Annotated in this window: 56 protein-coding genes and 1 pseudogene; 24 read left to right on the top strand and 33 right to left on the bottom strand. The window is 66.6% G+C overall.

Going from position 1 to position 53465, the window contains the following annotated elements:
- Positions 1 to 187: 187 nt before the first annotated feature.
- Positions 188 to 751: an SLC13 family permease gene (locus tag DFP89_RS16840; RefSeq protein WP_245948832.1), complete on the top strand. Its 564-nt coding sequence runs from the start codon at positions 188 to 190 to the stop codon at positions 749 to 751.
- Here the strand turns inward: DFP89_RS16840 and DFP89_RS16835 are convergent.
- Together DFP89_RS16835 and DFP89_RS16830 are read right to left on the bottom strand one after the other, a co-directional pair.
- Entirely contained in the window at positions 748 to 1707 is a 960-nt protein-coding gene (locus tag DFP89_RS16835; protein ID WP_147273340.1) for a LysR family transcriptional regulator, read from the bottom strand. The two genes, DFP89_RS16840 and DFP89_RS16835, sit on opposite strands and share 4 nt — an antisense overlap.
- Complete coding sequence (locus tag DFP89_RS16830) at positions 1704 to 1955, bottom strand: hypothetical protein (RefSeq protein WP_147273339.1); 252 nt, start codon at positions 1953 to 1955, stop codon at positions 1704 to 1706. Before DFP89_RS16830 ends, DFP89_RS16835 begins: the two co-directional genes overlap by 4 nt.
- 158 nt (positions 1956 to 2113) lie before the next feature.
- Here DFP89_RS16830 and DFP89_RS16825 point away from each other — a divergent pair, with 158 nt between their 5' ends.
- The 5 genes from DFP89_RS16825 to DFP89_RS16805 all read left to right on the top strand — a co-directional run bounded on the left by DFP89_RS16825 (position 2114) and on the right by DFP89_RS16805 (position 6112).
- The gene (locus tag DFP89_RS16825) at positions 2114 to 2596 is read left to right on the top strand and encodes a hypothetical protein (protein WP_114350550.1); all 483 of its coding nucleotides are present in this window, start codon (positions 2114 to 2116) and stop codon (positions 2594 to 2596) included.
- Between the two features lie 37 nt (positions 2597 to 2633).
- On the top strand, positions 2634 to 3383 hold the full coding sequence (locus DFP89_RS16820) for a YbaY family lipoprotein (RefSeq protein WP_114350549.1): 750 nt from the start codon (positions 2634 to 2636) through the stop codon (positions 3381 to 3383).
- 125 nt (positions 3384 to 3508) lie between these two features.
- Complete coding sequence (gene smpB, locus DFP89_RS16815) at positions 3509 to 3982, top strand: SsrA-binding protein SmpB (RefSeq protein ID WP_114350548.1); 474 nt, start codon at positions 3509 to 3511, stop codon at positions 3980 to 3982.
- A gap of 79 nt (positions 3983 to 4061) precedes the next feature.
- Positions 4062 to 4928, top strand: coding sequence for a 3-mercaptopyruvate sulfurtransferase (gene sseA / locus DFP89_RS16810; RefSeq protein ID WP_181870373.1), 867 nt, complete (start codon positions 4062 to 4064; stop codon positions 4926 to 4928).
- Positions 4928 to 6112: an amino acid aminotransferase gene (locus DFP89_RS16805; RefSeq protein WP_114350547.1), complete on the top strand. Its 1185-nt coding sequence runs from the start codon at positions 4928 to 4930 to the stop codon at positions 6110 to 6112. The genes sseA and DFP89_RS16805 overlap by 1 nt, the downstream gene beginning before the upstream one ends.
- Before the next feature lie 55 nt (positions 6113 to 6167).
- On the opposite strand, the gene DFP89_RS16800 is transcribed toward DFP89_RS16805, so the two are convergent.
- The 3 genes from DFP89_RS16800 to ubiA form a co-directional block, all read right to left on the bottom strand.
- Positions 6168 to 6500: a hypothetical protein gene (locus tag DFP89_RS16800; RefSeq protein ID WP_114350546.1), complete on the bottom strand. Its 333-nt coding sequence runs from the start codon at positions 6498 to 6500 to the stop codon at positions 6168 to 6170.
- 30 nt (positions 6501 to 6530) lie between these two features.
- A complete protein-coding gene (locus DFP89_RS16795) occupies positions 6531 to 8948 on the bottom strand; it encodes an OmpA family protein (RefSeq protein ID WP_245948830.1) in 2418 nt (805 codons plus the stop codon).
- Positions 8949 to 9010: 62 nt separating this feature from the next.
- Positions 9011 to 9967: a 4-hydroxybenzoate octaprenyltransferase gene (ubiA, locus tag DFP89_RS16790; protein WP_114350544.1), complete on the bottom strand. Its 957-nt coding sequence runs from the start codon at positions 9965 to 9967 to the stop codon at positions 9011 to 9013.
- 16 nt (positions 9968 to 9983) lie between these two features.
- Between ubiA and DFP89_RS16785 the strand changes: the two genes are divergently transcribed.
- Both DFP89_RS16785 and DFP89_RS16780 read left to right on the top strand, forming a co-directional pair.
- The gene (locus DFP89_RS16785) at positions 9984 to 10703 is read left to right on the top strand and encodes a 16S rRNA (uracil(1498)-N(3))-methyltransferase (protein WP_114350543.1); all 720 of its coding nucleotides are present in this window, start codon (positions 9984 to 9986) and stop codon (positions 10701 to 10703) included.
- 238 nt (positions 10704 to 10941) lie between these two features.
- On the top strand, positions 10942 to 11136 hold the full coding sequence (locus DFP89_RS16780) for a DUF1127 domain-containing protein (protein WP_114350542.1): 195 nt from the start codon (positions 10942 to 10944) through the stop codon (positions 11134 to 11136).
- Positions 11137 to 11331: 195 nt separating this feature from the next.
- Here the strand turns inward: DFP89_RS16780 and DFP89_RS16775 are convergent, their stop codons facing one another.
- Positions 11332 to 12192 carry a LysR family transcriptional regulator gene (locus DFP89_RS16775; RefSeq protein ID WP_425452674.1) on the bottom strand — a complete coding sequence of 287 codons (861 nt, stop codon included), beginning with the start codon at positions 12190 to 12192 and terminating at the stop codon, positions 11332 to 11334.
- Here DFP89_RS16775 and DFP89_RS16770 point away from each other — a divergent pair.
- Positions 12076 to 13293 (top strand): quinone oxidoreductase family protein, encoded by a 1218-nt coding sequence (locus DFP89_RS16770; protein ID WP_425452673.1) that lies wholly within the window; start codon positions 12076 to 12078, stop codon positions 13291 to 13293. The genes DFP89_RS16775 and DFP89_RS16770 overlap by 117 nt on opposite strands.
- A gap of 121 nt (positions 13294 to 13414) precedes the next feature.
- On the opposite strand, the gene DFP89_RS16765 is transcribed toward DFP89_RS16770, so the two are convergent.
- Together DFP89_RS16765 and msrA are read right to left on the bottom strand one after the other, a co-directional pair.
- Positions 13415 to 14284, bottom strand: a complete 870-nt coding sequence (locus DFP89_RS16765) for a 50S ribosomal protein L11 methyltransferase (RefSeq protein WP_114350539.1) — start codon at positions 14282 to 14284, stop codon at positions 13415 to 13417.
- Positions 14284 to 14868, bottom strand: a complete 585-nt coding sequence (gene msrA, locus DFP89_RS16760) for a peptide-methionine (S)-S-oxide reductase MsrA (RefSeq protein WP_114350538.1) — start codon at positions 14866 to 14868, stop codon at positions 14284 to 14286. The genes DFP89_RS16765 and msrA overlap by 1 nt, the downstream gene beginning before the upstream one ends.
- 109 nt (positions 14869 to 14977) lie before the next feature.
- Here msrA and DFP89_RS16755 point away from each other — a divergent pair, with 109 nt between their 5' ends.
- Both DFP89_RS16755 and DFP89_RS16750 read left to right on the top strand, forming a co-directional pair.
- Entirely contained in the window at positions 14978 to 15958 is a 981-nt protein-coding gene (locus DFP89_RS16755) for a P1 family peptidase (RefSeq protein ID WP_114350537.1), read from the top strand.
- 207 nt (positions 15959 to 16165) lie between these two features.
- Positions 16166 to 17638: an NAD-dependent succinate-semialdehyde dehydrogenase gene (locus tag DFP89_RS16750; RefSeq protein WP_114350536.1), complete on the top strand. Its 1473-nt coding sequence runs from the start codon at positions 16166 to 16168 to the stop codon at positions 17636 to 17638.
- Here the strand turns inward: DFP89_RS16750 and DFP89_RS16745 are convergent, their stop codons facing one another.
- Together DFP89_RS16745 and DFP89_RS16740 are read right to left on the bottom strand one after the other, a co-directional pair.
- Complete coding sequence (locus DFP89_RS16745; RefSeq protein ID WP_147273338.1) at positions 17639 to 18028, bottom strand: hypothetical protein; 390 nt, start codon at positions 18026 to 18028, stop codon at positions 17639 to 17641.
- On the bottom strand, positions 18003 to 18749 hold the full coding sequence (locus DFP89_RS16740; protein ID WP_114350534.1) for a DUF1013 domain-containing protein: 747 nt from the start codon (positions 18747 to 18749) through the stop codon (positions 18003 to 18005). The genes DFP89_RS16745 and DFP89_RS16740 overlap by 26 nt, the downstream gene beginning before the upstream one ends.
- Before the next feature lie 161 nt (positions 18750 to 18910).
- Here DFP89_RS16740 and DFP89_RS16735 point away from each other — a divergent pair, with 161 nt between their 5' ends.
- Positions 18911 to 19537 carry a ribonuclease T2 family protein gene (locus DFP89_RS16735; RefSeq protein WP_114350533.1) on the top strand — a complete coding sequence of 209 codons (627 nt, stop codon included), beginning with the start codon at positions 18911 to 18913 and terminating at the stop codon, positions 19535 to 19537.
- A 232-nt stretch (positions 19538 to 19769) separates the two neighbouring features.
- On the opposite strand, the gene DFP89_RS16730 is transcribed toward DFP89_RS16735, so the two are convergent.
- On the bottom strand, positions 19770 to 20747 hold the full coding sequence (locus DFP89_RS16730) for an NAD(P)H-quinone oxidoreductase (RefSeq protein ID WP_114350532.1): 978 nt from the start codon (positions 20745 to 20747) through the stop codon (positions 19770 to 19772).
- Between the two features lie 11 nt (positions 20748 to 20758).
- Complete coding sequence (locus tag DFP89_RS16725; RefSeq protein ID WP_114350531.1) at positions 20759 to 21445, bottom strand: COQ9 family protein; 687 nt, start codon at positions 21443 to 21445, stop codon at positions 20759 to 20761.
- Positions 21446 to 21563: 118 nt separating this feature from the next.
- Between DFP89_RS16725 and rpsU the strand changes: the two genes are divergently transcribed.
- From rpsU to DFP89_RS16710, 3 genes are all read left to right on the top strand, one after another.
- The gene (gene rpsU / locus DFP89_RS16720; protein ID WP_011748553.1) at positions 21564 to 21770 is read left to right on the top strand and encodes a 30S ribosomal protein S21; all 207 of its coding nucleotides are present in this window, start codon (positions 21564 to 21566) and stop codon (positions 21768 to 21770) included.
- Positions 21771 to 21903: 133 nt separating this feature from the next.
- Positions 21904 to 22197, top strand: coding sequence for a hypothetical protein (locus DFP89_RS16715; protein WP_147273337.1), 294 nt, complete (start codon positions 21904 to 21906; stop codon positions 22195 to 22197).
- Positions 22198 to 22250: 53 nt separating this feature from the next.
- Positions 22251 to 22694 carry a DUF411 domain-containing protein gene (locus DFP89_RS16710; protein WP_114350529.1) on the top strand — a complete coding sequence of 148 codons (444 nt, stop codon included), beginning with the start codon at positions 22251 to 22253 and terminating at the stop codon, positions 22692 to 22694.
- A gap of 9 nt (positions 22695 to 22703) precedes the next feature.
- Here the strand turns inward: DFP89_RS16710 and DFP89_RS16705 are convergent, their stop codons facing one another.
- Positions 22704 to 23162 (bottom strand): Lrp/AsnC family transcriptional regulator, encoded by a 459-nt coding sequence (locus tag DFP89_RS16705; RefSeq protein ID WP_181870375.1) that lies wholly within the window; start codon positions 23160 to 23162, stop codon positions 22704 to 22706.
- A gap of 138 nt (positions 23163 to 23300) precedes the next feature.
- Between DFP89_RS16705 and ald the strand changes: the two genes are divergently transcribed.
- A complete protein-coding gene (gene ald / locus DFP89_RS16700; RefSeq protein ID WP_114350527.1) occupies positions 23301 to 24416 on the top strand; it encodes an alanine dehydrogenase in 1116 nt (371 codons plus the stop codon).
- Positions 24417 to 24478: 62 nt separating this feature from the next.
- On the opposite strand, the gene mscL is transcribed toward ald, so the two are convergent.
- Positions 24479 to 24916, bottom strand: a complete 438-nt coding sequence (mscL, locus tag DFP89_RS16695; protein ID WP_114350526.1) for a large conductance mechanosensitive channel protein MscL — start codon at positions 24914 to 24916, stop codon at positions 24479 to 24481.
- 93 nt (positions 24917 to 25009) lie between these two features.
- On the opposite strand from mscL, the gene DFP89_RS16690 reads away from it, so the two are divergent.
- Positions 25010 to 25711: a glutathione S-transferase C-terminal domain-containing protein gene (locus tag DFP89_RS16690; protein ID WP_114350525.1), complete on the top strand. Its 702-nt coding sequence runs from the start codon at positions 25010 to 25012 to the stop codon at positions 25709 to 25711.
- 36 nt (positions 25712 to 25747) lie between these two features.
- Here DFP89_RS16690 and DFP89_RS16685 read toward each other — a convergent pair whose 3' ends face one another.
- The 4 genes from DFP89_RS16685 to pheT all read right to left on the bottom strand — a co-directional run bounded on the left by DFP89_RS16685 (position 25748) and on the right by pheT (position 30505).
- Complete coding sequence (locus tag DFP89_RS16685; protein ID WP_114350524.1) at positions 25748 to 26191, bottom strand: hypothetical protein; 444 nt, start codon at positions 26189 to 26191, stop codon at positions 25748 to 25750.
- Between the two features lie 2 nt (positions 26192 to 26193).
- Positions 26194 to 27291 carry an agmatine deiminase family protein gene (locus DFP89_RS16680; RefSeq protein ID WP_220269860.1) on the bottom strand — a complete coding sequence of 366 codons (1098 nt, stop codon included), beginning with the start codon at positions 27289 to 27291 and terminating at the stop codon, positions 26194 to 26196.
- Positions 27292 to 27387: 96 nt separating this feature from the next.
- On the bottom strand, positions 27388 to 28059 hold the full coding sequence (gene bluB / locus DFP89_RS16675) for a 5,6-dimethylbenzimidazole synthase (RefSeq protein ID WP_114350522.1): 672 nt from the start codon (positions 28057 to 28059) through the stop codon (positions 27388 to 27390).
- Between the two features lie 58 nt (positions 28060 to 28117).
- Positions 28118 to 30505: a phenylalanine--tRNA ligase subunit beta gene (gene pheT, locus DFP89_RS16670; protein WP_114350521.1), complete on the bottom strand. Its 2388-nt coding sequence runs from the start codon at positions 30503 to 30505 to the stop codon at positions 28118 to 28120.
- A 231-nt stretch (positions 30506 to 30736) separates the two neighbouring features.
- On the opposite strand from pheT, the gene DFP89_RS16665 reads away from it, so the two are divergent.
- Positions 30737 to 31048, top strand: coding sequence for a TM2 domain-containing protein (locus DFP89_RS16665; protein ID WP_114350520.1), 312 nt, complete (start codon positions 30737 to 30739; stop codon positions 31046 to 31048).
- A 155-nt stretch (positions 31049 to 31203) separates the two neighbouring features.
- A complete protein-coding gene (locus DFP89_RS20855) occupies positions 31204 to 32001 on the top strand; it encodes a transporter (RefSeq protein WP_114350519.1) in 798 nt (265 codons plus the stop codon).
- A 13-nt stretch (positions 32002 to 32014) separates the two neighbouring features.
- On the opposite strand, the gene DFP89_RS16655 is transcribed toward DFP89_RS20855, so the two are convergent.
- The gene (locus tag DFP89_RS16655; RefSeq protein WP_114350518.1) at positions 32015 to 32488 is read right to left on the bottom strand and encodes a low molecular weight protein-tyrosine-phosphatase; all 474 of its coding nucleotides are present in this window, start codon (positions 32486 to 32488) and stop codon (positions 32015 to 32017) included.
- A gap of 79 nt (positions 32489 to 32567) precedes the next feature.
- On the opposite strand from DFP89_RS16655, the gene DFP89_RS16650 reads away from it, so the two are divergent.
- Positions 32568 to 34229: a thiamine pyrophosphate-binding protein gene (locus tag DFP89_RS16650; protein WP_114350517.1), complete on the top strand. Its 1662-nt coding sequence runs from the start codon at positions 32568 to 32570 to the stop codon at positions 34227 to 34229.
- A 12-nt stretch (positions 34230 to 34241) separates the two neighbouring features.
- Here the strand turns inward: DFP89_RS16650 and DFP89_RS16645 are convergent, their stop codons facing one another.
- From DFP89_RS16645 to DFP89_RS16605, 8 genes are all read right to left on the bottom strand, one after another.
- On the bottom strand, positions 34242 to 35681 hold the full coding sequence (locus DFP89_RS16645) for an inorganic phosphate transporter (protein WP_114350516.1): 1440 nt from the start codon (positions 35679 to 35681) through the stop codon (positions 34242 to 34244).
- A gap of 7 nt (positions 35682 to 35688) precedes the next feature.
- A complete protein-coding gene (locus tag DFP89_RS16640; RefSeq protein WP_114350515.1) occupies positions 35689 to 36147 on the bottom strand; it encodes an NUDIX hydrolase in 459 nt (152 codons plus the stop codon).
- A complete protein-coding gene (gene arfB / locus DFP89_RS16635; RefSeq protein WP_114350514.1) occupies positions 36144 to 36575 on the bottom strand; it encodes an alternative ribosome rescue aminoacyl-tRNA hydrolase ArfB in 432 nt (143 codons plus the stop codon). The genes DFP89_RS16640 and arfB overlap by 4 nt, the downstream gene beginning before the upstream one ends.
- Positions 36576 to 36641: 66 nt before the next feature.
- On the bottom strand, positions 36642 to 38693 hold the full coding sequence (gene pbpC, locus DFP89_RS16630) for a penicillin-binding protein 1C (RefSeq protein ID WP_114350513.1): 2052 nt from the start codon (positions 38691 to 38693) through the stop codon (positions 36642 to 36644).
- Positions 38694 to 38781: 88 nt separating this feature from the next.
- Positions 38782 to 39894: a YcjF family protein gene (locus tag DFP89_RS16625; RefSeq protein WP_114350512.1), complete on the bottom strand. Its 1113-nt coding sequence runs from the start codon at positions 39892 to 39894 to the stop codon at positions 38782 to 38784.
- A 10-nt stretch (positions 39895 to 39904) separates the two neighbouring features.
- A complete protein-coding gene (locus tag DFP89_RS16620; RefSeq protein ID WP_114350511.1) occupies positions 39905 to 41272 on the bottom strand; it encodes a YcjX family GTP-binding protein in 1368 nt (455 codons plus the stop codon).
- 69 nt (positions 41273 to 41341) lie between these two features.
- Positions 41342 to 42784 (bottom strand): calcium-binding protein, encoded by a 1443-nt coding sequence (locus DFP89_RS16615; RefSeq protein WP_114350510.1) that lies wholly within the window; start codon positions 42782 to 42784, stop codon positions 41342 to 41344.
- Positions 42785 to 43085: 301 nt separating this feature from the next.
- Positions 43086 to 44354: a calcium-binding protein gene (locus tag DFP89_RS16605; RefSeq protein WP_147273336.1), complete on the bottom strand. Its 1269-nt coding sequence runs from the start codon at positions 44352 to 44354 to the stop codon at positions 43086 to 43088.
- A 117-nt stretch (positions 44355 to 44471) separates the two neighbouring features.
- Here DFP89_RS16605 and hrpB point away from each other — a divergent pair, with 117 nt between their 5' ends.
- Positions 44472 to 46889, top strand: coding sequence for an ATP-dependent helicase HrpB (gene hrpB / locus DFP89_RS16600; protein WP_114350507.1), 2418 nt, complete (start codon positions 44472 to 44474; stop codon positions 46887 to 46889).
- Between the two features lie 72 nt (positions 46890 to 46961).
- A complete protein-coding gene (locus DFP89_RS16595; RefSeq protein ID WP_114350506.1) occupies positions 46962 to 47459 on the top strand; it encodes an ABZJ_00895 family protein in 498 nt (165 codons plus the stop codon).
- A gap of 58 nt (positions 47460 to 47517) precedes the next feature.
- Here the strand turns inward: DFP89_RS16595 and DFP89_RS16590 are convergent, their stop codons facing one another.
- From DFP89_RS16590 to def (DFP89_RS16575), 4 genes are all read right to left on the bottom strand, one after another.
- A complete protein-coding gene (locus tag DFP89_RS16590; protein ID WP_114350505.1) occupies positions 47518 to 48066 on the bottom strand; it encodes an HdeD family acid-resistance protein in 549 nt (182 codons plus the stop codon).
- A gap of 134 nt (positions 48067 to 48200) precedes the next feature.
- Positions 48201 to 49094, bottom strand: a complete 894-nt coding sequence (fmt, locus tag DFP89_RS16585) for a methionyl-tRNA formyltransferase (RefSeq protein ID WP_114350504.1) — start codon at positions 49092 to 49094, stop codon at positions 48201 to 48203.
- Positions 49095 to 49158: 64 nt separating this feature from the next.
- A complete protein-coding gene (gene def / locus DFP89_RS16580) occupies positions 49159 to 49659 on the bottom strand; it encodes a peptide deformylase (protein ID WP_114350503.1) in 501 nt (166 codons plus the stop codon).
- 13 nt (positions 49660 to 49672) lie between these two features.
- Positions 49673 to 50197 carry a peptide deformylase gene (gene def / locus DFP89_RS16575; RefSeq protein ID WP_114350502.1) on the bottom strand — a complete coding sequence of 175 codons (525 nt, stop codon included), beginning with the start codon at positions 50195 to 50197 and terminating at the stop codon, positions 49673 to 49675.
- 77 nt (positions 50198 to 50274) lie between these two features.
- Between def (DFP89_RS16575) and DFP89_RS16570 the strand changes: the two genes are divergently transcribed.
- Positions 50275 to 51459, top strand: a complete 1185-nt coding sequence (locus DFP89_RS16570) for a MalY/PatB family protein (protein WP_114350501.1) — start codon at positions 50275 to 50277, stop codon at positions 51457 to 51459.
- Positions 51456 to 52112, top strand: a complete 657-nt coding sequence (locus tag DFP89_RS16565; RefSeq protein ID WP_114350500.1) for a L,D-transpeptidase family protein — start codon at positions 51456 to 51458, stop codon at positions 52110 to 52112. Before DFP89_RS16570 ends, DFP89_RS16565 begins: the two co-directional genes overlap by 4 nt.
- A gap of 89 nt (positions 52113 to 52201) precedes the next feature.
- On the opposite strand, the gene DFP89_RS16560 is transcribed toward DFP89_RS16565, so the two are convergent.
- Together DFP89_RS16560 and DFP89_RS16555 are read right to left on the bottom strand one after the other, a co-directional pair.
- Complete coding sequence (locus DFP89_RS16560) at positions 52202 to 53260, bottom strand: Hint domain-containing protein (protein ID WP_114350499.1); 1059 nt, start codon at positions 53258 to 53260, stop codon at positions 52202 to 52204.
- A gap of 114 nt (positions 53261 to 53374) precedes the next feature.
- Positions 53375 to 53465, bottom strand: a pseudogene (locus tag DFP89_RS16555) (IS5/IS1182 family transposase); the annotation flags it as partial.

Here is a 53465-nt window from a genome sequence, read left to right as displayed (position 1 = left end):
CCCCAGCTGGTTCAAGCCGGGGCAAGGTTGCACATGGGTCAATTCTCAATGACAATTTCCGCTGTTGCCGGGTCAAATCTCAGTGGCAATCAACACCACGAACCTCAAGGCGCTGCCGGCCATGTCGATCCCGGTGGTGATCCTGGGCGGGCTTTACGGCGGCTTCGTCACCCTGACCTAGGCAGCCGTGCTGGGCGCGCTGGTCTCGTTCTTCGTGGTGGCGCTGGTCTTCCGCTCGGTCCGGCTGCGCGATCTGCCAAAGCTGTTCACGGAATCCATCGACCGCACCACGGTCGTGGTCGCCATCATCATCGGCGCGACGCTGCTTTCGGCATGGATCATCAAATCCGGCATGCCTCAGACCATGGCCGGGATGATCGTGGAAAGCGGGCTGAAGCCCTGGCAGTTCCTGCTGGTGATGAACGTGCTGCTGCTGTTTCTGGGCATGTTCCTTGAGGGCGTCGCGATCATTCTGATCGTGCTGCCGGTGGTCGCCCCGGTGATCCGCCAGCTGGGGATCGAGCCCGAGCATTTCGCCATCGTCATGGTCATCAATATCGAGCTGGCGCTGCTGTCGCCGCCGGTCGGGCTGAACCTTTTCGTGATGTCGAACGTCACCGGCCGCCCGGTCGGAGAGGTTCTGCGCGGCACGCTGCCCTTTTTCTTCCTGATGCTGGGGCTTCTGATCATGGTGACCTTCATCCCGCAGATCTCGACCTGGTTGCCGGATCTGCTGATGCCGCGCCCCTAGGGCGATTGCGGGGCCGGCTCGGGTGCGGCATGGCCCCGCAGATATTCGACCAGCGCCAGTGCGGCTGCGCCCATCGCCTCGTGGCAGGCGATCAGGCCGACCGGCGCATTGGGGCTGTTGAGCGGAAAGTCCAGCCGCGCGACCGTGCCCGCCGCCAGTTCCGCCTGAAAGGTGCTCAGCGGCACGATGGCCAGCGCCCGGCGCTGGCGCAGGGTTTCGCGGATGATGACCGGGGCGCGGGTCGCGATCTGGCAAAAGCCCGGGTTGCGGCAGCGCACCACCAGATCCTCGAACAGTCCCAGCGCCAGAACGCCTGTGGTGGGCGTCATCCAGATGCAGCCCTCAAGGTCGTCCAGCCTCAGGCCGCGCCGCCCGACCAGCGGATGATCGGGCGCGGCAATGATCGCGTGCTCGTCCCAGAACAGCGGCGTGAAATCCCAAGGCCGGGGCAGGGTGGGCTGGCGGCGGCAGATGATCACGTCGAATTCGCCATCGGCCAGGATCGTGTTGATCTGGCGGCCGTCGATCTCGTCCACGCGGATGCGGATCTGGGGATGGGCCTCGGCAAAGATCGGCAGGTGATGGGCCAGCACCCCGTTCAGCCCCGCCGCCACCGCGCCGATCCGCACCACCAGCGATTCTGTGCTGTGATGGGTGGCGACGGTTTCCGCGAACTGCCCGGTGGTGGCGACGATCCGGCGCAGGAACAGCACGATCTCGCGGCCCATCGGCGTCGGCCGCATGCCGCGGGCGTGGCGCTCGAAGACGGCGAGGCCCAGGACCTCCTCAAGTTCCTGCACGGCCTTGGTGATCGCCGGCTGCGAGACGGCCAGCGTGCGTGCCGCGTCATGGCTGTTGCCCAGATCGGCCACCGCCAGCACCATCTGGAACTGTCGCAGCCGCCCCTTTTGCAGCAGCCGGCGCAGGATATGCTCGGGGGGCAGGGGGTTTTTCACCACCACCACCACCGGTGGTGCAGGACATGCACATAGATCCACAGGGCCATCAGCACCGTTGCCGAGCCCATGGCGATGACCCAGGGTGCGCCGGCGATCACGCTCATGGCCAAAAGTACCAGCCAAAGCAGGACGATGATCGCCCGTGCCTGAAACTTGCCGCGCGCCAGTGCCCACAGGTAAAGCGCGCCGCCGCAGATCAGCGCCGAGCTTACCAGCGCCATTCCCGCCTGCATCCCCTCGGTCATGCCGCCCCCTTCGACCGCCGCTTCGATTCTGCCCCCATTCAACCCCACGCGCCTGTCAGATGACAGCCCCGTCCCGGCCCGCTATCCTGAGCGGGCCGCCCGAGTCCCGGTTGCCCCGCCTGATGTCCCGTCACGATCACGCAAGCAAAGAAGCCAGCATGTCGAACCCCAGCACGCTTACCACCTATGCCACCGCCTTTCTGGCCTCGCTCAGCCTGTTCGGCCTTGTCGATGCCGGGCGCGTGGCGACCGGCGCGCCCGTCGCCAGCGCCATCACCCAGTCCTTTCTGCTGCCGATCCTGGGCATCGCCTCGGCGACTTTCCTGGGCCTGACCATCATCGTGCTGTCGCGCAGCTTGCTGCCGCGCCCGCATGCCTGGAACAGCGACCGGACCGAGCGCGCCGTGCTTGAGGTCGGGCTGGCGGCCACCTGCTATTTCGGCGTTCTGGCCATGCTCAGCTATTTCTTTGCGCTGATGGCGCCGGGCTGGGTCACCGGCCTTGCGCCCGCCATGGCCAGGCACTGGCCCTGGTTCCTGGCGCTGCCCTGTCTGGCCTTTGGCGCCTTCGGCCCCAAGCACAAGCCCGCCTGGCTGGTCGCTGGCGCGGTCTTCGTGACCATTGGCCTCTTTACCGGCTGACCCTGACCCCTGACCCCTGACCCTGAGCGGAGCTTCCATGTCCCTGAAATCCCTGTTCATGGCCGCCTCGGCGGCGGCGATCCTGATCGGCCCGGCCGCCGCACTGGCCGAAAGCCGGACGCTCTCGGGCAGCGTCACCTATCGCGAGCGGATGGCGCTGCCCTCGGACGCGCGGATCACCGTGTCGCTGGCCGATGTGTCGCTGGCCGATGCCCCGGCGCAGGTTCTGGGCGAAACCGTCATCGATCCGGCGGGCAGGCAGGTGCCGATCCCTTACAAGATCACCTATGACGACAGCGCGCTGCAGCCCAATCACAGCTATGCGGTGCAGGCCCGGATCACCATTGGCGACCAGCTTCTGTTCATCAACACGACCCGCCATGCCGTCTTTGGCGACGAACCCGACGCCACCGACATTCTGGTTGACCGTGTCGGGGGCGAGCCTGCCCCGCCCGGCCCGCGCGGGCGCTGGCTGGCCGAGGATATCGGCGGCAAGGGCGTTCTGGACCGGGTCGAAAGCGTGCTGGATATCACCTCGGATGACGCGGTCGCCGGCAGCGGCGGCTGCAACCGCATGACCGGCAGCTTCACATTCGAGGGCAAGGCGATCCGCATCAGCGATCTGGCTGCCACCCGCCGGGCCTGCGTCCCCGCCGTCAGCGATCAGGAAACCCGCTTCTTTGCGGCGCTGATGGCGGCGCGGCAATGGCAGCGCGACGATCTGCGCGGCAAGCTGCGGCTTCTGGATGACAAGGGCCGGGTGCTGGCCGTCTTTACCCGCATGTAAGGCCGGCCGGCGGATCCCTGTGTCGAGGGCGGCCCCTGCCGGGCCGGCCGCCGGCCCAAGCCGTTTGATGCTCTGATGCGCGAAATCTTTACTTCGCGCCTCAGCGCCCCTATCTCAGGCCCATCATGGCCACGAAATCCGACCCCAATTACAAAGTCATTGCCGAGAACCGCCGGGCGCGGTTCGACTATTTCATCGAGAGCGATCTTGAGGTGGGCATCGTGCTGACCGGCTCCGAGGTCAAGGCGCTGCGCACCGGCCAGTCGAACATCGCCGAAAGCTATGCCTCGATCGAGGATGGCGAATTGTGGCTGATCAACGGCTATATCGCCGCCTACAAGCAGGCCGGCGTCTTTGGCCATGACGAACGGCGCAAGCGCAAGCTGCTGGTGTCGAAAAAGGAACTGGCGCGGATGTGGCAGGCCATCGGCCGGCAGGGCATGACGCTGGTGCCTCTGGTCATGTATTTCAACCATCGCGGCATGGTGAAGCTGAAGCTGGGGCTGGCCAAGGGCAAGAAGGCCGCCGACAAGCGCGAAACCTCGGCCAAGCGCGACTGGAACCGCCAGAAACAGCGGCTGTTGAAGCAGGGCGGCTGACCCTTCGGCCATTGCAGGCGCTTGCCGGTCCGGTTACATCGGGCAAGGATTTGACGCGCCGCTGTGTGGGGGAAGGGGTATGTCGCGGATGAGTGATTCCGACGATCCAAGGGTTCTGGTCTCGACCGGCTGGCTGGCCGAACGGCTCCGCGACCCCGATCTGCGCATCATCGACGCGACGTGGCTTCTGGAACCCGGCCGCGATGCCCATGCCGAATATCTGGCCCGGCACATTCCCGGCGCGCGCTTCTTCGATCTGGACGCGATTTCCGACCAGCGCAGCGCCTTGCCGCATATGGCCCCCCCGCCCGAGGTCTTTGTCAGCCGCGTCCGCGCCATGGGCATCGGTGACGGCCATCAGGTGGTGATCTATGACAATTCCCCCCTGCATTCGGCGGCCCGCGTCTGGTGGACCTTCCGCCTGATGGGTCAGCAGAATGTCGCCATGCTGGATGGCGGCCTGCCGAAATGGCTGGCCGAGGGCCGCCCGGTCGATGCCCTGCCCCCCGTCATCCGCGACCGCCACCTGAATGTGCAGCGCCGGGCGGATCTGGTGCGCGACGTGACCCAGGTCGCCGCCGCCAGCAAGCTGGGCGATCACGAAATCATCGACGCCCGCCCCCTTGCCCGCTTTCGGGGCGAGGCCGCCGAGCCGCGTCCCGGCCTGCGCGCGGGCCATATCCCCGGCTCGAAAAGCCTGCCCTTTGGCCAGCTTTACGCCGCCGACGGCACGCTGAAGCCCGTCGCCGATCTGCGCGCCGTCTTCGAGGGCGCGGGGGTGGACCTGTCGCGCCCGGTCATCACCACCTGCGGCTCGGGCGTGACGGCGGCCTCGCTGTTTCTGGCGCTTGAGCGCATCGGGCACAAAGATCATTCGCTTTATGATGGAAGCTGGGCCGAATGGGGCAGCTTCCCCGACCTTAAAATCGCAACCGGAGACGCGTGATGCTGGGCAATCTGAAACCGCAGGCCCCCGACAAGATCCTGGCCCTGATGGGCGAATTCAAGGCCGATCCCCGTCAGGGCAAGATCGACCTTGGCGTGGGCGTCTACAAGGACGCCGATGGCCATACCCCCATCATGCGCGCCGTGAAAAAGGCCGAACAGCGGATGCTGGAAACCGAAACCACCAAGACCTATTCGGCATTGGCGGGCGAGCCGGACTTCCAGAAAGCCATGGGCGAGCTGATCCTGGGCGCGGGCTACAACCCGGCGCTGACCGCCGCGCTGGCGACCGTCGGCGGCACCGGCGCCATCCGTCAGGCGCTGGAACTGGCGCGCATGGCCAGCCCCGATCTGCGGGTCTTTGTCAGCGATCCGACCTGGCCGAACCATGTCTCGATCATGAATTTCATGGGCCTGCCGGTGCAGACCTATCGCTATTTCAATGATGCTACGCGCGGCGTCGATTTCGAGGGCATGAAGGCCGATCTGGCCGGTGCGAAAAAGGGCGACGTGGTCCTGCTGCATGGCTGCTGCCACAACCCGACCGGCGCCAACCTGACGCTGGAACAATGGGCCGAGGTCGCCGACATCCTTGAAAGGACCGGCGCGACCCCGCTGGTCGATCTGGCCTATCAGGGCTTCGGTGACGGGCTTGAGGAAGACGCTGCCGGCACCCGCCTGATCGCCAGCCGCATCCCCGAGGTGCTGATCGCGGCGTCGTGCAGCAAGAATTTCGGCATCTATCGCGAGCGCACCGGCTGCCTGCTGGCGCAATGCAAGGACACGGCGACCAAGGATCTGGCGCAGGGCGCCATGGCCTTCCTGAACCGCCAGACCTATTCCTTTCCGCCCTTCCACGGCGCCAAGATCGTCGCCACCGTGCTGAACACGCCCGAGCTGCGCGCCGACTGGATGGCCGAGCTTGAGGAAGTGCGCGGCGGCATGCTGCGCCTGCGCGAGCAGCTGGCCAATGAACTGGCGCAACTGTCGGGTTCGGACCGCTTTGCCTTTATCGCCCAGCATCGCGGCATGTTCTCGCGCCTTGGGGCCAAGCCCGAGGTGGTCCAGAAGATCAAGGACGAATTCGCCATCTACATGGTCGGCGATTCGCGTCTGAACATCGCCGGGCTGAATGACACCACCGTGCCGATCCTGGCGCGCGCCATCATCGAGGCCGGCGTCTGATCGCAGACCCTACGAAGACAAAAAAGGCCCGGGCGATCTGCCCGGGCCTTTTTCGTCAGCCCTTCTTGCCCAGCTTGCGGTCAATATAGGCGCGCAATTCCTCGATCTCGGTATGGGTTTCGCGCAGCTCGTCGCGGGCGGCGCGCAGTTCGGATTCGGCGGTCGAAAGCTTTGTGACCAGATCCGCCTCGCGGGTTTCAAGTTCGTCCACGGCGCGGTCTCGGCCCTCTTCGGCCTCGTGCAATTGCTGGGCCATGCTTTCCAGCTCGCCCATCTCGGCACGGGTGACGCGGGACAGGCGGTGGATCAGCCAGCTTGCAAACCAGCCCAGCATGAAGGCGGCGAACAGGATGATCGCGGTGGCAATGATGAATTCGGTACGGTTCATGCCTTGGGTTCTGGTTCCTGAGGTTACGGATCAGCGCGCGGGACGCGGCAGCGGGCGGATGGCGCGCTCGACCAGCGCCTTGGCGATATCGCCGGGATCGGTCGGGCCAAGGCCCGAGACCAGCGCGGCGGGCAGGTCGCGCGCCAGCCCCGCCGCCGCCAGCATCGGCAGGACGGCAGCCTGAACCGCCGCGGTGCCGGGGCGCATCAACTCCAGCGCAAGGGGGGCAGGCGCGGGTTCGATGGCGAAGGGCGCGGGTTCAGCCGTCACGGGGTCGGCGGGCGCAGCCTCGGCGCTCGGCGCGGCCTCGTCCTGCGGGGCATCATCGGCACCGGCTGCGCCATGGGGGTCCTGCGGGTCCAGCAGCGCCGCCGCCGGGTCGGTCGCCGCATGCCGCGCCGCATCGACCATATCGGCTGAGGGTGGGGCGGCAGCCGCGGCTGTCGTCGCCTCAGTGGGGGCATCTTCGGTCGCCTCGGCCGGCGCGCGTGCCAGTGTCGCGGCCACGGCCTCGGTTGCGGCGGCGACGCTGGCCGTCTGCAGCCGGTTCGTCACCTCTTCGGCGCTGTCGGTCACGCCCTGCACCAGCTCGGCGGGTTTGGGGACATCGGTCACCACCGGATCGTCGGCCAGCAAGGTAAATTCGATGCGCCGGTTCGCCTCGCGCCCGGCATCGCTGTCATTGTCGGCAATGGGCTGGCTTTCGCCATATCCCTTAGCGGTGGTATAGCGGGTGTCGATGCCGCTTTCGGTCATCGCCGCAAGGATCGCTTGGGCGCGGCGGCGCGACAGTTCGGCATTGAACCCCTCCGAGCCCTGCGCGTCGGTATGGCCGCCGACCTCGATGCGGAAATCGGCGCAATCCTTCATCGTCGCGGTCAGCCGCGCCAGCGTCGGCGCCGGATCGCCGGCGATCACCGACTTGTTCGGCTCGAACCCGATCTCGGATTCCTTCATCGCCGCGTTCAGCATGTCGACGCATTCCACGCCCGAGGGTAGACCCAGCAGCGGGTCGATCCGCCGGTCATAGCGGATCGCCAGCTCGTAATGGGCGCCGGCGCCAAGGCGTTGCGACAGCCGCGCCGCCGCATGGTCCGAGGCCCGCTGATCGCCCGAAACCCCGGTGATCTTGATCAGCTCGGGCGTGACCGTGACCATGCCCCGGCTTTGCCCCTGCAAGGCCTCAAGCGCGGCGATGACGCGCAGGGTCCAGCCATCGGGGACCGTCTCGTCGGTGCGCAGTGCGCTGTCGACATGGGAAAAGCGCGACCGCGCCAGGCTTTCGACCGCGTCCCGCATCCGTTCATCGGCGATGCGCCCGCGCAGGGACACGCCGCCCGCATCGACAAAGGCCGAGAATTCGGCCGGGCCGGTTTCCGTGTCACCGGCCTTTTCATGTTCGGCGCTCAGCGCAAAGGGCTGGGGCAGCGCGGCCTCAAGCCGGCCGACCGTCTCGTCGAAATCGGGGCTTTTGACCTGAACCGGCGCAAACAGCGCCACATCGGTCCCCGACATCGTCACCGAGCCCGTACCAAGCGCCTGAACGGCAGCGATGGACGCCACCGCCGCATCCGCCCAACGGGTCGAGGGCGCGCCAAGGCCCAGCGTGCATTGCGGCGCATCCGGCACACCCGCCTTGGCCGCCGCCGCAAGGATGCGGTCGCGGGCGACATCGGTATCGGCCGAACAGGCGTCGAACCGCGCGCCCCCGGCATCCTTTACAAAGCGCAGCGTGAAGGGGGTGATGACCGGGCGCGGCGCGGTGATATCCAGCACCAGCCGGACGTCATTCGGGCGGGCGCGGTTCAGCGCGTTTTCCAGATCGACCTTTTGCTGCGGGTTGTCGGTGATCGCCCGGACCGAGACCTCGCCCGCCGCGACCGAGATCTTGGCCCGCTTGGCCAGTTCGGCGGCCTTCAGGCCAAAACCGAAGGCGGCCTCCCAGCCCTCGGGGACAGGATAATCGGCGGTTTCCAGCAGGTCGGCGACATTGCCGCCACCGGCATGGCGGCCCAGCCGCGTGGCCATCGCCTTGCGGTCCAGATCGGCCGGCACCAGCCCGATGATCGAGATGCCGTCATCATTGCGCAGCAGTTCGATCTCGAAGGCGGGCTGGCTGAGATTGGCGCGCGCCGCGACCTGCATGTCATCGACGACGCGCCCGGCATCCACGACCGTCTCGGCGCGGGCACGGGCGCGGAAGCGCTGCACCTCGTCTGGGGCGGTGCCGCCCATGATCACCTGCAAACCGTCGATGCGCAGATCGACCCAGTCATAGTCGGCCAGCGCCGCGCCCAGATCGCGGGCCGAGTTCGTCTCGATGAAATCGGCGGCCGCGCGGGCGCCCAGAAAGGACAGGCCGCCCGCGGCGGCAAGCGCGATCAGACTGGCGGCGATCACAGGCCCCCGGCGCGCGGGGCGCCGTGCGGGGCGCGGGGAATTGGCCATCAGGGATGCCTTGGGGCTGTTTCCGACCTCATGCATTTAATGCCGATGGCCGAAATTCGCAATCAAACGATCCCGGCAAGGGCAAGAAACAGCGCAACGATCAGCCCGGCATCGCGGTTGGAACGAAACAGTTTCAGGCAGTTGGCACTGTTTTCCATATTGAAATGACGCAGCTGCCAGAGCAGATGCGCGCCAAAGCCCGCCACCCCCGCCAGTCCCAAAAGCAGCCCCGGACCGCCCGTTCCCGTCGCCAGCACCGCCAGCGCCAGCAACAGGACCGAGGCGGCGCCAAAGCCCGCCAGCCAGCGCGGCGTGTCGCGGCCAAACAGCCGCGCGGTGGATTTCACCCCGATCAGGGCGTCGTCCTCGGCATCCTGATGGGCATAGATGGTGTCGTAAAAGATCGTCCAGGCGATGCCCGCCAGATAGGCCAGCAGCGGCGCGGGCGCGAGATTGCCCATATGCGCGGCCCAGGCCAGCAGGACGCCCCAGTTGAACGCGAGCCCCAGAAACACCTGCGGCCACCAGGTGAAGCGCTTGGCAAAGGGATAGACCCCGACCAGCGCCAACGAGGCGATGCCCAGCAAGATCGCCGCGCCGCCCAGCGTCAGCAGGATGGCAAAGCCCGCCAAGGCCTGCGCCACCAGCCAGACCAGCGCCCCCGGCACCGTCACCTGCCCCGAGGGAATCGGCCGCGAGCGCGTCCGCGCCACCTTGTCGTCAATGTCGCGGTCGGTGATGTCGTTCCATGTGCAGCCCGCGCCGCGCATCAGCACCGCCCCCACCCCGCAGGCGACCGCGATCCACAGATCCTGCCATGCAGGGCGATCGGCCATCATCGCCAGCCCGATCCCCCACCAGCAGGGCAGCAGCAGCAGCCATGTCCCGATCGGGCGGTCGGCGCGCGACAGACGCAGCCAGGGCCGCCATCCCATGGGCGCATAGCGGTCAACCCAATTGTCGGGCGGGGCGTCGGCGACGGTGCTTTGCCCCTCTGGCATCTGGCTGTCGGTCTGCATTAGGCTGCGCCCCATCATGGCGAAAATCAGACTGTTCATAGATCACCCGCTGGCCGAGGGACAAGGCGTCCCGCTGAACCCCGACCAAGCGCATTACCTGGCCGCCGTGATGCGGCAGGCCGCCGGGGACGAGATCCTTGTCTTCAACGGGCGCGACGGCGAATGGCTGGCGCGGATCGAGCGGCTGGCCAAGCGCAATGGCGATCTGCTGGCGCTGCGCCCGACCGCGCCGCAGCTTGACCCGCCGGACCTGTGGCTGGTCTTTGCCCCGATCAAGAAGGCGCGCACCGATTTCATCGTCGAAAAGGCCGCCGAGATGGGCGCCGCCCGCATCCTGCCGGTGCAGACCGACCACACCAATTCCGAGCGCATCCGTCAGGACCGCCTGCAAGCCCATGCCGTCGAGGCCGCCGAGCAATGCGGCGGCACCTTTGTCCCCGAGGTCGGCGACCTGCTGGCGCTGTCGCGCCTGCTGGACGGCTGGGACCACAGCCGCCGCATCCTTTGGGCCGACGAGGCGCTGGCCGGCCCGGCCGAGACCCTGCAGGGCCTGCCGCGCGGGCCATGGGCCATCCTGATCGGCCCCGAAGGCGGCTGGTCCGAATCAGAGCGCAAGCGGCTTTCGGCCATGGAATGCGTCACCCGCATCTCGTTGGGGCCCAGAATCCTGCGCGCGGATACGGCGGCCGTTGCGTCACTGGCCCTGTGGCAGGCGACGCTGGGCGACTGGTGTTGAACAATTCCACCGTGATCGTGCAATCTTTCGACGAAAACCCCGTCCCTCGCGGGAGAATATTGCGCCGCAGCGCGAATATCACGCGTCCGTGACGAAAAGTTAATAATTTCTGCGCTTTATGCAGTCGCTGCATAGCAGCAATGCCGGTTTGCACGTGGTTTTCGCGGGGTGCCCGATCTATATCCACAGCATCAAAGAAACGCCCGTTGAGCGGGCAGATCATTCAAGGTGAAGAAAAATTTCGGCGATTGACACGAACCGCGTCCATGGCGGGACGGGCTCTTTCGGTATTGGCTCGAAAATCTGGGCGGCCGTGACCGCTTGGAACGATGCACGCGTGACCAAAAACGCGCTGAGCCGTCTCACGGATCGCGAGTTGGACGATATCGGTCTGACCCGTGGCGATATCGAACAGGTTGCCCGCAGCTTCTAAGCGCGGAGCCGTCCGGAGACCGCGGCCCATCGACCAGATGCGCGGCCCGTTTCACGGACAGGAACATAGCCCACCGCCAAAACGGATCGGGTGATGACAAACAGGCGGCCCCGCAGGCCGCCTTTCGTATTTTCCAGGGGTGCGAGCGGGCTGGTTCGCCTTGCGGGACCCAAGCGGACTATCACATCCTGATGCTCATGGGCGAAGCCATCCGCGAAGGGCCGCGACAATGCAATCCCTCACCAGTTTGACCCTGGGAAGGGTTTGCGCCTGTTCGTGGACCAGTAGCCAGAGGTCGGCATTCAACGACGGCAGCCCCTCCAGCCCGCGCACGAAATCTGCGGGACTGGCGATGAATTCCGGCAGCACAGCCCAGCCTGCACCTTTTCTGACCGCCTCAACCTGGGCGGAAAACGAGTTCAGGCGCAGGGAGGGCCGAAGACCGGGGATGTGGCCACCCAGCCATGTTGCCATGGTCAGGAACGCAAGGTCGTCCGTCCAGCCGACAACCCTGTGCCGGTGGAGGTCCTCGGGCATTTGCGGGGTCCCGTGCCGCCGGACATAGTCGGTCGATGCGTAAAGCGCGAAGCGGATCGAGGCGATTTTCTTGATGCGGTAGTTGCCCTGGGTCGGACGAACCAGCCGCAAAACGATATCGGCCTCTTCCGCGGCCAGCCGCACCGGCTGAACGGCGCCGCGCAACTCGACCCGGATGCGCGGATAGGTCTCCATGAATCCGATCAGGGCGGGAAGAAGGATCTCCTGTCCCAGAAGTTCCGGGGCCTCGATTCGCACCGGCCCCGACAGGTCGTCGCCTGTCTCGCGGGCATTGCGTTCGAACACCTGCATGCGCGCTCCCGCCTGTTCGGCGGCGGAAACAAGGCCCTGGCCGACTTCGGTCAGCTCATAGCCGTCGCGGTGGGGGCGGAACAGTTGCACCTGAAGGGCCTGTTCCAGCGCGTCGAGCCGACGCGATACTGTCGAGGGGCTGACGCCAAGGCTTTGCGCCGCAGCGGAAAGAGATTTCCCCTGAGCGACCGCGAGAAAGAATTTCAGATCATTCCAGTCCATGTCGCTTTGCATTTACGCAAAGCGCATTGCCGAAAACAAGGGTCGACCAAAGGTGCTGAAAGCAGAATATACGAGAAAACAACAGGAAATCGAGATATGCCCCAAAGCATCGCCGCAATCAGATATGCCGAATTTGGAGGGCCAGAGGTGCTTTCGTTCGAAAGCGACTCTCTGGCCGATCCCGGAAATGGCGAAATCCAGATCCGTCATTCCGCCATCGGCTTCAACTATATCGACATTTATCACCGCAAAGGCGTGTTCGGCCCAAAGTTGTCGCTGCCCGCGACACCGGGCATCGAGGGCGTCGGCGAAGTGACCGCGATTGGCGCGGGTGTCGCCGGTTTCGCTGTCGGTGATCGCGTGGCCTATGTCGGCGGACCGCCGGGGGCCTACGCGACCCATCGCAACCTTCCCGCCGCGCGGACGCTTCATCTGCTCGATGGGCTGGACGACACGCTCGTCGCCGCAAGTCTGATGAAGGGGCTGACGGCGGAATATCTGACCCATCGCTGCGTCAGCCTGCGGCCCGGCGATACCGTATTGCTTCATGCCGCGGCAGGCGGCGTTGGCTCTTTCGCCAGCCAGTGGCTCAAGGCGCTTGGCGTCACCGTGATCGGAACCGTCAGCACCGAGGAAAAGGCGCAATACGCGCGGGCGCGGGGATGCGATCATGTCGTCCTCTATACCCGCGACGACTTCCGCGACGAAGTGAGGCGCCTGACCGATGGCAAAGGGGTCAGGGTCGTCTATGACTCGGTCGGGGCCGAGACGTTCGAGCGCTCGCTCGACTGCCTGCAACCGCGCGGAACACTTGTCAGCTTCGGGGAAAGCTCGGGGCCGGTCGATCCGGTCAATGTCAGCACGCTTGGCGCAAAGGGGTCGCTGTTTCTGACCCGTCCCTCGATTGCACATTATACGGCGGATCGTCGCGAGTTCGAGACGGCGGCAGATAGACTTTTCGCGGCAATCCGGGACGGTCTTCTGACCGTGGATCAGCCGCGTTGCTATCCGCTTTCCGATGCGGCTGAGGCTCACGCAGATGTGGAAGCACGCAGAACCATGGGCGCGGTGGTATTGCTTCCCTGAGGCGATTGCAGGGCGGTTTTGGCCTTATACCAACCAAACGAGGCAGATCCGGCCTTTGCCGCCCCGGCCCCATGCCTGCAAGACCCGGACGCGGGACCAGCCCCCGCGCCCGCTGCACGCATTACGCCCGCGTGACCACCAGCGTGGACCAGTCGCCGTAATCGTCGCGCCGCTCGAGCGTCAGGCCGCCGGCGGCATAGGCAGCGGTGACCTCATCGGCCTGGGTGGTCAGGATGCCTGACAGGATCGCCTTGCCGCCATGGGCGACATAGCGCGCCATGTCCGGCACCAGATCGATCAGCGGCTGTTTCAGGATATTGGCGAAAACAAGGTCATAGGGGGCGGCGTCCTCAATCAGCGGATGATCGAAGCCCACCGCCTCGACGCATTCGACGCGCCCGTCCAGCCCGTTCGCGATGACATTGGCGCGTGCGGTATCGACCGCCACCGGGTCGATGTCGCCCGCCAGCACCGTGACCGGAAAGACCCGCGCCGCCGCCATCGCCAGAACGGCGGTGCCGGCGCCGATATCGACGATGCGATGCGGGTTCTCGCCGGCCACCACCATCCGGTCGAGCGCCAGCAGGCAGCCGCGCGTGGTGGCGTGATGGCCGGTGCCAAAGGCCATCGCCGCCTCGATCAGCAGGGACTGCGCGCCCTCGGGGATCTGGTCGGCATCATGGCTGCCATGGACGAAAAAGCGCCCTGCCTCGACCGGGGCCAGCTCGCGCTTGACATGCGCGACCCAATCCACCTCGGGCAGTTCCGAGATCAGAAACGGCGGTGCCCCCCAGGCGGCGGCCAGCAGCGCCAGCGCCACCTCGTCGGGGGCCTCGGTGAAGTAAAGCCCCACCTCCCAGCGGTCCGAGCCGTCCTCGATTTCAAAGACGCCGCTGCCGACGGGCTCGGGGGTCAGATCCTCACCCAGTTCGGCCAGCGCCTCGGCGGCCTCGCGTCCGGCGGTATGGGTCAGCGCAGTCCAGGTGGCCATCAGATTCCCTCGGCAATATCACTTGCATGCGCTTTGACACCGGTGCCGCGCAGGCCGCAATAGCCATCGGGATAGCGGTCAAGATATTGCTGGTGATCCGCCTCGGCCGGATAGAAGGGCGCGGCGGGCACAATCTGGGTGGTGATGTTCGGGAATCCGCCCACCGCCAGCCGGTTGCCGTAATCCGCCTTGGAGCGTTCGGCAGCGGCGCGCTGGCTGTCGGTGAAATACATGATCATCGACCGGTATTGCGAGCCGACATCATTGCCCTGGCGGTTGCCCTGCGTCGGGTTGTGGTTTTCCCAGAAGATCTGCAGCAGCCGGTCATAGCTGATGCGCGAGCTGTCAAAGATCACCCGCACCACCTCGGCATGATTGGTGCCGCCGGCGCAGACCTGCTTGTAGCTCGGGTCGGCGACGGTGCCGCCGGCAAAGCCCACCTCGGTCAGCCAGACGCCGTCAAGCTGCCAGAACAGGCGCTCGACGCCCCAATAGCAGCCCATGCCGAAAATCGCCTGATCGAAGCCCTTGGGCATCTCGGCATCCAGCGGGCGACCGAAAATCCTGTGAATGGGGGCAGTCATGTTGGCTCCTGTTTCCGAAAGCTGTTGCCGCAAATCTAGGTACGGGCCTAGCTTGGCGCAACGCCGCAGACCCGCCGCCACGCGCGGCAAGGCAGAAAAAAGGACCGCCATGCGCCCCGGAGCCCGAAACCTGATTACCGATGTCGCGGGCCTGACGGTCGGCAATGCCCGGGACGAGTTGCTGCGATCGGGGGTGACCGTGCTGACCGGCGCCGCTCCCTTGGCCTGCGGGGTCAATGTCATGGGCGGCGCCCCCGGCACGCGCGAGACAGAGCTGCTGGCCCCCGACAAGCTGGTCTCGGAAGTGGACGCGCTGGTGCTGGCGGGCGGCTCGGCCTTTGGGCTGGCGGCCTGCGACGGCGTTTCCGAGGGGCTGCGCGCCATGGGGCGCGGCTTTCCGGTCGGGCCGGTGCGGGTGCCGATCGTGCCCGGCGCCATCGTCTTCGACCTGCTGAACGGCGGCGACAAGAACTGGACGGCCAATCCCTATCCGGCGCTGGGACGCGCGGCGCTTTCGGCCGCCACCCGCGATCTCGCCATCGGCAGCGAGGGCGCGGGCACCGGCGCGCTGACCCATCGCTGGAAAGGGGGCTTGGGTTCGGCCTCGGTGGTGCTGGCTTGCGGCATCACCGTCGGCGCGCTGGTGGTCGTCAATGCGCTGGGATCGGTGACGGCGGGGGACAGCCGCCAGTTCTGGGCCGCGCCCTGGGAAATGGGCGACGAATTCGGCGGGCTTGGCCTGAGCGGCCCCTATGACCCCACGCATGAGCCCTCGCCCATGAAGCGGCTGGGCGAGGCCACGACCATTGCCATCGTCGCAACCGATGCGGCGCTGGACAAGGCGGCGCTGACGCGGCTGGCGACGGCGGCGCAGGACGGCATGGCGCGGGCCATCGTGCCCAGCCACACGCCCTTTGACGGCGATCTGGTCTTTGCCGTCTCGACCGGGGCGCGCGCCCTGCCCGACCCGGCGATGACGCCCTTTGCGCTGGGGCATGCGGCGGCCTGCGCGCTGGCCCGCGCCATTGCGCGCGGCGTCCATGCCGCCCGCCCGCGCCCCGGCGATCTGCAACCCTGCTGGTCTGCGTGACGGGACGGGGGGGCGAAAAGGGCGGCGCGCCCCTGCGCGCCGCCAGTCGAGAGCGCCAAGAGGGAAAACCTGGCGTCAGGACATAACCCCGACCTGCCGCCTTGGGGTCCATCCATCTTGCCGGTTTCGTTACTTTCTAGGCTTTTACTTGCGTTGCGGCGGTAAACGCGCAAATTTGCGCCCGACATGCTGCAAGGGAGAGTCGCGATGAACAAGCAACCCACCGATCTCAAGATGCTTTTGCGCGACCCTTCGCTGTTGCAGACCCGCGCCTATGTCGCCGGCGAATGGATCGACGCCGATGACGGCAAGACCTTCCCGGTCGTGAACCCGGCGCGCGGCGATGTCATCGCCGAGGTCGCCGACCTGTCGCGCGCCGAGGTCGCCCGCGCCATCACGGCCAGCGCCGCCGCGATGAAGGATTGGGCCGCCCGCACCGGCAAGGAACGCGCGCAGATCATGCGCAAATGGTTCGATCTGATGATGGAAAATCAGGACGATCTGGGCCGCATCCTGACCGCCGAGATGGGCAAGCCCCTGCCCGAGGCCAAGGGCGAGATCGCCTATGGCGCCAGCTTCATCGAATGGTTCGGCGAAGAGGCCAAGCGCATCTATGGCGAGACCATCCCCGGCCATATGCGCGACAAGCGCCTGACGGTGATCAAGCAGCCGATCGGGGTCGTGGCCTCGATCACGCCGTGGAACTTCCCGAACGCGATGATCACCCGCAAATGCGGCCCGGCCATTGCCGCCGGTTGCGGCTTTGTCGGCCGTCCCGCCGCCGAAACGCCGCTGTCGGCGCTGGCCATGGCGGTGCTGGCCGAACGCGCCGGCATTCCCAAGGGGCTGTTCAGCATCGTCACCTCGTCGCGGTCCGCAGATATCGGCAAGGAATTCTGCGAGAACCCCTTGATCCGCAAGCTGACCTTTACCGGCTCGACCGAGGTGGGCCGCATCCTTCTGCGTCAGGCCGCCGATCAGGTGCTGAAATGCTCGATGGAGCTGGGCGGCAACGCGCCCTTCATCGTCTTTGACGACGCCGATCTGGATGCGGCGGTCGAGGGCGCCATGGCGTCCAAGTTCCGCAACAATGGCCAGACCTGCGTCTGCGCCAACCGCATCTATGTGCAGTCGGGCGTCTATGATGCCTTTGCCGCCAAGCTTGCGGCGGCGGTCGACAAGCTGCGCGTCGGCGACGGCTTTGACGAGGGCGTGACCACCGGCCCGCTGATCACCGAAAAAGCCGTCGAAAAGGTCGAGGAACATATCCAGGACGTCCTTGCCGGCGGCGGCGCCATCGCGACCGGCGGCAAGCGCAAGGAGGGGCTGTTCTTTGAACCGACCGTCGTTACCGGCGTCACTGACGCGATGAAGGTCGCGACCGAGGAAACCTTTGGTCCGCTGGCGCCGCTGTTCCGTTTCGAGACCGAGGCCGAGGTGATCGACAAGGCGAATGCCACGATCTTCGGCCTTGCCAGCTATTTCTATGCCCGCGACATCGGTCGCATCACCCGCGTGCAGGAGGGGCTGGAATACGGCATCGTCGGCGTCAATACCGGCATCATCTCGACCGAGGTTGCACCCTTTGGCGGCGTCAAGCAGTCGGGCCTTGGCCGCGAAGGCTCGCATCACGGGATCGAGGACTATCTGGAAATGAAATATATCTGCCTGTCGATCTGATCAGGCAGCAGGCGCGGCCCGGGCGATCTCGGGCCGCCGCAGATAAAGCCCGCTCATCATCGGCGCGGCCCCGCACCACCAGACCAGCACCGCAAAAAGCAGCGCCCGGCTAAACGGCATCCGCACCTGCGGCAAGGGCACCGATGCCAGCAGCGCCAGTGCCTCGTTCTGTTGTGAAGGTGGAACCATCAGCCGCATCCCGCCCAGAGCCAACCCGGATTCCGGCATGGCGTTATGGATCAGCGGATCGGTGATCCCGGCCCGGATTCCGGCCGCGTGCAGCATGGCAGCCGCCAGCTGCGCCTCGTGCCAGCGATAGGCATGGGCGATCACCACCGGACCGCCCGACGCCAGATGCGCGGCCTTAGTTGTCGTCTTCGTCGTCGTCATCCGCCTCGGGCAGATTGAAGAAACTGTCGGCGTCCAGATCCTCGTCGCGGGCGGGCTTTTCTTCGTCTCTGGTCAGGGTGAAGTTTTCCAGCCCGGCGATGGCGCTCGGCAGGCGCGGCTCGTCGGACATGGCCAGCGAGGTCTCGGTCGAGAGCAGCTTGCGACGCTCGTCATCGGTCATGGCGCCGCCCTCGGCCGCCTTGCGCTTGGCGGCTTTCTGCACGGCGGCATCCAGTTCCGACTGACGACACAGGCCCAGGGCGACCGGATCGATGGGTTGGATGTTCTGGATGTTCCAATGCGTCCGTTCGCGGATCGAGGCGATCGTGGGCTTGGTGGTGCCGACCAGCTTGGCAATCTGGGCATCGGCCAGTTCCGGGTGGAACTTGACCAGCCACAGGATCGCCGCCGGACGGTCCTGACGCTTCGACAGCGGGGTATAGCGCGGGCCGCGGCGCTTTTCCTCGCCATCGGCGGCGGGGTTATGCTTGAGCTTCAGCTTGTAGCGCGGATCCTTTTGACCCTTCTCGATCTCGGAGGCGTCCAGCTGGTTCGAGGCGATGGGATCGAACCCCTTGACGCCCGTGGCCACGTCGCCATCGGCAATACCCTGCACCTCAAGCTCATGCATGCCGCAGAAATCGGCGATCTGCTTGAAGCTCAGCGTGGTGTTGTCAACCAGCCAGACAGCGGTGGCCTTGGCCATCAGCGGCTTGTTCATGACCTTCTCCTTAACAATATCTCTTCCGGCCGGGGAAAACGGCTTTCGGCAGCTGCCATTCCATTTTCAGGGGGATTGACGGGCTATATAGGCCGATACGGGTGCGAAATAAAGCCTGAATTTCGTGGCGCGGGACGGCGCGGGGCGATAATCTCGCGGCCATGAAAGCCCTCGCCCTGACCTTCGCGCTGCTTGCGTCCCCCGCCCTTGCCCAGGACATTGCCGGGCGCTTCGACTATTACGTTCTGTCGCTCAGCTGGTCGCCCAGCTGGTGCCGCGCCGAAGGCGACGCCCGCGACGCCGATCAATGCGATCCCGGCCGGCGCAACAGCTTTGTCGTCCACGGCCTCTGGCCGCAATATGAGCGCGGCTGGCCCGAGGATTGCCGCACGCCGGCCCGCGACCCCTCGCGCCGCGAAACCCGCGAGATGGGGGATATCATGGGCTCGAGCGGCCTCGCCTGGTATCAATGGAAAAAGCATGGCCGCTGCACCGGCCTTGCGGCAAAGGACTATTTCGCCCTGACCCGCGCCGCCGCCAAGGCCATCGCGATCCCGGCGCCGCTGCACCGGCTGGACCGCGACGTCTCGCTGCCGGCAAAGGTCGTCGAGGAAGCGTTCATCGAAGCCAATCCCGACCTGACGCGCGACGGCATCACCGTCACCTGCCGCGACCGCGCATTGCAGGAGGTCCGCATCTGCCTCACCCCCGACCTGCAGCCGCGCGCCTGCGCCCCCGACACGCGGCGCGATTGCAGCGGCAGCTTCCTGATGCCCGCGCCGCGCTAGATGGCAGGCGCCGGGTGCCTCCGGCGGGGATATTTGAACATGAAAGAAGCCGTTAACCGAATCGCAAGGATTTTCGGTCATCCTGAAGATACGGAACAGGCGGGGACGCCGATGGCCGTCATGGAAGAAGCCACACCCTGGCCCTCAGCTCCGGCGGGCGGGGTGTGTGCTTTTCTTTCATGTTCAAATATCCCCGCCGGAGGCACCGGCAACTGACAGCGGACGGGTGGGTTCAGGTCTCACCCGAGACCAGCAACAAGATCTTTCCGACATGGCTGCTGCTTTCCATGTGGCGATGGGCATCGACGGCATCCTGCAAGCGGTTGGTGCTGTCGATCAGCGGCCGGACCGCGCCCGCCTCGATCAGCGGCCAGAGCCTGTCGCGCAAGATGCGCGCAATCCGGGCCTTGGCCAGATCGGATTGCGGGCGCAGGGTCGAGCCGGTGACGGTCAGGCGCCGGGCCATGATCTGGGCAAAGTTGATCTCGGCCTTGGGACCGGCCAGAAAGGCGATCATCACCAGCCGCCCATCATCGGCAAGGCTCTTGAGGTTGCGGGCGATATAGTCGCCCCCCACCATGTCAAGGATCAGGTCGGCACCGCCCGCCTTGCGCAGGATGGTGACGAAATCCTCGTTGCGGTAATTGATCGGATGCGCGCCCAGATCGGCGCAGGCGGCACATTTATCGTCCGAGCCAGCCGTCGCCCAGACCGTCGCTCCCAGCGCCCTTGCCACCTGGATCGCCATGGTTCCGATGCCCGAGGAACCGCCATGGATCAGAAACCGCTCGCCCGCGCGCAGATGGCCGCGCATGACGACATTCGACCAGACGGTGAAGGCGGTTTCGGGCAGGGCGGCGGCGGCGCGCAAATCCAGCCCGCACGGCACCGGCAGGGCGTGATCGGCGGCGCAGGTCGCATATTCGGCATAGCCGCCACCGGGCAGCAAGGCGCAGACCCGCGCGCCGACCTTCCAGCGGGTGACGCCCGGCCCGATCGCAGCGACAACGCCGGAACATTCCAGTCCCGGCAGGTCCGAAGCACCCGGCGGGGGCGCGTAAGAGCCGGCGCGTTGCAGCAGGTCGGGGCGGTTCACCCCGGCCCAGGCGATGCGGATCAGGATCTGGCCATGACCGGCGACGGGCACCGGGCGGTGTACCGGCTTCAGGACCTCGGGGCCGCCATGGGTCGAAATCTCGACGGCCTGCATGACATCTGGGATCACGCGTCACCTCGGTCGCTGGCGGGGATGGTGTCGCCGGCCCAGGCGGGGTCCTGATGGCGCGGCGCCGGGGCCTTGATCCAGCCGGTCGCGGCCTCGGCCAGGGCCGAGAAACCGGGCAGCGCGCGGACCCGACCCTTGAACCCTTCAAAGCGCATCACCCCGTCCAGGCGGCGCTCAAGAAAGGCGCGGGTCTCGGCCGCGTCGGGCGACTCGTCGCCCAGCCAGTAAAGCACCGTCGCGCCATAGACGGCGGAAAGCGTGGCGCGTTTAGAGTACCAGTTCACGTCCTGCGAGCGGTCGCCCAGCCCTGCCCAGATCGCATCGGAGGTTTCCCAGATCAGCCGTGCGCCAAGTGCCGCGTGCTGGGGCAGGGCAAAGATCGCCGCCCCGGCCCGCGCCAGTTCGCGATCGCTCAGCGACAGGCGCTGCATCACCGCCTGCGCGACGCGGTCGCGGAAACGGCCCTGCGGCGGGGTATCGGCCAGCCAGGCGCGCAGGGCAGCGTCGCCCCGGCGGTGATAGGCGGTTGCTAGATCCGCACCGCCGCGCGGCAGATAGACCCGCGCCAGCGCCGGATCCATGCCGATTTCACGCGCGGCCTCATGGATGGCGCGTTCGCCCATGCCCTCGAAAAGGACATGGTTCAGCGCCGCATCGATCAGGCGGTCCCTGGCGTCCGTCATGCTTATTCCCCCTGCAACGACCAGACCCGGATAATCTGGACAAAACCGATTCGCCCTGCTAATGGGGCGCTTCCTGCAAATCTGCTCAACTTTAACCTAGGAAGGTGGTGACAACCACATGCAGGTAAGTGTTCGCGACAACAACGTCGAACAGGCGCTTCGTGCTCTGAAGAAAAAACTTCAGCGCGAGGGGGTGTTCCGTGAAATGAAGCTCAAGCAGCATTTCGAGAAACCCTCGGTCAAGAAGGCCCGTGAAAAGGCCGAGGCCGTCCGCCGCGCCCGCAAGCTGGCGCGCAAAAAAGCGCAACGCGAAGGCGCGCTGTAAGACAAGCGACCACATCGGTTCAGAAAACCCCCGCTTTGCCGGGGGTTTTCTATTGCGCGCATGGCACGGCAGGCTGCGACACCCGGCCCGATTGCGCGCCCCGCCGCGCCCGCCTATCCTGCCGGCCATGATCTTGCTGCGCAGCCTCCTGATCCTGCTGGTTCTGGCCCTGACCCCCGCCCATGTCGCGGCAGAGGGGCCGCAGGTCATGCCGGGCGCGCATGTGATGGCGCAGATGGACGCGATGGATGATTGCTGCGACAGCGGCACGCATCAGGCGGGTTGCCAGATGCAGCCGCCGCTGCCGGAAAGCGCAGCCATTTCCGCCCCCCGGACCTGCGCCCGGCAGATGCGCGATCCTGTCGTGCAGGACCGCCGGCAGGGGCGCAGCCCCGATCTGGCCCTGCGCCCTCCGATCCCGGGTTGAAGCCCGCCTTGCGCCGTCATGGCGCCTCTTGCTTCAACATCAGGAAAACCAACATGAATATTCATCTCACGGGCCTTGCCGCCCTGTTCGTCGCGCTGACCGGCCCCGCCCTTGCGCAGGACCGGAACATGACCGTCCACAAGGATCCGAGTTGCGGCTGCTGCACCGCATGGGCCGAACTGGCCGAGAAAGCCGGCTATAAGGTCTCGGTGGTCGAGAGCGCCGATATCGCCGCCAGCAAGGCCGAAGCCGGGGTGCCCGAGGCGCTCTGGTCCTGCCACACCGCCCGGATCGACGGCTATGTGATCGAGGGGCATGTGCCCTTTGACGCCCTTGCCCGGCTGCTGGAAACCCGGCCGGACGTTCTGGGCATCGCCGTGCCCGGCATGCCCGAGGGCTCGCCCGGCATGGGCGACGATCCGGCGGCACGCTATGAGGTGATCGCCTGGGGCAACGAGGCCGGGGATGGCACGCTGTTCCAGAAGGTCGGCGACTGACGCGGACCCCTAAACCGGCAGCGCGGTGGTGAAAGCCACCGTGCGCAACGAGAACGAGGAATGCATCTGCGCCACCCCCGGCAGCTTGGCCAGCCGCTGGCGGTGGATACGGGCGAAATCGTCGGTGTCCTGCGCCACCACCTTCAGCAGGTAATCGGCAGAGCCGGCCATCAGGTGGCATTCCAGCACATCGGGGATCTTGCGGACCTCGCGCTCGAACGCCTCAAGGATCTCATCGGCCTGACCCGACAGGGTGATCTCGACGAAGACCGTGGTCGGACGCTCGAGCTTGCGGGCATCGAGCAGGGCGACATAGCCCCGGATCACCCCCAGATCCTCAAGCCGCTGCACGCGGCGGTGGCAGGCGCTGGGGGACAGGCCCACCTCGGCCGCGAGGTCCGAATTGGTCTTGCGCCCGTCGCGTTGCAGAACCGTCAGGATGCGGCGATCCGTTGCGTCCATCTCGATCATTGTCGAATTTCCCTGCGCCGCTTACCCGATCAAGGGCGGATTCTTCGACGATAGCCCGTCGTCGTCCCGCGTTTAAGAAAAAAATGCCGCCCGCCCTGTGTCACCATTCCCTTACAGGGAGAGGAGACCCAAGCCATGAAGATCGGATGTCCCACCGAAATCAAACCGCAGGAATACCGCGTCGGCATGACCCCCGAAGCCGCGCAGGAGGCTGTCGTGCGCGGCCATGAGGTGCTGATCCAGTCCGGGGCCGGGCTGGGCTCGGGCTTTGCCGATGCCGATTATGTCGCCGCCGGCGCCCGCATCCTGCCCGATGCCGCCAGCACCTTTGCCGAGGCCGAGATGATCGTGAAGGTCAAGGAACCGCAGGCCTCCGAACGCGCCATGCTGCGCAAGGGGCAGGTGCTGTTCACCTATCTGCATCTGGCCCCCGACCCCGACCAGACCAATGACCTGCTGAAAAGCGGCGTCACCGCCATCGCCTATGAGACGGTGACGGATGCGCGGGGCGGGCTGCCGCTGCTGGCGCCGATGTCCGAGGTCGCCGGCCGGCTTGCGCCCCAGATGGGGGCATGGACGCTGCAAAAGGCCAATGGCGGCTCGGGCGTGCTTCTGGGCGGCGTGCCCGGCGTCAGGCCCGCGAATGTGCTGGTGATCGGCGGCGGCGTCGTCGGCACGGCGGCGGCGCGGGTCGCGGCGGGGATGGGGGCGAATGTGACGGTGCTTGACCGCTCGGTGCCGCGGCTCAGCTATCTGGACGATATCTTCATGGGCCGGCTGACCACGCAATATGCGACCGCCGGCGCCATTGCCGACCTGCTGCCCGATGCCGACATGGTGATCGGGGCGGTGCTGGTCCCGGGCGCCGCCGCGCCCAAGCTGGTCACCCGCGCGCAGCTTGGGCTGATGAAGCCCGGCTCGGCGCTGGTCGATGTCGCCATCGATCAGGGCGGCTGCTTTGAGACCTCGCGCGCGACCACGCATCAGGACCCGGTCTATGAGGTGGACGGGATCATGCATTACTGCGTCGCGAACATGCCGGGCGCCGTGCCGCGGACCTCGACCCGGGCGCTGGGGAACGCCACGCTGCCCTTCATGCTGGCGCTGGCCGGCAAGGGCTGGCGGCAGGCGCTGCGCGACGACGCGCATCTGCGCGCCGGGCTGTCCACGCATGAGGGCATGCTGACCTCGGGTCCGGTGGCCGAGGCGCTGGGGCTGGACTGGACCACGCCCGAGCAGATCATCAACTGAAACATGAAAAGACCGGCGCGGGGGCTGCCCGCGCCGGTCGATCCTTGCTTGCCTTGATGCGATCAGGCGCGCTGTGCGCGCAGTTCGTCACGGATCTGGGCCAGCAGTTCTTCCTGGGTCGGGCCGGCCGGAGCGGCGGCCTCTTCCTCTTTTTTCTTCACGGTCGCCGACTGGACGCGGTTCACTGCCTTGACCAGCAGGAACACCGCCCAGGCGATGATCAGGAAGTTGATGACCGCCGACAGGAACGCCCCGTAGGCAAAGACCGAGGCGCCGGCATCGCGGGCCGTCTTCAGGCTGGCGCCAGCGGGCACTTCGCCCTTGAGCACCAGATAGTGGGCACTGAAATCCGTACCGCCGGTGATCAGACCGATGATCGGGTTGATCAGATCGGCCACCAGCGAGTTGACGATGGCCGTGAATGCCGCACCAATGATGATACCGACCGCGAGGTCGACCACATTGCCGCGGGCGATGAATTCCTTGAATTCCTTGAACATGGGCTTACCTTTTCCAACCTGTTGCGCGTGTTTCTGGCGCGAGCTGCCATATCACGCCGAGCACATGTAAAGAAAGAGAATTCAGGAGACGACATGACGGCACTTTCCGACTTTCCGATCACCCGCCGCTGGCCTCCGGTTCGTCCCGACGCGATCCAGCTCTACACGCTGAACACGCCCAATGGCATCAAGACCTCGGTCATGCTTGAGGAATGCGGGCTGGACTATGATGCGCATCGCATCAGCATCTCGGATCCCGAGGACCAGTTCACCCCGGAATTCCTGTCCCTGAACCCCAATAACAAGATCCCGGCGATGATCGACCCGAACGGGCCGGACGGCCAGCCGATCGGCATTTTCGAGACCGGCGCCATCCTGATCTATCTGGGCGACAAGACCGGAAAGTTCCTGCCGAAATCGGGTGCGGCGCGCTATCACACCATCCAGTGGCTGATGTGGCAGATGGGCGGGCTGGGGCCGATGTTCGGGCAGGTCGGCTATTTCCACCGCTACAAGGGCAAGGAAATCGAGGATCCCCGCCCCCGCACCCGCTATTACACCGAGGCGCGGCGCATCCTTGGCGTGCTGGACCGCCAGCTTGAGGGGCGCGACTGGATCACCGGCGACTATTCCATCGCCGACATGGCGGTCGGGCCGTGGCTCAGGACCGTGCGCGTGAACTATGAGGCCGAGGCGGAAACCGGCATGGACACGTTCAAAAACGTGCAGGCCTATCTGGACCGTTTCCTGGCCCGCCCCGCCGTCCAGCGCGGCATTCTGGTCGGCGCGGCTTAAGGCACGACCGGCGCGGCCCCGCATCGCGGGCCGCGCCTATTGGCAAGGGTCATCCGGCGGGCAGACCAGTCCCAGTTCGATGATCAGATCGGCCATTTCACCGTCCTTGCCCTGCAGCGCGACGCTGCACAGATAGGTTTTGTGCTCGGCCAGGTAGTTCTCCATGGGCTTGCGCCATTCCTCGGAGGTGTCGACCATCTGCTCGGCGGTATAAAGCAGGTATTCGACATAGGCCGAATAGGCGGTGCGCTGGGTCTCGTCCTTCAGCGTGCAGTAATCGGCATTGGCCAGTTCCGGCTTTTGCACGGTCAGGTTCAGGAATTCGCGATAGATTTCCCGCGCCGTCTGGTCGCGCTGGATGCGGTCGGCCTGCCCCACCTGATAGGGAATGACCACCAGCGCCGTCAGCGCGGCAAAGGCGGTGGCGATGGCGCCCAATGCCCCCAGCGCCTCGGCGTTCCGGGTCAGCCAGCCGCGCATGGTCAGACCTTGGGCTGTTCGTGGGTGGCGCAATGGATGCCGCCGCCGACCTCGCCCACCGGGTCGATGTTCAGCATGACGATCTCGCGCCCCGGATAAAGATCGGCCAGAATCTCGGCCGCCTCGGCATCGGCGGCCTTGTCGCCGAATTCGGCGGCGATCACCGCGCCGTTGCAGACATAGTAATTGACATAGGAGGACACGAAATCCGGGCTGTCGACGCGGATGTCATAGGGCTCGGGCAGCTCGACCAGTTCCAGCTTCTTGCCCTGCGCGTCAGTCGCGGCCTCAAGAATGTCATAGGTTTCGGCGGCGGCAACCGACCAGGGGTCGTCGGGGTCGACCTCTTCGCCGATCTGGATCAGCACCTGCCCCGGTTTGACGAAGCGGGCCAGCGCGTCGATATGATAGTCGGTGATGTCGGCGCCCTTGATGCCGGGCGCCCAGATCAGCTTTTGCGCGCCCATCGTGTCCAAGAGCATCGCCTCGACCTCGGCCTTGCTGCCCTTGTTGCGATTGGGGTTGATGAAGGTGCTTTCATGGGCGATAAGCGTGCCGTGGCCGTCGGTCTCGACGCCGCCTGCCTCGCCCACCAGACCGGCATCAAAGACCTGCAGGCCCAGCCGCTCGGCCACGCGCCGGGCGATCTTGCCGTCATGGTCATGGACCTGCTTGTTGCCCCAGCCGTTGAAGTTGAACTGCGTCACCGCCAGCCCGCCCTTGCCATCGACGACAAAGGACGGCCCGCTGTCGCGGCACCACAGATCGTCGGTCGGAATGTCCCACAGTTCGACCTCGGACGAGACCAGCTTGCGGATCGCCTTGTGATGTTCAGCCGCGGCCAGCATCACCACCGGCTCGAACCCGGCGATGGCATTGGCGATATCGGCGATGGTGCCTTGCAGCTCGGCCAGAAATGCCCGGTCGTCATGGACTTTGCGATTGACCGGCCATTGCATGAAGGTGCGCTCATGCGGGTCGGTTTCCTCGGGATACCAGAAGCCGGCGGCGCGGGCAGCACCCTGCGCCCGCGCGCCCCGTCCCCATAAGGACAGGCCCCCGGCGGCGGCGGCGGCGGCAAGAATGGAACGACGCGACATCATCAATGCACCTCAGGCAGAAAGCTCAGTTCGCGATCTGAGAGGTTTAACCCGGAAAGATCAATAGCTCACCCAAGGTCGCCTGCGGCCGAGGGGTCAGTCGCCCCATGTCTCGTTATGGATCATCGCCTGCAGCGGATGGCGCCCGGCCCAGCCGCGCGCCTGCAGTTCCGGCTGGTCGTAAAGTTCGCGCACATGGCCAAGGCACAGATAGGCCACCGGCACGACATGATCGGGCAGGTTCAGGATGCGGCGCAGATCGTCGTCGCGCAGGATGCTGACCCAGCCCAGACCGACCCCTTCGGCCCGCGCGGCCAGCCACAGGTTCTGCACCGCGCAGGCGGTGGAATAGAGGTCCGTGTCGCGGTTATGGGTGCGCCCCAGCACCACCGGCCCGCCCCGCGAACGGTCGCAGGTGATGCACAGATTGACCGGCGCCTCGGTGATGCCTTCCAGCTTGAGCTGCGCGTAAAGCCCCTGCTTTTCATCCGGAAACATCGCCCGCGCCTCGTCATTGGCGGCCTGGAATGCGGCGCGGACCTGCTGGCGGACCGCATCGCTGCGGATGACGATGAAATTCCACGGCTGCATCAGCCCGACCGAGGGCGCCGCATGCGCGGCCCCCAGAAGCCGCATCAGCAGATCGTCGTCGATGGGGTCGGGCAGGAACTGGCCGCGCACATCGCGCCGCTCGTGGATGGCGCGATAGACGGCGGCGCGCTCGGCGTCGGAAAAGGGGCCGGCAGGCTTCAGTCCATCCGCAGCCATGAGCTTCCCCCGATCCGTGAAACGGCGCCCGCGCACAAGACGCGGGCAGCCGAGATAGTCAGCCCCGCAGCACGCCGCCGGTGGCCTTGCCGACCTTTTCCACGATCCTGGCGGCGACCGCCTCGATCTCGGCATCGGTCAGGGTCTTGTCGCGCGGTTGCAGCCGCGCGGTGATGGCGATGGATTTCTTGCCACCCTCAAGCCCGGTGAACTGGTCGAACACCGTCACCCGCTCGATCAGCGCCTTGTCGGCGCCAGCGGCGGCATTGACCAGCGTCAGCGCCTCGACCTGCGCATCGACCACAAAGGCAAAGTCGCGTTCGACCGCCTGCAGGTCCGACAGCACCAAGGCCGGGCGCGAGGGCGTGCGGGTCTTGGGCAGCGGCACATTGGCGATGCGGATGGTGAAACCGACCGCCGCGCCCTTGATGCCGAAATGGCGCAGGATGCGGGGATGGATCTCGCCAAAGGTGGCCAGCGTGTTCGGCCCCAGTGCGACATTGCCGGCGCGGCCCGGATGCCACCAGCCCGCCAGCTTGCGGTTGATCTGGGCTTTCGCAGGCGCACCAATGGTTTGCAGGATCGCCTCGGCATCCGCTTTGGCGTCATAGATATCGACCTTGCGGCGCGAGGCATAGGGATCGCGGGCCGCATTGGCGCCGATCAGGATGCCCGACAGATGGGTCTCTTGCTCGCCCGGCTCGCCGCCCGAAAAGACCGGGCCGCATTCGAACAGCGCCAGATCGGCAAAGCCGCGCGCCTGATTGCGCGCCGCCGCCGCCAGCAGGCCGGGCAGCAGGTCGGGGCGCATATGCGTCATCTCGCTGCTGATCGGGTTCTCGACGCGCAGCGCATCCGCGCCGCCGCCAAACAGCGCCGCCGCCGGCTGGTCGATAAAGCTGTAGGTCACGCATTCATTATAGCCAAGGCTGGCCGCCATGCGCCGGGCGGCGCTTTCGCGGGCCTGCAAGGGCGTCAGCACCGGCTGCGGCACGCCCGCACGCGGACGCGGCAAAGGCTGGCCCTGCAGCTTGGTCAGCGAGGCGATGCGCGCGACCTCTTCGACCAGATCGGCGCTGCCCTGCACATCGGGGCGCCAGCTGGGCACAAAGGCCTGATCGCCCTCAAGCCGGAAGCCAAGCGCCTCAAGCGTGCGGCGCTGCTCAGGCGCGGGGATGTCCATGCCGACAAGGCTGATGACACGCGCCGGATCCAGAACGTAGCTGCGGCTTGTGTCGGGAACGGCGCCTGCGGTGACGATTTCCGATGCCTCGCCGCCGCACAGGTCCAGCACCATGCGCGTCGCCAGCTCCAGCCCCGGCTGGGTAAAGGCCGGGTCCACGCCGCGTTCAAAGCGGTAGCGGGCGTCCGAATTGATCTTCAGCGCCCGGCCCACGGTCGCGATCGCGATCGGGTCCCAATAGGCGCTTTCCAGAAACACGTTGACGGTCTCCTCCGAGCAGCCCGAGACCTCGCCGCCCATGACGCCGGCGATGCTTTCGGGGCCGTTCTCGTCGGCGATGATCATGGTGCCGGGGGCAAAGGCATAGGTCTTGCCGTCCAGCGCCAGTATCTCTTCGCCCGCGACCGAGGGGCGCACGATCAGATCGCCCTTGACCTTGTCCGCGTCAAAGACATGCAGCGGGCGGTTCAGGTCATAGGTGAAGAAATTGGTGATATCGACCAAGGCGTTGATCGGGCGCAGGCCGATGGCGGTCAGGCGCTTTTGCAGCCATGCCGGCGAGGGGCCATTTTTGACGCCCCGGATCACCCGGCCCGAGAAGAACGGCGCCTTGCCCGCAACCTGCGCATCGATCACCACCTTGATGCGCGAGGCAAAGGCGCCCGGCACGGTTTCCGCCTTTTCGGCGCGCAGCGCGCCAAGGCCGCGCGCGGCCAGATCGCGGGCAACGCCGCGCACGCCCAGCGCATCGGGACGGTTCGGGGTGATCTTGATCTCGATCACCGGGTCGATGGTCTCGGGGCGGTTCGCGGCCAGCCAATCGACGAACCTCTCACCAACCCCGCCCGAGGGAAGCTCAATGATTCCATTATGTTCGTCGGAAAGCTCCAGCTCGCGTTCCGACGCCATCATGCCATGGCTTTCGACGCCGCGGATCTTGCCGACGCCCAGCGTGACATCGATGCCGGGGACATAGTCGCCGGGTTTCGCCAGCACCACGGTGATGCCGGCGCGGGCATTCGGGGCGCCGCAGACGATCTGCTTTTCGCCCTCATCCGTCAGCACCTTGCAGACGCGCAGCCGGTCGGCATCGGGATGGGGCACGGCCTCGAGCACCTTGGCGATGGTAAAGGGCGCCAGACGCGCGGCCGGGTCGGTCACGCCCTCGACCTCAAGGCCAAGATCGGTCAGCGCCTCGGTGATCTGATCCAGCGAGGCGGCGGTGTCGAGATGCTCCTTGAGCCAGGAGAGGGTGAATTTCATGTCTGCGTCCCCGTGACGTTTGGGCGTCCCTTAGCGCATGGCGCGGCGGAATGGTAGGGTGGTGCGCCGCCCCGGCAGCCGCCCTGCCGGATTGGCTGCGAATATAGGGAAAATCCGCGTGATTTGCGGACAGCGCGCTTAGACAGGTTGTACACCGCTTTCCGGGGGCGGGTCTTGTGCCGCGCCTGTCCTGCCCTATATGTGAATGGAATTAACATGGATATGGGGTCAATGGACACTCAACGAGAAATCCTGATCGAGCAGCGGGTCGCCAATGACGCGAAATCGCCCTTGGTCGCCTATCTGCTGCTGATCTTTCTGTGGGGGCTTGGCGTCCACCGGATGTATCTGGGCCGCTGGATCAGCGGCATCCTGATGGCGGTTATGTGGGGTCTGGGCTGGCTGATGGCGCCGATCCTGATCGGCTGGCCGCTTCTGGGTCTGGTCTGCCTGTGGGTGGTGATCGACATGTTCCTGATCCCCGGCATGATCCAGGAGGACAAGGACGATATCCGCCGCCTGCTGGGGTCGGAACTGCGCTAGCGCCGGTCGGGAAAGGCGCGCCAGGCGCCAGACGTGGCATGGAGAACGCGGGCCGCGTCAGAGTGATGGCAGCGGCCCGCAAGACTCTTCTCTGAATTGCGCGATGGGCGCATGATTGCCCCATTGAACGATATTTCAGACTCAGAGATCAGAACATGCATTTCCCCAAAGCTTTCCCTTGGCTGCTGGCCGCAGCCTGCATCACCGCATGGCCCGCGCTTGCCGATGAGGCAACCGATCTGGCCAAGGACCTCAGCAACCCGGTGGCGGCGCTGATCAGCGTGCCGTTCCAGTTCAACTATGATTCCGGGATGGGTCCGAATGACGATGGCCACCGCACGATGGTCAATGTCCAGCCCGTGATCCCCTTTGAACTGGGCGAGAACTGGAACCTGATCTCGCGCACCATCATCCCGCTGATCCATCAAAGCGACGTGGTGCCCGGGCGCACGCAATCGGGCACGGGCGATGTGGTGCAAAGCCTGTTCCTGTCGCCCAAGAACCCGACCGCGGGCGGTCTGATCTGGGGCGCGGGGCCGGTCTTTCTGCTGCCGACTGCCTCGGACGATCTGGGCGCGGACCAGTTCGCGGCCGGCCTGACCGGCGTGGTGCTGAAACAGACCGGGCCCTGGACCTTTGGCGCGCTGACCAACCATCTGTGGGATGTTGGCGGCGGCAGCGATCCGACCGATATCAGCACCACCTTTTTGCAGCCCTTCATCAACTATACCACGGCCGATGCCGTGACCTTCGCCATGAATACCGAGGCCAGCTATGACTGGGTTCAAAATGAGGGATCGGTGCCGCTGAACCTGTCGGTAAGCAAGGTGGTCAAGCTTGGCCCGAACCTTGTCAGCCTGGGCGGCGGGCTGCGCTATTGGGTGGACGGGCCGGAAAACGGGCCGGATGGCTGGGGCGCGCGGGCAATCGTGACCTTCCTGTTCCCGCGCTGAACCGGCCAGGCCGTCAAAGCGGCGCCTGCGCCATCGCGGCCAGCAGGCCCCGCGCCCCGGCCCGCACGTCGTGCCATGTCGCGTCAAAGCCGGAATCGCTGCCGTAATAGGGGTCGGCGACAGATTTCCCTTCGCGTCCCGGAACGTGGTCCAGCATCAGGGACAGACGCGCCCGCCCGTCCTTTGGCGCAATCTTGCGCAGGTTGGCGAGGTTCGACAGGTCCATCGCGACGATATGGTCGAAGTCGCGGAAATCCTGCGCCGTCACCTGCCGCGCCCGCTGGCCCGAGATATCGACGCCGTCCCGCGCCGCGACCTCTTGCGCGCGGGGGTCAGGGGCCTCGCCCGAATGCCAGGCGCCGGTCCCGGCGGAATCGATCCTGACCGCCAGCCCGGCATCCGCCGCGGCGGCGCGCATGGCGCCCTCGGCCAGGGGCGAGCGGCAGATATTGCCCATGCAGACGAACAGAACGGACGGCGTTCCCATGATCCCCCTTGCGACAGGCGTTGCCTTGGCCGGTCCGCACAGGCTACCCCTGAACGCGGCGGAAGCAAGGGGGGACGGCATGCGTCACGGTGGGCAAATTCTGGTCGATGCGCTGAAGGCAAACGGGGTCGGGCGGGTGTTCTCGGTTCCCGGAGAAAGCTTTCTGGCGGTGCTGGACGGGCTTTACACCTTGGGCATCCGGAATGTCGTCTGCCGGCACGAGGGCGGCGCCGCGATGATGGCCGAGGCGCAGGGCAAGCTGACCGGGCGTCCGGGCGTGGCCTTCGTCACCCGGGGTCCGGGCGCGACCAATGCCAGCGCCGGCGTTCATGTGGCGCGGCAGGATTCGACGCCGATGATCCTCTTCGTGGGCCAGATCGCCCGCTCGGACCGCGACCGCGAGGCGTTTCAAGAGGTCGACTATCGCGCCATGTTCGGCCCCATCGCGAAATGGGTGGCCGAGATCGACCAGACCGCGCGCATCCCCGAATATGTCGCCCGCGCCTTTCATCTGGCCATGTCGGGCCGTCCCGGTCCGGTCGTGCTGGCGCTGCCCGAGGATATGCTTTCCGCCCATGCCGAGGTGGGCGACCTGCCGCCATGGCGCGCGCCACTGCCGGCGGTGGCCGCGTCTTCGGTTGCGACGATTGCCGGGGCGCTGGCCGGGGCCGAGCGACCCTTGGTAGTGCCGGGCGGTACGCTTTGGTCGCAGGCGGCGGCTGGGGATCTGGCGCGGTTTGCCGAAAACTGGGGCCTGCCGGTCGCCGTGCCCTTCCGCCGTCAGGGCCATATGGACAATGCCCATCCGAATTATGTCGGCGATCTGGGCGTCGGCATGAACCCGGCGCTGGGGCAGGCACTGGAACAGGCCGATTGCGTCCTGTCGCTGGGCTCGCGCCTTGGCGACACGCTGACCCGGGGATATGAACTGATGAACCCGACCCGGCCCCATGCCCGGGTGATCCATGTCCACCCCTCGCCCGATGAGCTGGGACACCTGTGGCACCCCGATCCGGGACTGGTCGCCGACCCGCGCGAGGTGGTGCGCGCGATGGCAGATCTGCCCGCGCCGCGCCGCTGGGACGATTGGACGCGGGACCTGCGCGCGGCTTACGAGGGCTGGCAAAAACCCCGCCCCACCCCCGGCGCCCTGCGGATGGAGGAGGTGATCCAGTGGCTGTCCCAGAACCTTCCGCCGGATGCGGTCCTGACCAATGGCGCGGGGAATTACGCGGCCTTTCTGCACCGCTATTTCCGTTATCGCCGCTTTGGCAGCCAGCTTGCGCCGACCTCGGGCTCGATGGGCTATGGCCTGCCCGCCGCCATCGCGGCCAAGCTGGAACATCCGGGCCGCACGGTCGTCTGTCTGGCCGGCGATGGCTGCCTGCAGATGACGGTGAATGAGCTGTCAACGGCGGCCCAGCATGGCGCGGCGGTGATCGTTCTGGTCGCCAATAACGGCCGCTATGGCACCATCCGCATGCATCAGGAACGCAGCTTTCCGGGCCGCGTCTCGGGCACCGATCTGGCGAACCCGGATTTCGCCGCGCTGGCCCGCGCCTATGGCGGCCATGGCGAAACCGTCACCCGGCAAGAGGATTTCGCCGCTGCCTTTGCCCGCGCGCAGGCATCCGGCACGCTGGCGGTGCTGGAGCTGCGTCTTGACCCCGAAGCGCTGAGCACCGGAGCCACGCTCTCGGAAACCCGCGCGGCGGGCGAGGCGGCCCGCCAGCGTGCCTGAGGCGGGCTGCGTCTAGAGCCGCCCGATCCAGACCAGCATCGCCGCCAGCCAGGCGGCGGCGGGCACGGTGATCAGCCATGCCCCCAGAATCGTGCGCACATGCGAGCGGCGCACCAGATGCCGGCGGCGGCGTTCCTCGTCGGGGAAGGGGGCCTCTTCGGGCAAGAGATCCTCATCCGCCGCCTGCTTGCGGTCGCGCCATTCGCGGTAAAAGCCGATGCCAAAGACCCCGCCCACCGCGATATGCGTGGTCGAGACCGGCAGGCCAAAGGACGAAAACCCCAGCACGGTGACCGCGGTCGCCAGCGAGACGCACAGCGCCCGGGCAGGGTTCAGGCGGGTGATGCGGCTGCCGACCATATGCACCAGCCGCCGCCCGAACAGCACGATCCCCAGCGCGATGCCAATGCTGGCGACCAGCAGCACCAGCGTGCCGCGCGGTGCTTTCGCGCCGGGCGCGATGCTTTCCAGCATGATCGTCAGGGGGGCGGCGATATTGGCGGTGTCATTGGCGCCATGGGCAAAACCCATGACCAGCGCCGCCGCGGCCAAAGGCAGGCCGAGCAGCTTCTTGACCGCCAGCCGCTCGCCGCTTTCCTCATCGATCAGGCGGTCGATGCGCAGCCGCGCATGAACCCAGCCGGCCCCGGCGCAGACCAGCCCGATGGCCAGGATGACCGGCAAGCCCGGCAGATGGGTCGAAACCGCCGCCACCGCACCCAGCATGCCCATGGTCAGCGCGACCAGCACCGGCAGCCAGATCCGGCCAGCCTCGACCCGGTCGGGGCGGTTCATCACCCGGTTGCGCAGCGCCGCCAGAAGCCCGGCGGCCAGCAGCCCCGCGACCAGCGGCGAGGCGACCCAGCCTGTGGCGATCATGCCCATGGCGGGCCAGTTCACGGCGCTGGCGCCAAAGGTCGCAAGCCCCGCCCCGGCAATGGCCCCGACGACCGAATGCGTGGTGCTGACCGGCGCCGTGGCCCAGGTCGCAAGGCTGATCCAGATCCCCGCCGCCAGCAGCGCCGCCAGCATCATCCGCGCCGTCGCCTCGCCCTGACCCAGCGTGCTGCCCACCAGCCCCTCGGTCAGGGTAGCGGTGACCGCGTCGCCCGCCAGAACCGCGCCCAGCACCTCCATCGCGGCGACAAGGATCAGGCCCGAGGTCATGCCGATGGCCCCCGCCCCCACCGCCGGCCCCAGCGAGTTCGAGACGTCATTTGCGCCGATCGACAGCGCCAGATAGGCGGCGACCGCCATGCCGGCGGCGACGATGCCGATTGCGGGCTGACCGGCAAAGAAGCCGGTCGCGGTCAGCGCGGCGGCGGCCATGAAGATCAGCGCCACACCCAGCCGAAAGACCGGGCGCGCGGATTGCATCACCGCGCGCTCGGCATTGGTGACGCGGCTGAGATCCTTGTCCAGGGTGCGAAATTCGCGCGGTTCACGGGCCATATGGGGCTTAGGCCCCCTTGGCGGCAGGCAGGCTGCGCAGGATCTGCTGCAACCCGGTCTCGGCCACCTTCGAGGCCGCCTCGGCGGGCGTGAACCAGTGGCGCTTGCGCTGTTCGGATTCGGGGAACGCCTTTTGCGTCGCCTCGACATATAGCGGAAAGACGCGGACCTCGACCGGGATGGCAAAGCCCCGATCCTGTTCCTTGTCATACTGATAGCGCCCGATTTCGGCCTGGCTGACGCGGCCGCGGACGCCCGCTTCCTCCCACGCCTCTTGGGCTGCGGCATCGGCCAGGCTGCGGCCCGGCATCGGCCAGCCCTTGGGCACGATCCAGCGCCCGGTGCCGCGGCTGGTGACCAGAAGCACCTCGCCGGATTTTTCGTTTAGGCACAGCGCCGCCACCTGCATTTCCAGCGGGCGGCGCCCGATCAGGCGGGCCAGGCGGTTGCGAAACCGGGTAATCATTCGCCGCCCTCGCCATCGGTGATGCGGCCGCGCATCGACTTGATCTCGCCGCGCTGGGTCTTGGCGGCCAGCCGGCGGCGTTTGCTGCCCAGCGTCGGCCGCGTCGGAATGCGCTTGCGCGGCGCGACCAGCGCCTCGCGGATCAGTTCGGCCAGCCGTTCGCGGGCGATTTCGCGGTTGCGGGCCTGGCTGCGGGTTTCCTCGGCCCGGATCAGCACCGCGCCGTCCTGCGTCCAGCGCCGGCCGGCCAGCCGCCGCAGCCGGGTCTTGACCGGCGCCGGCAAATGCGGCGAACGCTCGGCCTCAAAACGCAGCTCGACTGCGGTTTCGACCTTGTTCACGTTCTGCCCGCCCGGTCCCTGAGACCGGGTGAAACTCTCGGACAGCTCCCATTCCTGGAGCGTGATGGCGTCGTTGATGCGCAGCATGAGGGGAATATGTAGCAAATTCTGGTTAAGAAAAGACCAACGGAATCGCGGCACGTTCAAAAAATGTCAATGCAGTCGGATTGCCGCGGTCGCCGAGGCGCCATTCGCATCAAGGACGGTCAGTTCGGCAAAACCCGCGCCCGGATGCGGTAATTCAACCATGGGTTGCGGCTGGGCGATGGCCACCGGCGTGCCGTTCAAAAGGAATGTCCAGGGTCCGCGCCCGCCGCGCGCCTTGGCGATCAGAGGGCCGCCCGCGTCGATCTCGGCCCCGTCGGGGGGATAGGTCAGGCGCAGCGCGTCCGGGCTGGCGGGGCTGGCAGTGACGGCGCTGACCTCGCCCGGGGCGGCAAAGCGGCGCAGCGGCAGGGGCAGGGCGCTGTTCGGGACGATCAGCGTCTGCGGCGGCGCGGGCGGTAGGGCCGTGACCGGCAGCGCGTCAAAAAGGTCAAACAGCACCGGTGCCGCCAGATCGCCGCCGAACGCGCCGGGCACGGGCGTGCCGTCTGGCCGGCCCAGCCAGACCGCGCCGACATGGGCGCCGTCATAGCCCACCGCCAGCGCATCGCGATGCCCGTAGGAGGTGCCGGTCTTATAGGCCAAAGCCCGCTGGCGCGCTCCATGCGGGGCGGGGTTCTGGGCCAATATCTCGCTCACCTGCCAGGCCGCGACCGGGCCGAACATGGCGGCCTTGCGCGGCGCGGCCCCGCCGGGCAGGGGCGAAAGTGTGACGCCCCGCCCGCCCTGCGCCAGTGACGCATAGCCCTGGGCAAGACCGGCCAGCGTGGTGCCGGCGCCGCCCAGCGTGATGGCCAGGCCGGGCGTTTCGCCGGGCAGGTGCAGATCGATGCCGCCGCGCCGCAGCGCCTGCGCGATGCGGTTCGGCCCGACCGCCTCGGCCAGCTTGACCACGGGGATGTTCAGCGACCAGATCAGCGCATTGCGCAGGCTGACCGTGCCGCGAAACATGTGGTCGAAATTCTGCGGCTGCCAGCGGCCGAACACGGTCGGGCGGTCCTCGATCAGGGTTTCGGGATGGGCAAGGCCGTCATCGAATGCCAGCCCATAGACAAAGGGCTTCAGGGCCGAGCCGGGGCTGCGCCAGGCATGAACCATGTCGACAAACCCTGCTGAGGCGCCATCCGTCCAGTCCGCCGCCCCGACCTCGGCCAGAATCTCGCCGCTGCGGTGATCGGCAAGCAGCACTGCCGCCGACAACCGCCGTCCCGCCCCGCGCACCGCGCGCGAGGCCAGATCCTCGGCCCGGCGTTGCAGGCGCGGGTCGATGGTGGTTTCGATGCGCAGGGCGCCGGGATGGGCGCGCATCAGCCGCGCGGCCAGCAGGGGCGCCAGTGCCGGAAATGCCCGGCGCATGCGCGGCACCGGCTCGGTCATCGCGGCCTCGGCATCGGCGGATGAGATCAGCCCGGCTTTGGCTGCCCGAGCCAGCACCCGGTCGCGCGCGGCCTTGGCGGCCTCGGGAAAGCGGTCGGGGCGGCGCCGTTCGGGTGATTGCGGCAGGGCGACCAGCAGTGCGGCTTGCGCGGGCGTCAGGCGGCGTGGCTCTTTGCCGAACCATTGCAGGCTGGCGGCGCGGACCCCCTCGACATTGGCGCCGTAAGGGGCAAGGCGCAGGTAAAGCTGCAGGATCTCGCGCTTTGACAGCCGCCGCTCCAGCGCCATGGCCAGCCGGACCTGCCGGGCCTTGCCGGTCCATTCGCCGGTCGGCCCTTCCTCGATCAGCCGCGCGACCTGCATGCTCAGCGTCGATCCGCCCGAGACGACACGCCCATGCCACGCCGCCTGCGCCCCGGCGCGCAGCAGCGCCCACGGATCGACGCCGGAATGATCCTGAAAACGCCGGTCCTCCCACTGCATCAGCATGTCCAGATACAGCGGATCGACTGGCCCGGCATCCAGCCGCCAGCGCCCGTCCGCGACCTGAAACGCCCGCAAGAGACTGCCGTCGCGGGCCAGAACCTCGACCCCCACCGGCACGTCCAAGGGCGGCAGTCCCGTCGCCGCGACCCAGTCGTCAAACCGGTCCCGTGCCCCGGCGCCGATCCCGAGGGCCAGCACAAGAACCATCAACAACAGGGCAAGGCGGCGCGATCTCATGCCCTATCCATACGCCAGACCTCGCCGGGAAAGAACGCCTCTGGCGATCTTCCATGTTCAAATATCCATGCGGCCGGGCAAAAGGCGGCTACTTCGCCGTGTCCTCGCCAAACAGCCCCTTCAGCCCGCGTGCGATCAGGTTGCCGACCTTGGGCCGGGGCTGGTGGATAAAGGGCAGCGGCCGGCAGACCTCCATCGCGGCGATGCCGACACGGGCGGTCAGGGCGCCATTCACCACCCCCTCGCCAAAGCGTTTCGAGACCTTGGCCAGAAGCCCGCCGCCGGCGACGGTATGGATCAGGTCGTCCCCGGCGGCGACGGCGCCGGTCGCGACCAGATGCGTCATCACCGTGCGCGCCAGCCGCCAGCCGCCGACGGCACCGGCGCGGCCGCCATAGATCTCGGCCATGCGGCGGATCATGCGCAGGTTCGCGGCCAGCGCCGCCACGACATCGGCCAAAGCCAAGGGGATCAGGGCGGTGGCGGCGGCGACGGTGCGGGCGGCGGCCTCGATCTCGCGCCGCGCCTGCTGGTCGAGATCGGCCAGAAGATGCGTCTCGGCCATGGCGATCAGGGTTTCGGGGTCGTAGGCCTCGGCCTTGCGTTCATGCAGTTGCGCAAGACCCCATTCCATCTCGGGCCGGGTGCGGTAAAGCCGTTCCAACCGGCTTACCACATGTTCCGCCGCTTTCAGATCGCCCGAGGCCAAGGCCGCCCCGGCCTCGCGGTTGATGCCGTCGATGGCGGCGAAACGCGACCAGGCGCGGTATTCGCGCCAGGCCATGGCCAGCGCGGCCATGCAGAACAGCACCATCAGCCCGATACCGATCCAGCCCAGCAGCGGATAGCTGTTCAGAAGGTCGGTCAGATAGCGCAGCGCCGCCACGGACAACAAAAAGGTGAACAGCGCCACGCCGCTGTTGATGAAGAACCGCGTCAGCTTTGACGGCCCGCGCCCGACCAGCCGCGCCACCAACTGCATGGTGCGGGGCTGGGGCAGGGCTGACAGGCCGCCATCCTCGATCGCGGGCGCATCGGCGGGCGAGGGGGTGATCGTGTCCTCGCGCGGCTCAGCGCGCGGTGCGCGGCGTTCGCGCTGATCCTGGCCGCGTGCGCCGGGATCGGGGGCGGTGGCGTCCGCAGCTGCGGCCTCGGCCATTTCCAGCAAGACCGGCCCGCGCCGTTTCGGAGGTTCCGTCATGTCGCGTCCCCTATAGCCTGTCGCCGATCAGGAATTCCGCCGCCCGGTCCAGCCGGATATGCGGCGGCCCGTCGCCGGGGCGCAGCGTATTGGGCGCGGGCGCGAAATCCATGATCGCGTAATCGCCGTCCAGCCAGCGCGTCGCGCCCTGCTGGGCCGGCACCAAAAGCTCGGCCGGGTTTGCCGGCAGCTCGCCCGGGTAAAAGGCCGCCTGTCGCCCGTCCATCAGCGTACCGCGCACGGCGGGCAGGTCTTCGCCGTCCTGACGGATGATTTCCTCGGTCGTGGTGCGCAGGCTGGCGATCGACATGGCATCGGTGCGCGCGCCGGAAAAATCGGCGCGGTCGCGGGCCTCGCGCAGCATGGCGGCGGTGATCGCGGTCAGGCGTGGATGCTGGACGTGGTTCAGGTGGTCGGCCTTGGTCGCGGCGAACAGGATGCGTTCGACCTTTCGCCCGCCCAGAAGCTGCGCCAGCCACCCCGCCCGGCCGGGGCGAAAGGCGGTCAGGATATCGGCCATGGCGCGGCGCATGTCCTCGACCGCGGGGGGACCGGCATGGATAGCGCCCAGCACATCCATCAGCACCACCTGCCGGTCGATGCGGGCGAAATGGTCGCGGAAAAACGGCTTGACCACCCGCGACTTATAGGCGCCGAAGCGGCGGGCGAATTCACGCCCCAGCGCGCCGTCGCGCAGGTCATGGGGCAGGGGGGTGAAGGTCAGCGCGGGCGAGCCCTCAAGTTCCCCGGGCATCAGGAAGCGGCCGGGGGTGCAGTCGGACCAGCCGGCCTCGCGCGTCTGGTGCAGGTGGCTGGTATAGGCCTCGGCCAGGGCCTGCGCGGCAGTTTCGTCAAAGCGCGAGGCGTCGGTTCCGGCCAGTGCGGCCAGGAACCGGTCGGCGCCGGGACGGCCCTTCATGCGGTCCAGCACCTCTTGCGACCATTCGTCGAAATCCTTGTCCATCAGCCGCAGGTCCAGAAGCCATTCGCCGGGATAATCGACGATATCCAGATGCAGCACCTGCTGGCCGCGCCAGCCGGCGATCACGCCGCGCGGCTGCACGCGCAGGGACAGGCGCAACTGGCTGACATGGCGGGTGCCTTCGGGCCAATGCGGGTCGGGGCCGGTCATCGCCGCCAGATGGCGCTCAAAGTCGAAACGCGGCACGGTGTCATCGGGCTGGGGCTGCAGCCACGCCGCCTTGATCGAGCCATCGGCGCCGGCGCGCAGGGCCGCCATCCGCCCCCGGTCCAGAAGGTTGCTGACCAGCGAGGTGATGAAGACGGTCTTGCCTGCCCGCGACAGGCCGGTCACGCCCAGCCGGATCACCGGGTCGGCAAGGCCAAGCCCCTGCATCAGATCATCCGCGATACTCATACCATCCCCGGTTCAACTGCGTCGGGTCAAGATATGCAGACCCGACGCGCTTTTACAGGGGGCCGCTGCTCAGCCGATGTAATCCTCGTAACGGTTGACGACCACATCCAATGCGGCCGGGTCAACCACATGGCCGTTGCGGTTCACATAATAGAATGTTCCGGGATCCCCGTAGTCCCCGAATACCCGAGAGTCGATCCGGAAGCCGACCTCCAGATATTCGTCCGATTCGATCCTCATCACGGTTTGGCCATCGACCTGGACCAGCATCTCGGTTCCCGTCCAGAGGATGGAAACGTCGCTGATGCTGAAACTGCCATCCGCAGCAGTGCAGATGGCAGGATCGAGTTCGATCTGCAGCTCGTCCTCGTCCGGGTTGAAGTCGCGCACCAACGAGGCCTGCCGGATATCGGCAAAGCCGGTCAACCTATCCGCGCCGGCACCGCCATAGACCGTGTCGGCAAGGTCAAAGTTGATGGTGTCATTGCCCGCGCCGCCATCCAGAACATCGCTCGACCGTCCAAGCATGTCGGCATATCTGAAATGCTCATACGCCCAATGCACATCCCAGCGTTCATTGCCTTCCAGACGGTCATTGCCAAGTCCCCCGATCAGGGTCGAGGACAGTTCGGTATCGCCATCGACCGTCAGGGTGTCGTTTCCGGCCCCGCCGTTGATCGTGCTGTCCCCGCCATCGGCAATGATATTGTCGTTTGCGCTGTTGCCGCTGAAATCCGCACCCGGGGTCACGTAAAAGCGCAGCCCGTCGGCGCCATCGCCGCGCCCGATCAGGGTGTCGTCGCCACCCATCCGGATCCAGCTGTTGGTCAGGCCGGTCACATCGATCACGTCGGCACCCTCGCCACCGTCAATCTCCATGTCGCGGCCCGACAGCGTCAAGGTGTCATTGCCGTCCCCGCTCCTGACGTCCATTCTGGTGCCGCTCACCGTGATCCGGTCGTTTCCGGCCCCGCCCCGCGTCAGCACGTCGATGCCATTGACGGTGATGCTGTCATTGCCGTCGCCGCCGCGCAGGAAGATCTGATGGGATTCGGTGAATCCATCGTCGGTGTCGTTCCGGGCCGAGATGGTGTCATTTCCGGTGCCGCCATCGATATCGATCGCAACGCCGGTGGCGGAAATGCTGTCATCGCCCGCGCCGCCCTGCAATGCGGTCAGGCCTTCAAGCACGCGGTCCGCGGGATAGGACGTGGTCTCGGGGTCCCATTGCCATCCCGCGCTGGCGGACCATGTGCCCATCTCGATAAATTGCTCGCTGGGGTCATAGAACGGCGATCTCGACAGGTAATAACCTGCCGTGTTCTCGTCATGGGTGGCGGTGATGGTGTCATTGCCCTCGCCGCCCGAAAACAGGCCGGACTGGTTGTCGACAGTGATGGTCTCGCCGGCTGGGGTGTCGTCATCGTCGCAAAGGTCGCGCCAGTAATCGCGCAGCCGCGTGATGATCCAGTCGCGAAGCGAGGAAAAGAACAAGGAAAAGGAAAAACGCATTCCAGCACCTCGTATAAATATGACTAATATGTATGAATATTAGGCGCCCAAGATTCGATTCGGTCAATCGCGGGTTTATATGCGCGATGCAGTTATTGCGGGATATAAACGGGCGCGCCGGAGATGGGGCCGGGCAAAGGATTATTTGCCCGGATCATATGTTGATCTGCTCGAAATTGCGCATCCCGGCGGCCGGCGGGGCTGTCAGGATCTTTGATCTCATCGCCGACCGACAGGCCGGTGGCGCACTAAATGCGCGCGGCGTCGCTGCCGCCCGGCAATGTGGCCTCGGCCTGCGGGCTTAACGCCAGACAGTCTCGAAGTTGTTGATCACCACGTCCAGCGAGGCGGCGTCGACCGGATTGCCGTCCCGATCGGTATAGGTCGGAGGTTCTCCGGGACTGGGGTGGCCGACCTCATAGCCGACCGACAGGCCTGTCGCGCCTTCGATGCGCACGACATCGCTGCCGCTGATCTGGATCAGGGTATTGCCGTCCTGCTCGACCACCGTGACATTGGCAAAGTCACTGATCGTGCCGGCCTCGGTCGTGGGCTCGATGTTAACCCTCAGCACATCCTCGCCGGCGGTAAAGTCGGTCACCACCGAGGTCTGCCCGACATCGGCAAAGCCTGTCAGCAGGTCCGCCCCGGCGCCGCCGGTCACCGTATCGGCCAGATCAAAGTAGATCTGATCATCACCCGTGCCGCCGTTCAGCACGTCATTGCTGTTTCCGATATTCCAAGTATATAGGGTGCTCTCACTATCAGGGCCGTGGGCACGCGCGTGATTGCCGACCAGGAGGTCGTTTCCGGCCCCGCCAGTCAGGGTCGAGGACCCGGAATACCCATAATCGGTTCTCAGCCAGTCATCGCCGGCCCCGCCATCGGCGCTGGAGGACTCACGCAGGATGATCAGATCTTCCGAGGCATTGCCGGTAAAGCTGCCACCATCCTCGACGATGAATACCAGCCCGTCTTCGCCGTCGCCGCGTCCGGTCACAATGTCGTCGCCCGAGATCACGACACTGCTTTCGGTCATTCCGCCCAGGCTGAGCGTGTCGGTGCCGTCGCCGCCGGTGACGAGCATGTTGCTGCCCGAGGCGGTGATCAGGTCGTTCCCGTCGCCGCCGCGGACGAACATGGTCGTCGGACCTACAGTCCCCAAGCCATCGGAATTGGCCGTGATGGTGTCATTTCCGGCGCCGCCATCGACGTCGGTCGAAACGCCGGTGGCGGTGATGCTGTCATTGCCCGCGCCGCCGTTCAGCGCCGTCAGACCGGGCAGCAGGCCACCTTCCGGCACCGGGTCTTCGGGATCCCAGCTGCTGTCGCTGTCGGGCCATTGCCAGGCGCCCTCGTCGGTTTCAAAAGGCCTCAGATCGAAGGTTGCCACGGCGCTGTCGCGGGTCGAGATGATGGTATCGTTCCCGTCAGTTCCGGTGACCTCGCCGTCCTCGTTCGTGGCGGTGATCGGCTGGTCGTCCGAGCTGCTGTCATCATCGTCGTCAAAAATGCTGAACAAAGCCAGCGCGCTGACTGAACCGATCAGCGCCAGCAACATGGGACTCATGGTATTCACCTGATAGTTTGAATTAATAACGCAGCATTTCTGAAATGTGGATCGCGGACAAGTCAATCGGATTTGCTGTGGCTTTCGCAATTCCGTGGGGTTTGTCATAAGGCGGCCATGCCCGAGACCTTGCCCATTGATGCCGTCCTGCCTGATCTGCGCGCCGCGCTGGCCGCGCATGGCCGCGCCGTGCTGATGGCTCCGCCCGGCGCGGGCAAGACGACGCGGGTGCCCTTGGCGCTTTTGCCGGTCATCCGGGGCCGCATCGTCATGCTGGAGCCGCGCCGTCTTGCCGCCCGCGCCGCCGCCGAGCGCATGGCCGAAACGCTGGGCGAGCCCTTGGGCCAGACCGTCGGTTATCGGATCCGGGGCGAGGCCGTTCCCGGCACCCGCATCGAGGTGGTGACCGAAGGCATCCTGACCCGGATGATCCAGTCCGACCCCGCGCTGGACGGGATCGGCTGCGTGATTTTTGACGAATTTCACGAACGCAGCCTGAACGCCGATCTGGGCCTTGCCCTGACATGGGAGGCGCGTCAGGCCCTGCGCCCCGATCTGGCGCTGCTGGTCATGTCGGCGACTCTGGATGCCGAACCCGTCGCCGCGTTGCTGGATACGGCGCCAGTGATCCGCTCGGACGGCCGCGCCTTTCCGGTCGAAACCCGCTGGCTCGACCGTCCCCTGCCCGCGGGCGCGCGGCTGGTCCCCGAGGCCGCGCGGTTGGTTCATGAGGCCGAGGCCGACACCCGCGACACCGGCGGCACCATCCTGACCTTTCTGCCCGGCGAGGGCGAGATCCGCCGCGTTGCCGCCGCGCTCAGCACGGATGCCGAGATCGTGCCGCTTTATGGCGCGATGGATTTCAAGGCGCAGCGGGCGGCGATGCAGCCTGCGGCGCCGGGGCGGCGGCGGATCGTGCTGGCGACCTCGATCGCGGAAACCTCGCTGACCATCCCGGATGTCCGGGTCGTAGTTGATGCCGGCCGGGCGCGGCGCGCGCGCTTTGACACCGGCAGCGGCATGTCGCGGCTGGTCACCGAACGCGTCAGCCGCGCCGAGGCCGAACAGCGCCGGGGCCGCGCCGGCCGGGTGGCGCCGGGCATCTGCTACCGGATGTGGGCCCGCGCCGAAGAGGGCGCGCTGCTTGCATTCGCGCCCCCGGAAATCGCGGTGGCCGATCTGGCCGGGCTGGCGCTGGAACTGGCAAACTGGGGCTCGGACGGGCGCGATCTGGCCTTTCTGACTCCGCCGCCCCATGCCGCGCTGACCGAGGCCCGCGCCCTGCTGCGGGATCTTGGCGCGCTCGACGCGCAAGACCGCATCACCGCCCATGGCCGGGCGCTGGTCGCGCTGCCGCTGCATCCGCGTCTGGCGCATATGCTGATGCTGGCGGGCCGCGACGCTGCCGATCTGGCGGCGCTGACGGCCGAGCGCGATCCCCTGACCGGCGCGCCGGCCGACCTGACGCTGCGGCTGCGCGCCATTCGCGACCTGAACGCCTATGAGGACCGCCACCCCTGGCCTGCCAATCCCGGCACGCTGCACCGCATCCGCGACGAGGCGAAACGCCTGCGCCGCATGGCGCCCGCAGGGCAGGGCCTCTCGCCCGGGGCCATGGCCGCGCTGGCCTATCCCGACCGGATCGGGCTGCGGCGCAAGGGCGATCAGCCGCGCTATGTGCTGTCGGGCGGCAAGGGCGCCGTGCTGACTGACGGCGACACGCTGGCGGCCGCGCGCCTGATCGTCGCCACCGACCTTGACGGCGACGCGCGCGAGGCCCGCATCCGCATGGCCGCGCCCGTCGATGAGGCCGAATTGCGCGAATTGTTCGCCGACCGGATCGAGACGGTCGAGACGGTCGAATGGTCACGGCGCGAGAACCGCATCTCGGCCCGGCGTCAGGAAAGGCTGGGCGCGCTGGTGCTGGCCGACCGGGCGCTGGACGACCCCGACCCGCAGGCCATGGCCTTGGCCGCCTTCGAGGGGCTGCGCGCGAACGGTCTAAGCTGGGCACCCGCCGCCGCCCGGCTGCGGGCACGTATTGCCCTGATCCCCGATCTGGGGCCGGTCGATGATGAAAGCCTGCTCGCCGATCCCAACTGGCTGCTGCCCTGGCTGGGCAGGGCGCGGACGCTCGCGGATCTGCGCGCGCTGGACCTGACCGAGGCGCTCAAGACCCGCATCGGCTGGGACGGCCAGCAGCGCCTGAACGATGCGACGCCTGCGCATTTCGTCACCCCTCTGGGTCGCAAGGTGCCCATCGACTATGACCATGAGACGCCCTCGATCGAGCTGAAGCTGCAAGAGCTGTTCGGCGTTGCCCGTCACCCGGTCGTGGGCGGCCGACCCCTGCGCATCACCATGCTGTCGCCCGGCGCCAAGGTGATCGCGGTGACCACCGACCTGCCCGGCTTCTGGGCCGGAGGTTATGCGGATGTGCGCAAGGACATGCGCGGCCGTTACCCGCGCCACCCATGGCCGGAAAACCCGCTGGAGGCCGACCCGACCACGCGCGCCAAGCCCCGCGGCACCTGAGACACAACGTCGCTTGCCCCTTGCGTGGCCGGCCGCTAGCAACTCTGCGAAACAGTGTCTGGAAAGAGTCTCATGTCGTCCCAAACCCCCATCGCGACCGTTCCGACGGGCCGCTTTGTCCTCCAATATCTTCTTTATCTGATCGGCGGAGGCGTTCTGGTCTTTGCCTTGTACTGGGGGCTTGAACGCTTTGTCGGCTACCAGGGCAGCAGTGGTAACGCCATGGGTCTGATCCTGCCCGCTGTCGCGGGGATGTCGACGGCAGCAGGGTGGTACAGCAAGCACAAGACCCGTCCCGGCAGCGGCCAGCTGTGGAAACTGGCGCTGATCTGCGGCCTGATCACCATCCTGATCAATGCCGCGATCATCGTGGTCTATTATCAGACTGGCCTCCTGCAAGAGGCGCTGGGCGGTCAGCCCCTGAGCAGCGAGGATCTGCAGATCTTCGCCGGCGTGCTTGCCGTGATCGGGGTGCTGCTGGTGCTGCTGATCCGCATGGGCATGTGGTTCGGGTTCGGAACCGCCGCGAAACAGGAACAGAAGCTGGTCGCAAAGCAGGCCGGAAAGTAACCGCGTCACGGGCTCTACAGATCGCGCCCGGCTCCGTCAAAGGTCGGGCGGGCAAGTATCAGGCGCCCCGCATCCCGCGCAGGCGAAAGGCCAGCACGATCATCGCCACCCCGATCAGCAATGCGAAGGTCCCGATCAGCCAGGCGATGCTCAGCAGTCCCGCCGCCGGGATCATCGCCATCAGCACGCCCCAGATCACCAGAAACAGCCCGCTCAGCCCCAGCGCCCATTCGCCTTCGATCTGCTGGCGCAGGCGGATCGCCGAGACGATGCGGAAGACGCCGCCGACCACCGCCCAGACCGCCATCCAGATGACAAAGGCCAGCGCCGTCGCCTCGGGCCAGAACAGCGCCATCAGGCCGATGATGATCGACAGCGCCCCGTCCAGCGCCCAGGCCCACCAGCCGTCATCCTCGGATTTGCGCTGAAAGCCGACGATCAGCGCCATCACCCCGTCAAAGACCGCATAGGCGCCAAAGACGATCAGCAACACATAGACCGTCAGCCCCGGCCAGATCAGCGCCATCAGGCCAAAGATCACCGCCGCGATGCCACGCAGCAGCGGCACCCACCAGTAATCCGCCATGACCCGCAAAAGATTATCCATGGCACGCCCTTTCAAATTCGTTGCAACCAATAGCGGCAAAACCCGGCTGCAAGATTAACCCGCAGCAGGCCCGGCACGCAGGGGCAATTGCAGATCTGCCGCCGGCCGTGTCCTGCGGGTCACAATCCCGCCGCTCAGCCCAAGCGCGCGGGCAGGCTCAGTCCGCGCAGAATCTCATCCGCCGGCATCGGGCGCTTGCCTTCGCGCTGCGCCTCAAGCACCTCGATGGCACCGATGCCGCAGGCGATGCTGAATCCCCCCAGCACCTGCCCCGGCGCCCCCGATCCTGCGACCAGACGCGAGCGCAGCAGCTTCACCCGTTCCTCGCCGATCAGGCACCATGCGCCGGGAAAGGGCGAAAGCCCCCGGATCAGCCGGTCGACCTCTGCCGCAGGACGGCTCCAGCCGATCCGCGCCTCGGCCTTGTCGATCTTGGCGGCATAGGTCACGCCCTCGGCTGCCTGAGCTGTCGCGGCCAAGGGCAGTCGCTCCAGCGTTTCGGTGATCAGCGCGGCGCCCATGCCGGCCAACCGGTCATGCAGATCGGCGGTGGTGTCCTGCGGACCGATGGCGGTGCGGGCCTCGGCCAGAACCGGGCCGGTATCCAGCCCGGCCTCCATCTGCATGATGGCGACGCCGGTTTCCGCGTCCCCCGCCATCACCGCACGGTGGATCGGCGCGGCCCCCCGCCAGCGCGGCAGCAGCGAGGCGTGGATGTTCAGGCACCCCAGACGCGGCGCGTCCAGCACCGGCTGCGGCAGGATCAGCCCATAAGCCACGACAACCGCGACATCCGCCCCCAGCGCCGCGAACTCCGCCTGATCCTCAGCCGATTTCAGCCGCTCTGGCACCCGCACCATCAGCCCCAGCTCTTCGGCCGCACGCTGCACCGGCGAGGGGCGCGGCTTCTGCCCACGCCCGGCGGCGCGCGGCGGCTGCGAATAGACCGCGACGACCTCATGCCGCGCGGCAATGGCCCGCAGCGCCGGAACCGAGAAATCCGGCGTCCCCATGAAAATCACGCGCATGGCCCAGCCTCTTTCATGTCCAAATATCCTCTGGGGGTCCGGGGGGCGAAGCGCCCCCGGCTTCCTACCGCCGCGCCAGCTTTTCCGATTTCGCCACCAGCATCTTGCGGCGCAGGGGCGACAGGTGATCGACGTAAAGCTTGCCGTTCAGATGATCGATCTGATGCTGCACGCTGGTCGCCCACAGCCCGACGAAATCCCGCTCCTCGATCTCGCCCCGGTCATTGAGGAAACGCACGGTGACGGCGCGGGGACGCTCGATCCGGGCCGAGACGCCGGGCAGGTTCGGGCTGGCTTCCTCATGGGCGCGCAATTGCACGCTTTCATGCAGCACCTCGGGATTGGCCATGCGCACGGCCTGCCCGCGCTTTTCCGAGGCATCCACCACCGCCAGCCGCTGCATGATGCCGATCTGGGGCGCGGCAAGGCCGACGCCGGGCATCGCCTCCATCGTGTCGATCATGTCGTCCCAGATCATCCGCACGGTCTCGGTGATCGCGGGAACCGGCTCGGCGGCGATGTGCAGGCGGCGGTCGCTATAGGGCAGGCAGGTGCGGACGGTCATCGGTGGCCCCTGACTACGCTTCGCGGCCGCGTTCGCGCTTCAGCTTGACCATCTTGCGGGTGATCAGCTGGCGCTTGATCGGACCCAGATGGTCGATGAACAGCTTGCCATCCAGATGGTCCATCTCGTGCTGGGCGCAGGTGGCCCAAAGCCCGTCGAAGTCCCGCTCATGGGTCTTGCCATCCAGACCCAGCCAGCGGACGCGCACCTCGGCGGGGCGGGTCACGTCGGCGTAATGGTCGGGGATCGAAAGGCAGCCTTCCTCATAGGTGTTCAGCGCCTCGGACCGCCAGGTGATCTCGGGGTTCACCATGGCGATGGGCTGGCGCGGCGCCTCGGGGTCCTTCTCGCAATCCATGACATAGAGCCGCGACAGCACGCCCACCTGCGGCGCCGCCAGGCCCACGCCCGGCGCGTCATACATGGTGGCCAGCATGTCGGCGGCCAGGGTCTCGATCTCGGGGGTGATGCGGGCCACGGGGTCACACGGCTTTTTCAGCCGCGGGTCGGGATGAAGGAGGATGCTGCGCAATGTCATGCATGTGATCTAGGGCATGGCTTGGCCTTGCGCAACAAGTCGCTATGCTGCCCGGGGTGACGAGGAGACAGACCAGAATGGCCAGACCCGATTTCGACGAGATCATCGACCGCACCGGCACCGCCTGCAACAAATGGGACGACATGCAGGCCGTCTATGGCGTGCCGCCCGGTGACGGCATCGCGATGTGGGTGGCCGACATGGATTTCCGCCCGCCCGCATCGGTCCAGCGCGCGGTCGAGGGCATGGCCGCCCATGGCATCTATGGCTATCCCGGCACCAATACCGCCTATATCGAGGCGATCCGCTGGTGGATGGCGACCCGGCATGGCTGGCAGGTCGCGCCCGAATGGATCCTGACCGCGCATGGGCTGGTCAATGGCACGGCGCTTTGCGTCGATGCGTTTACCCGGCCGGGCGATGCGGTGATCCTGATGACCCCGGTCTATCACGCCTTTGCCCGCGTCACCCGCGCCGCCGGGCGCGAGGTGCGGGAATTCCCGCTGGCGCTGCGGGACGGCGAATACCGCATGAATTGGCCGGAATGGGAAAAGCTGCTGACCGGCAATGAGAAGATGCTGATCCTGTGTTCGCCCCATAATCCCGGCGGCCGGGTCTGGAGCGTCGAGGAACTGCGCGAGGTCGCCGATTTCTGCGCTGCCCATGACCTGATCCTGGTCTCGGACGAGATCCACCACGATCTGGTCATGCCCGGCGCCCGCCGCCATACGGTGCTGGCCAAGGCCGCGCCCGAGGCCACCCCGCGCCTGGTCACCCTGACCGCCGCGACCAAGACCTTCAACATCGCCGGCGCCCATATCGGCAATCTGATCGTCGCCGATGAGGGGCTGCGCAAGGCGCTGCAAGGGCGGATGATGGCACTTGGCATCTCGCCGGGGCTGTTTGGCCTTGGCATGATCGCCGCCGCCTATTCGCCCGAGGGCGCGGAATGGGTCGATCAGCTTGTCGCCTATCTGGACGGCAACCGGCGGCTCTTCGATCAGGGCGTGAACGCGATCCCCGGGCTGCGCTCGATGCCGCTGGAATCGACCTATCTGGCCTGGGTCGATTTTTCGGGCACCGGCATGGCGCGCGCCGAATTCACCGCCCGCGTCGAAAAGAGCGCCCGCATTGCCGCCAATCACGGCACCAGCTTTGGTCTGGGCGGCGAAAGCTTCCTGCGCTTCAACATCGCCACACCCCGCGCCCGCGTGGCCGAGGCGGTGGCGCGGCTGCAAGGGGCATTCGGCGACCTGCAATGAAACGGCTGGGCGGGCTTTTCTCGGCGCTGTGCCTTGCGGGGCTTTTGGCGGGGCTGTGGATGATCTGGAAGATCGAACCCACCCCCGTCCCGACACCGCAGCCCGAGGCACCGGGCGCGCCGGGGCAGGGATGGCAATGGCCCGATTTTCGCCTGCCCGAGTTTCGTTTGCCCGAGATATCTCTGCCCGACATCTTTTCGCGCCCGCCCGCGCGTCCCGAAGGCCCCATCGCCTCGCCGGTCGAACGCATCCTGGTGGAAAAATCCGCCCGCCGCATGACCGTCTGGCAAAAGGACGGCCCGCCGAAAAGCTTTGATATCGCGCTGGGATTTTCACCCGATGGCGACAAGTCGCGCGAAGGAGACGGTCGCACGCCCGAGGGTGTCTTCCGCATCGACCGGCTGAACCGGCAAAGCAAATATCACCTGTCGCTGGGCATCGACTATCCGCAGAGACACCATCGCGAGGCGGCGCGGCGCGCCGGTCACAGCCCCGGCGGCGATATCATGATTCACGGCCAGCCCAATCAGGTCCCCGATGGCTATAAGGTCAAGGGCGACTGGACCGCCGGCTGCATCGCCGTCACCAATCCCGAGATCGAGGAGATCTTTGCCCATGCCGCCATCGGCACCGAGGTCGAGATCCGCCCCTGATCGCTGGGCTTGGGCTAACAGGACAGATCGTCAAACGACACGCCCCGCCCGAAAGGGGGCGGGGCGTGTAGGATGCGTAATTTGGCGGATCAGGAAGCGATGCGTGCAGCCTCGTCCGGGGTCAGGCCGAACAGCTTGTCGCGCAGCTGCCGGCCTTCGCGAACGGTCAGGAAGCGGCGCGCGCCGGCAAAGCTTTTGCCGATGCGGTGCAGCTCGGCCAGATCGGGAAAGAGTTCGGCGATTTCGGCCTGCGCTTCGGCGTCAAAGCCCTTGAGCGCCTGCTCGCCCAGATAAAGGCTCTCTGCCCGGCAGCCATCGGCAAAGACGATCTCGTGCCGGTCGAACAGGAGGTGGAAATATTCGACCGCCTCATCTTCCTGAATGACGATGCTGGTGCCGTTCACAAGGCTTTTGGCGGGGGCCAGAACCTCGGTTTCGTCGAACAGTTCGTGCACAGCCTCGCCCGCGATCAGCATGCGGTGCTGCTGCGAGACCAGCATGTCGCGGTCGTTCCCCAGCGCGCCCTTGCGGATCAGGACCGGGGCCATGCGGTCAAGGGCAGCAACCTTGCGCCGGCCGATCCAGCGAATTTCCTGCATGCCGTGATCGGCGGTGCGGACGCGATCGCCGGTCTTCAGATCCTTGACCCGGGTGGCGCCGGTCTCGGTCTCGATCAGGGTGCCGCCGGCAAAGCAGGGCACCACCTCGAAGGCCGCCAGCTCATTGGCGAAGTTGTCCATCTGGAAGACCTGCGTCAGGTCCATCCCGCCCAGGCCGGTGGTGATGTATTCCCCCAGCGTGATGCCGGTGATGTTGACACCCGAGGCGTTCAGCCGTCCGACCAGCAGATCGCCAAAGACCATCGACTGGTATCTTGCGCCGGTGCCGGGGTCGGTTCCGGTGATGATGACGCCGACCCCGTGAATGGTCGAGCCATCTTCCATGCGGAATTCAAGGCGATACCGGTCCATGTCGGTGGCCCGCAGCCAGGGCTCTCCGTCCAGACTGCCATCGCCATTGGTGTCCATCTGCACCGCTTCGCCAAGATCCAGGTTGGAGTTGTCGCCCGGATAGTTCTCGGCATAGGCGCCGGTATTGTTCCATGTCCCGTAGGTGGCGTTGCCGGTCGACGAGGGGTCGCTGACCATGGCGATCGGGGCAACCTCGGAATTCGCGAAACGCAGGACGTCTCCGACCGAATCCGGCCCGTTGTAATTGGTTTGTCCCAGAAAGATGGACGATCCTTCCGCGGTTCTGCTAGGTCATGTTGACAAATGGCGGAGCCAGAGGCGGATCGACGTGATATCGATGAAGCCAAGGAAGCTTTCGGCGGTCTTGTCGTAGCGGGTGGCG

It is taken from the genome of Paracoccus lutimaris (assembly GCF_003337565.1).
GTDB classification, from domain to species: domain Bacteria; phylum Pseudomonadota; class Alphaproteobacteria; order Rhodobacterales; family Rhodobacteraceae; genus Paracoccus; species Paracoccus lutimaris.
This window is presented reverse-complemented; position numbering and strand designations above follow the sequence as displayed.

What these genes read in the sequence shown, in the direction of transcription:
- DFP89_RS16830 (WP_147273339.1), bottom strand. Translation starts at nt 1,955, where the DNA reads ATGACCGAGGGGATGCAGGCGGGAATGGCGCTGGTAAGCTCGGCGCTG.
- DFP89_RS16825 (WP_114350550.1), top strand. Translation starts at nt 2,114, where the DNA reads ATGTCGAACCCCAGCACGCTTACCACCTATGCCACCGCCTTTCTGGCC.
- DFP89_RS16820 (WP_114350549.1), top strand. Translation starts at nt 2,634, where the DNA reads ATGTCCCTGAAATCCCTGTTCATGGCCGCCTCGGCGGCGGCGATCCTG.
- smpB (WP_114350548.1), top strand. Translation starts at nt 3,509, where the DNA reads ATGGCCACGAAATCCGACCCCAATTACAAAGTCATTGCCGAGAACCGC.
- sseA (WP_181870373.1), top strand. Translation starts at nt 4,062, where the DNA reads ATGTCGCGGATGAGTGATTCCGACGATCCAAGGGTTCTGGTCTCGACC.
- DFP89_RS16805 (WP_114350547.1), top strand. Translation starts at nt 4,928, where the DNA reads ATGCTGGGCAATCTGAAACCGCAGGCCCCCGACAAGATCCTGGCCCTG.
- DFP89_RS16800 (WP_114350546.1), bottom strand. Translation starts at nt 6,500, where the DNA reads ATGAACCGTACCGAATTCATCATTGCCACCGCGATCATCCTGTTCGCC.
- DFP89_RS16795 (WP_245948830.1), bottom strand. Translation starts at nt 8,948, where the DNA reads ATGGCCAATTCCCCGCGCCCCGCACGGCGCCCCGCGCGCCGGGGGCCT.
- ubiA (WP_114350544.1), bottom strand. Translation starts at nt 9,967, where the DNA reads ATGCAGACCGACAGCCAGATGCCAGAGGGGCAAAGCACCGTCGCCGAC.
- DFP89_RS16785 (WP_114350543.1), top strand. Translation starts at nt 9,984, where the DNA reads ATGGCGAAAATCAGACTGTTCATAGATCACCCGCTGGCCGAGGGACAA.
- DFP89_RS16765 (WP_114350539.1), bottom strand. Translation starts at nt 14,284, where the DNA reads ATGGCCACCTGGACTGCGCTGACCCATACCGCCGGACGCGAGGCCGCC.
- msrA (WP_114350538.1), bottom strand. Translation starts at nt 14,868, where the DNA reads ATGACTGCCCCCATTCACAGGATTTTCGGTCGCCCGCTGGATGCCGAG.
- DFP89_RS16755 (WP_114350537.1), top strand. Translation starts at nt 14,978, where the DNA reads ATGCGCCCCGGAGCCCGAAACCTGATTACCGATGTCGCGGGCCTGACG.
- DFP89_RS16750 (WP_114350536.1), top strand. Translation starts at nt 16,166, where the DNA reads ATGAACAAGCAACCCACCGATCTCAAGATGCTTTTGCGCGACCCTTCG.
- DFP89_RS16745 (WP_147273338.1), bottom strand. Translation starts at nt 18,028, where the DNA reads ATGACGACGACGAAGACGACAACTAAGGCCGCGCATCTGGCGTCGGGC.
- DFP89_RS16740 (WP_114350534.1), bottom strand. Translation starts at nt 18,749, where the DNA reads ATGAACAAGCCGCTGATGGCCAAGGCCACCGCTGTCTGGCTGGTTGAC.
- DFP89_RS16735 (WP_114350533.1), top strand. Translation starts at nt 18,911, where the DNA reads ATGAAAGCCCTCGCCCTGACCTTCGCGCTGCTTGCGTCCCCCGCCCTT.
- DFP89_RS16730 (WP_114350532.1), bottom strand. Translation starts at nt 20,747, where the DNA reads ATGCAGGCCGTCGAGATTTCGACCCATGGCGGCCCCGAGGTCCTGAAG.
- DFP89_RS16725 (WP_114350531.1), bottom strand. Translation starts at nt 21,445, where the DNA reads ATGACGGACGCCAGGGACCGCCTGATCGATGCGGCGCTGAACCATGTC.
- rpsU (WP_011748553.1), top strand. Translation starts at nt 21,564, where the DNA reads ATGCAGGTAAGTGTTCGCGACAACAACGTCGAACAGGCGCTTCGTGCT.
- DFP89_RS16710 (WP_114350529.1), top strand. Translation starts at nt 22,251, where the DNA reads ATGAATATTCATCTCACGGGCCTTGCCGCCCTGTTCGTCGCGCTGACC.
- ald (WP_114350527.1), top strand. Translation starts at nt 23,301, where the DNA reads ATGAAGATCGGATGTCCCACCGAAATCAAACCGCAGGAATACCGCGTC.
- mscL (WP_114350526.1), bottom strand. Translation starts at nt 24,916, where the DNA reads ATGTTCAAGGAATTCAAGGAATTCATCGCCCGCGGCAATGTGGTCGAC.
- DFP89_RS16690 (WP_114350525.1), top strand. Translation starts at nt 25,010, where the DNA reads ATGACGGCACTTTCCGACTTTCCGATCACCCGCCGCTGGCCTCCGGTT.
- DFP89_RS16685 (WP_114350524.1), bottom strand. Translation starts at nt 26,191, where the DNA reads ATGCGCGGCTGGCTGACCCGGAACGCCGAGGCGCTGGGGGCATTGGGC.
- DFP89_RS16680 (WP_220269860.1), bottom strand. Translation starts at nt 27,291, where the DNA reads ATGTCGCGTCGTTCCATTCTTGCCGCCGCCGCCGCCGCCGGGGGCCTG.
- bluB (WP_114350522.1), bottom strand. Translation starts at nt 28,059, where the DNA reads ATGGCTGCGGATGGACTGAAGCCTGCCGGCCCCTTTTCCGACGCCGAG.
- pheT (WP_114350521.1), bottom strand. Translation starts at nt 30,505, where the DNA reads ATGAAATTCACCCTCTCCTGGCTCAAGGAGCATCTCGACACCGCCGCC.
- DFP89_RS16665 (WP_114350520.1), top strand. Translation starts at nt 30,737, where the DNA reads ATGGACACTCAACGAGAAATCCTGATCGAGCAGCGGGTCGCCAATGAC.
- DFP89_RS20855 (WP_114350519.1), top strand. Translation starts at nt 31,204, where the DNA reads ATGCATTTCCCCAAAGCTTTCCCTTGGCTGCTGGCCGCAGCCTGCATC.
- DFP89_RS16655 (WP_114350518.1), bottom strand. Translation starts at nt 32,488, where the DNA reads ATGGGAACGCCGTCCGTTCTGTTCGTCTGCATGGGCAATATCTGCCGC.
- DFP89_RS16650 (WP_114350517.1), top strand. Translation starts at nt 32,568, where the DNA reads ATGCGTCACGGTGGGCAAATTCTGGTCGATGCGCTGAAGGCAAACGGG.
- DFP89_RS16645 (WP_114350516.1), bottom strand. Translation starts at nt 35,681, where the DNA reads ATGGCCCGTGAACCGCGCGAATTTCGCACCCTGGACAAGGATCTCAGC.
- DFP89_RS16640 (WP_114350515.1), bottom strand. Translation starts at nt 36,147, where the DNA reads ATGATTACCCGGTTTCGCAACCGCCTGGCCCGCCTGATCGGGCGCCGC.
- arfB (WP_114350514.1), bottom strand. Translation starts at nt 36,575, where the DNA reads ATGCTGCGCATCAACGACGCCATCACGCTCCAGGAATGGGAGCTGTCC.
- pbpC (WP_114350513.1), bottom strand. Translation starts at nt 38,693, where the DNA reads ATGAGATCGCGCCGCCTTGCCCTGTTGTTGATGGTTCTTGTGCTGGCC.
- DFP89_RS16625 (WP_114350512.1), bottom strand. Translation starts at nt 39,894, where the DNA reads ATGACGGAACCTCCGAAACGGCGCGGGCCGGTCTTGCTGGAAATGGCC.
- DFP89_RS16620 (WP_114350511.1), bottom strand. Translation starts at nt 41,272, where the DNA reads ATGAGTATCGCGGATGATCTGATGCAGGGGCTTGGCCTTGCCGACCCG.
- DFP89_RS16615 (WP_114350510.1), bottom strand. Translation starts at nt 42,784, where the DNA reads ATGCGTTTTTCCTTTTCCTTGTTCTTTTCCTCGCTTCGCGACTGGATC.
- DFP89_RS16605 (WP_147273336.1), bottom strand. Translation starts at nt 44,354, where the DNA reads ATGAGTCCCATGTTGCTGGCGCTGATCGGTTCAGTCAGCGCGCTGGCT.
- hrpB (WP_114350507.1), top strand. Translation starts at nt 44,472, where the DNA reads ATGCCCGAGACCTTGCCCATTGATGCCGTCCTGCCTGATCTGCGCGCC.
- DFP89_RS16595 (WP_114350506.1), top strand. Translation starts at nt 46,962, where the DNA reads ATGTCGTCCCAAACCCCCATCGCGACCGTTCCGACGGGCCGCTTTGTC.
- DFP89_RS16590 (WP_114350505.1), bottom strand. Translation starts at nt 48,066, where the DNA reads ATGGATAATCTTTTGCGGGTCATGGCGGATTACTGGTGGGTGCCGCTG.
- fmt (WP_114350504.1), bottom strand. Translation starts at nt 49,094, where the DNA reads ATGCGCGTGATTTTCATGGGGACGCCGGATTTCTCGGTTCCGGCGCTG.
- def (WP_114350503.1), bottom strand. Translation starts at nt 49,659, where the DNA reads ATGACCGTCCGCACCTGCCTGCCCTATAGCGACCGCCGCCTGCACATC.
- def (WP_114350502.1), bottom strand. Translation starts at nt 50,197, where the DNA reads ATGACATTGCGCAGCATCCTCCTTCATCCCGACCCGCGGCTGAAAAAG.
- DFP89_RS16570 (WP_114350501.1), top strand. Translation starts at nt 50,275, where the DNA reads ATGGCCAGACCCGATTTCGACGAGATCATCGACCGCACCGGCACCGCC.
- DFP89_RS16565 (WP_114350500.1), top strand. Translation starts at nt 51,456, where the DNA reads ATGAAACGGCTGGGCGGGCTTTTCTCGGCGCTGTGCCTTGCGGGGCTT.
- DFP89_RS16560 (WP_114350499.1), bottom strand. Translation starts at nt 53,260, where the DNA reads ATGGTCAGCGACCCCTCGTCGACCGGCAACGCCACCTACGGGACATGG.